A 48,968-nucleotide genomic window follows, 5' to 3' on the forward strand; every position below is an offset into this window, starting at 1 on the left:
ACCTATATTGGTTTAAGTGCGAGTACTTCTGATTTGACTCCTATAGTGAAACTCCCGGGCGAGCCCTATCCCGTTATTCCGGCAAAACCTTCTTTGTTTAACCAATTAGATAATCTTTTAAAAGAGGTTTCTGAGAGCATCAATAACGTTAGCACTCAAGCGAAATATATTTTTAACCAGAAAAATGCCAGACATGTATCTCGTATTTTAAATAATGTAGAAAAGCTTACTCATGTGGTTGCCTCGAATAGTGAACATATTGATCACAGTATAAAAAATGCGGACGTATTTTTGACTAATATTGCCAAATCCAGTAAAGAGTTTTCACAATTACTTAGAGAGTTGCAAACCGGGGTTTCTAAATTTAAAACCATGGCGGATAGCTTAAGTCATGCGGGAACTAGCGTATCAAGTACCATGGGATCTGGAAGAAATACTTTAGAAAAACTATCTCAAGAAACTTTGGCGCCTGCCTCTACATTGTTACGCCGATTAAATGCTATTTCAGTAAACCTTGAAAAGGTTAGTAATGAAATGCGTCAAAACCCTTCGGTGGTGATTCGTGGGAGTTCAGCTCCAAAACCAGGGCCTGGAGAATAAGTAATGAGAAGATTAAATAGTTTAGGGTTGTGTTTGATTTGTTTACTACTCGTTGCTTGTTCACCGGTTAAAATTCCAGCAACGAACCAATACCAATTAACTGCTTACAGCAGTAAACAACTAACAAGGCATCCTCAACGTGTGGCCCTTTGGGTGACCCCGCCTGATGCTGCTGCAGGCTATCAATCAGAGCAAATGCTTTATGTGAATAAGCCTTTTCAGCTAGAGTCATTTGCGAAAAACTCCTGGACTAATCCGCCTGCGGATATGCTTTATCCGTTAATGGTGCAAAGTTTGCAAAAAACCGGTATTTTCTATGCAGTGCTCTCTAGCTCATACAGTCAGGGTGCCGATTATCGTTTAGACACTCAGTTACTTTCTTTAGAGCAACGTTTCCTTAGAAAGCCAAGCGTACTCCAGTTTTCAGCCAAGGTCGTGTTGACTCGTGTTTCCGATAACACAGTGATTGGGTCTAAAATTATTAGTCTGCAAGTCCCATGTTCTGTAGATAATCCTTATGGTGGTGTAGTAGCCGCTAATCAGGCAACACGCCAATTTACAGCGAGGATGTCTGAGTTTGTGGTATCGCATTTATAACAAAACGCAGTTCACTTCTATATATTTTTGCTTCTTACGTCCCGTGGCTTGTTCGCGGGAAAAACCTCATCCCGAACGTAGTGAAGGATCTCCTGCATCTGGCTCTGTGCTTGCATCGGAGATCCCTCACTACGTTCGAGATGACAGCTTAACTTAATAGGAATAACAGATCTATTTCTTACCGCTCTTGTAGCAAAAAAAAAAAAAGAACTGTACAATGTCGCCTCAAGAGCCCATATTGGGATTTCGTAAATTTTTACTAATAAGAAGAATAAAGGAGATTGAGGATGAAAGCCGGATCAATTTGTAAATTAGGTCTGCTTGCAGCGAGTGTTTTATTGGTGGCAGCTTGTTCTAAGGCACCAGGAATGGCTGGAGCTGGTGTGAGTGATGCTGGTGCTAGCGCTCAAGGCCTAGGCCAATTTACTCGTTTTGCTGGTCAAGAGCCAGGTGAGTCTTATACTACTCAAGCACCTCATAACCAATTATATTTATTCTCTTATGATGACAGTGTTTTAAATCCTAAGTACCTGCCATCTGTAAATGCTCAGGCTGAATACTTGAAGTCACATTCTGGTGCCAGTGTTTTGATCGCAGGTCATACTGACGAGCGTGGTAGCCGTGAATATAACGTTGCTTTAGGTGAGCGCCGTGCAAACACTGTAGCAGACATTTTACGTATGGCTGGTGTAAGCAGACATCAAATGCGTGTAGTGAGCTATGGTAAAGAGCGTCCAATTAACTTAGGACACGATGCTGCGTCGCATGAACAAAACCGACGTGTAGAGTTTACTTATGAGGCAACAAGATGATTAATTGCAAAAGACACATTATCGCTGCTGGTTTTTCGTTAATTCTTCCTTTGACCTGTTGGTCACAGGCACCGGTAGTTGATGATAGTGATAATTTTGCAATGATGGATGGGCGACAGTCGCATGATGCGACTGTTTCCGATTCTCGATATTATGATGATCCGCCAATGGATGTGGCGCAAAATGATTACCCTTCTGATACGTATCAAGGGGATGATGGTCCAGCACTTGCTAAAGATGACCAAATGAGCGGCCCAAGTGGTTCTAATGTCTCTGACAGTGCTTCATTAATTGATAAAATCCAGGCCTTACAAAAAGAAGTGCAAGAGCTTCGTGGACAGTTAGAAATTCAAGCTCATGATTTAAAATTACTACAGCAACAACAAGTTGCCTTTTATAAAGATTTAGATTCTCGCTTAACTGGTGGTGCTTCTGTTTCAGCAAAAGCTGCTACAGATAAGCCTGCAATGGACCTTTCAGTAGGTTCTAAAGAGCCTGCGTCACGAGCCAGTACTCCTGCTGCACAAAGCGTAGCAAAAACAGCATCTACGCCAGAACCAGTAGTGACTCCTGTTTCTAGAGTAAATCCAGCTGACGAGCAAATCAGCTATTTAGCAGCCTATGAATTAATTAAAAACAAACGTTATGATGATGCCTTGGGCTCAATGAATACGTTTGTACAAAAATATCCTCGTGGTGGTTATACCTCCAATGCACAATATTGGTTAGGGGAGCTGTATTTAGTAAAAAAAGATTATGCAAAGGCAATAGAGCATTTTGATATCGTATTAAAACAGTTTCCAACTTCGAGCAAATCTGCTGCAAGCATGTTGAAAGTAGGGTATGCCTACGCTGAAATGGGCAATAAGCCCGAAGCGCAAAAATATCTGCAACAAGTAGTAAGAGCTTATCCTAATACGCCTACTGCGCAATTGGCTAATTCAAAATTACGAACAATATGAAGAAAGGAGGAGCTAATCCTCTTCTCTACGTGTCACGGATAAACCGCGGCACGTAACAGGCGACTGTTCTATTATTGAAGCAAGTTTGCCTTGTAGGTTATCTTTCTCTTTTATTCTTATACAACAGCTATAACTGGAGTTAATTCCAAGGAGATCATTATGCATTGGCTGGCTCATGCTCCTGCTAATATTGCGTTAATCAAATATATGGGGAAGAAAGATGAGAGTTCCAACAATCCAGATAACTCCTCATTGTCTTACACCTTAAATAATCTATTAAGTACCGTAAAACTTGAACAAATTGATGCTGCTCATGATGCATGGGAACCTTTAGTTGTGCCTGGGCAGGCTAAATTGGCATTATCTGAATTAGGTGAAACGAAGTTTTTGAACCATTTAGCACGGATAAAAAAGCAATTTGGTTATGAAGGTAGTTTTCTAGTCCAGTCTTGTAATAACTTTCCTCATAGCAGCGGTATGGCGAGTTCTGCTTCAAGTTTTGCCGCACTTACTCGATGTGCTGTATATGCCCTGGCTGAATTAACTCAACAAGAATTACCCACAGTGGAGGAGCAAGCCTCACTAAGCCGCCTAGGTTCTGGCTCATCTTGTCGTTCGTTCCATACCCCTTGGGTTTTATGGCAGAAGGATAACGCGGTAAAACCAATAGAGCTGCCTTATCCTGAATTAATACATCAGGTTGTAGTTATTAGTGCTGATCAAAAAGCGGTGTCGTCTAGTGAGGCGCATAAGCTCGTTAAAAGCAGTGAACTTTATGTAACGCGAGCTGAGCGGGCAGAAGAAAATTTGCAGCTATTGCTTAACGCATTTATGGCAAATGATTGGGAAAGTGCCTACCAGATTTGCTGGCGTGAGTTTCAAGATATGCATCAATTATTTAATACCTGCGCACAACCTTTTTCTTATATATCATCAAATAGTTTGGGTGTGCTGAATGATTTGCAGCAATTTTGGGATAGCAAAGGCGATGGGCCTATAGTAACCATGGATGCTGGACCAAACATTCATTTATTGTATCGATCCGATCAAATGGAAATGGCACGCGAGTTCAAACGTGATTTTCTGGTGGGTAATTATGAAGTTCTATGATTTTGAAACGACAACTTATGGTAAATGGATTTTAGTAGGGGAACATGCTGTTGTTCGTGGGCATGCAGCCTTAGTTTTTCCGGTTAAAGAAAGAAAGTTAATTTTTACTTATTCGGCTAATACCCCTTCATTAAGTGCAGATTATATGGGCAGTAGTGGTTCAGATATGCATCTACTGTTCTGGAGTGTATTAGAGCATGGACTCAAATTGCTAGGTCATTCTTTAAATCAACTCGGTGGACATTTTCTTTTAAACAGCACTATTCCAGTAGGTGGGGGAATGGGGGCTTCTGCTGCTCTTTGTGTAGCAATGAGTCGCTGGTTTTGCGCACAGCAAATGCTTGCTCAGGAAGAGTGTAATGCTTTTGCTAAAGAACTGGAACATTTATTTCATGGTAAAAGTAGTGGTTTAGATGTTGCAGGTGTTGCTGCAGAAAGTGGGGTTTATTTTAAAGCAGGAGAAGCTACTCTTTTGCGACAAACAGCGCACCCCCAGTTTTTTTTATCGTCATGCAATCAAATTGGTATTACTTCTCATTGCATTCAGCAGGTGCAGCACTTGTGGGCGAATGAGCCGCAATTAGCAAAACAGCTTGATTTGCAAATGGCTGAATCGGTTGAGGAAGCTAAAGCAGCGTTAGAGCAGGGGGGCGCTGAGGTAACTAATAATTTAGCTAAGGCCATTAATAAAGCTGCTGATTGTTTTATGCAGTGGGGTTTGGTGAGCGAGAGCCTGCAGCAGCATATGAATTGGTTGACCTCCATGGGAGCTTTGGCGGTGAAACCTACGGGTTCTGGAGGTGGCGGCTTTGTTTTGAGTCTATGGGATAGACAGCCCCCAGAACTTTTGGAATTATTGGCCGTGTAGGTTGAACTCATGGCCTAACATTAAGTTTTTCTGTGAACGATGCCTCGCTTTAGGCTATGAGTCCAATCTACAACAGGCGGTTGTCCGAGACCTAATCAACAAACTGATAATACACTTCGTTTTGTTTGATCATACCTAATTCATGACGAGCTTGCTCTTCTAAAGCTTGGTCTCCACTTTTGAGTTCTTTAATGTCTGCTTCCAGAGCTCGATTACGTACGACTAATTTATCGTTTTTCTGCTCATGGTCCGCTAATTTTTTTTGCAAAGCGACCCATTGGATTAAGTTTCCATCTCCGAGCCAAAGTTTGTGTTGGAGCACAACTAAGGCAATAATTAAAATGATAAATACTGGGCGCATAAATTTAGCTTGTAGTTAAGGTATTCATAAATTTTATTGTATTACTTTATTTCAATAAGGAGCAATATCTTAGGGAATAATTTTAGGGGTTAATTTAAACGGTGCAGCCTGTTTGCAAGCAACCAGGCCAGACTTAAGATAAATATCAAAAATGTCTACGCATAATATCTAACTCATCATTTAATTTTTCTATTTTCTCAATGAGTTCAATCGCCAGTACCACGCCAGGTAAGTTAATACCTAAATCACGATGCAAGCGAAAGGCTGATTCGATTTTATGTAATTCCTTTGGATTGAGATTCAGCTGCTCAAGCTCCGTAGATGAGTTGGAAAATAATCCATGTTCCATCATTTCACTTAATAATTGTTTCGGTATATTGTACTTATGACATACTTCGGTGTACGTGAAGGTTTTGGTTTCTTCAATAACTATGCCAACTAAAATATCATTTTTATCCATGTTTAGGCCCCCATCTTATCGCGAGGATTATAAGGCATTACTTCCGCCATTTTTTTATAAAGCTCTGTTGCCGCTTCCGTAGTTGCTGGTGGAGTAATAATCTTTAATAGTACATATTGGTTACCAGCAGTGGCGCCTGGAAGACCACGATTTTTTAATCTTAATTTTTGTCCTCCTTGTGAGCCAGGAGGAATTTTTAAGTCAATTTTTCCAGTTAAAGTAGGCACAGTCACTGTTGCACCTAAGGCCGCTTCCCAAGGTGTAATGGGAAGGGTTAGGTAAATATCATTATCCATTAGATCAAAAATTGGATGTTTGACGATTTCAACTGTCAGGTAAATATCTCCAGGTGGACCACCCTGAATTCCGGGAGCACCTTGTCCTGCCACACGAATCTGTTGACCGGATTTTACTCCTTGAGGAATTTTTACTTTCAAGGTCTGGGTTGCTTTAGCACCTTCTTGTCGGGTGGGAACTTCAATGGTTCGTGTCGTTCCATTAAACGCCTCTTCCAGACTAACATTAATTTTTCCTTGATAATCTTGTCCAGCCATTGGTTGTTGCTGATACCGCGAATGGCCAAATAAAGACTCAAAGAAATCGTCATTAAATTGTGTACCATGACTTTGATAGGGGCCGGAACGTTCGCTATGCCTGCCTGACTCTTGCTGGGCATGCGAATGAAATTCACGGTTTTTTAGGTAGTTGTCGTATTCGGTGCGTTTCACTGGATCTTTAAGAACTTCATAAGCCTCGCCCATTTCTTTAAAGCGTTCCTCTGCCTCTGTTTCTTTGCTAAGATCCGGATGATATTTACGAGCCAGCCTACGATAGGCTAGCTTAATATCTTTTTCAGTTGCATCTTGGCTTAATCCCATTATTTTATAATAGTCTTTATCCATTTCTAGACCTCAATTGCGTTTTTATTTTTGTAATACATACGTACCCGGAGCATCCGGTAATTTTTTATTCATAGTTGGTGCTTTTACCATAGAAGGGCTTGATTGTTCAACAAGCCATTCATGCCACGCTATCCACCAAGAATCCGATTTTTTTTCCGCTTCTTCCCGCCATATGGATGGGCCAATATAAGAATCATCTCTTTTCTGTTCACGAATCAAGTAATTTCGATCCTCTCGACCTGGCTCACTGATAATCCCCGCATTATGTCCACCATTGGTGAGCACAAAGGTAATATCCCCATGAATCATTAAATGTGTTTTATAAACGGATTTCCAAGGGGCTACGTGATCGTTTTCCGTACTGACTACAAAAGCAGGAGTCTGAATATTTTCAGCAACAATGTATTTTCCCCCAATGGTGAACCGTCCCTCAGCAAAGTCGTTATTGAGGAATAATTTTTCTAAGTATTCACTATGCATTTTATAAGGCATACGTGTTGCATCGGCGTTCCATGCCAACAATGCAATCATACCTCTTTGGGTGCCATGCATGTAGTCTTGAACCATTTTGGACCAAATAAGATCGTATGAACGTAACATTTGGAATGTACCTGCCATCTGTTTGGTATCTAAATATCCCTGATCCCACATCATACTTTTTAAGAAAGAGACTTCGCTGCGCGTGATGAACAATAATAATTCGCCGGCTTCAGTGAAATCACCTTGCGCAGCGAGTAAGGATAATGATTTTAGACGTAAATCATTATTTTTAGCCATCGCTGCAGCAGTAATCATGGCCAAGGTACCTCCAAGGCAATAACCCATTAAATGAATTTTAGTATTGGGTATGATGCTGGACACCGCATCAATAGCAGCCATTGCTCCTAGACGGTAATAATCTTCAAGGCCAATATTGCGGTCTTTAGAATCAGGGTTTTTCCAAGAAACAATAAAAACTGTATGTCCTTGCTGCGTAAGCCAATTAACTAAAGAGTTATTAGGTAATAAATCCAGAATATAGTATTTCATGATCCATGCGGGAAGCATTAATACAGGTTCTTTATAAACATGACTAGTTTGTGCCTCATACTGGATTAATTCAATTAAATGGTTTTGGAATACTACTTTGCCTTTAGTGATTGCTACTTGTTTTCCAGGAATAAAATTTTCTACCCCAGCAGGAGGGGTGCCTGTCAATTTTTCCATAAAATCTTTTACTGCTAATTCAGTTCCACGAATTAGATTTTTACCGTTGGAACGGATTGTTTCCTGGAATAAGTCTGGATTGCTTAATACAAAATTCGCAGGCGATACCGCGTCAAGGATTTGCCGGGTAATGAATGAAATAGTCCGTTTCACCGGCACAGGGAGTCCTGGGATTTCTGTGGCTGCTTTTAAGCCCAACTCCTCAATTTGCAAAAATTGTTCAGCCCACAGGCGCCAGGGATAGTAACTCCAATTATCAGTATGAAAGCGTACATCTTGACCATCTGCAGGTTTCTCTTGATTCAAGAGATTATTAACATAGTCGGAAAAATTCATTGCCGGAGAAACCCCTAATTTCATCATGGTGCCAGGTGCTTGCATGAGTTGCGCAATCCAGGAAAAATAGGAGATACCAATAGAAGCTGGACTAATTCCTGCAGTAATTTTGGCTAAATTAGCTTGATAGGTTTTATCGATAAAATCAAAAATATCACTCATTTCTGGAGGATCACAGTCTTTACACTCATTGGCACTTAGTGTAGCTTGTTGCACTTCAGCTGCAAGTGACGATTGTTTTTTTTTAGCAGGAACAGTCTTTGCCATTTTTTTCATGGTGTCTGTCTCGAGGCAATTTTTGTTTAATACGAAAAAGTATAGCAGTTTCTTCTGCTTATACCTACAGAGGCGACACATGCTGGTTTTTAGCAGTGCACGTAATTTTATTGGAGATTTTTTATGCGAAACTGTATGTTTAAAGTTTTAGTTGCTGGGCTTTTGGGATTGCTGGTAGGTTGTCAGTCAAATCCAGGTAAACCAGCATCTTTATTTGGTGCACCATTTGCTAATCCTTCATTTGCTCCTGCTCCTCAAGGTGATTTGACTCAATCAGTACAAGAGGCATTAATGCGCAATGATGAGCTAGCTGTAGCGCCAATCCGTGTTGAAACACGACAAAATGTAGTGATTTTATCAGGATATGTTAAAAAGATTCGTCAAAGTGATACGGCAGAATTAATTGCACGCCAAGTTCCTGGTGTTCAATCTGTAGAAAACCGTATTATCGTCCGCCCATAAATTTAAAATCCTTGATGCAGCACGCTCTAATCAAGGGTTTGCCTACCTAAGGAAAACCTTAGGTAGGCTTCGCCATATCAAGGCGTCGAATAAAAATTAGCCATAGTCAAGATCTCAAAAACACATCTCTGTACTATATTTATACAATAGAGATGTTTTATATCTTATGGAGAAAAAAATGGCTGACTTAATTCACAGTGTCTTGCCTATGCCTCGTCGCGAAATTGCTTACATCCGTCCTGATGAATCAATAAGGAAATGTATTGATTTGATGAATTCACTGGATATTGGTGCATTAGTTGTGGTGGATGATGAGAAAAAGTTGATTGGCATAGTAAGTGAACGTGATATTGTTCGCTCCTGTTTACATAAGTGCGTTAACATGGATACCGGAAAGGTTGCAGATGTTGTTTATAAAAATGTGACAATTCTGAGATCTAATGATGAAGTGGAAAAAGCAATGCAAGCCATGACTATTACGAAGCGAAGGCACATTCTAATTCGTGATGATGAGCAACAGAATTTTATAGCTATTGTGTCGATTGGTGACTTGCTTTATCACATACTGGAAGATAAATCGCGAATTATAGAGCACTTGGAAAATTACATTCATACCTATTAACAGGATAAGGATGAGTGCTATAGTATTGTTTTCAATATAAGTTTGCATCTTATGAAAACAGCATTTAAATTATTTTGGGTATTCTTTTTATTGAGCTTTAATTTATGGGCAGGGGATGGTGCGGTATCCTGGTACACCCAGGATGCGAATAAGAAGGTAACGCTTAATGTGGAATTATTTCTTTCTTCCTCCTGCCCTCATTGTCATAAGGCAGATGAGTTTTTTAGCTCATTCACCAAGACGGCTCCTTATTTGCATGTTCAACGCAATATCATTAATGAAGATAAAAATGCATTAATCCGTTTTAATCAATTATTAAGTGAACAGCATATGGATGATTTTGCAGTTCCTTCGATTTATTTTTGTAGTTCTCGTTGGCTAGGCTTTGCTTCAGCTGAAACAACAGGCAAAGATCTATTGCATGCCATTAATTATTGTAAGCAGCAAATTGAAAACGACGGCACTTTAACTCCAGCAACAATCGATACTTTACGGCATTGGGCTAATGCTAATAAATTTGACTCAGGAATGGTTGAGAAACCTTCAACATTTAATTACATTGTAACTATTGCGATAACCGATGCTTTTTCGCCTTGTGCGTTTTTCTGTTTTGCAGGCTTTTTAGCGTTTTTGTTTTTAGGCGAAAATCATAAAACTCGTATTAGCGCTAGTTTATTATTTATTCTTGCGGTGGCAATTACCCATTACTGGCAGCAAGCGCATACTAGTAGTTTTTATGAGTTACTTCCATGGCTACGAGGTCCTGCACTTATCTTAGGGGCTGCGGCAGTGTACTTTGTTGTTCAGTTTTATAAAAAGCAGTCGACCCGTTGTTGGTTGTTGTCTGTGGCATTTTTATTCGGATTTATGATCACTGTCTATCAACAAACCTGCGTTATGAATTGGTCTTATATTTTTGAGCAATGGTTAAATAATCAGCATGTATCGTCTATGCAAGCAGGATTTTATCAATTGTTGTACCAGGCGTTATATATACTACCTTTAGTGATTATATTGATTCTTTATTTGGCATTGTTTAAAGTGAGGCGATTTGCCACCATGCAGCCACGCTTAGTTCCTATAGGCTTGCTGTTTATTTTAGCGATTGCTGTGTGCTTAATCGCATACCCTCTTCTTTTAGCTAATTTAACTGTGTCGGTATTTACGGTACTTGTATTGGCTGTTTGCGGACGTTTTATAAATTTGACTTGATCTTGAACTAATGATTTGGGATCATCATTATTCTTTGTTTTTCAGGTGGTAGCATGAGTAAGCTCATTGATATTCCCGTAGTTGTTGAAAGCGGACATAAATACAAAACCTCTAATGGTATTACAGCAATTAAAGATGGTGTAAAATCAACAGGGCATGTTCATGAGCGCATGCCTAAACCAAAATGGTTACGCATCGTTAATCAGACCACTCCTGCATATAGTCAGGTAAAAGAACAGGTGCAAAAGCACCGTTTGGCCACTGTTTGTGAAGAAGCTAAATGCCCTAATATTTCAGAATGTTGGTCACATGGTACGGCAACCATTATGTTAATGGGAGCTGTGTGCACACGCGCATGTCGTTTTTGCTCAGTTGATACCGGGAACCCTCATGGCTGGCTTGATGCCGAAGAACCAGAAAATACAGCCAATACTGTCGTTTTAATGGACTTGGATTATGTGGTTTTAACTTCAGTAAACCGAGATGATTTAGCCGATGGCGGTGCACATCATTATGCAAAAACAATACAAGCGATTAAACGTCGTTCTCCTAAAACTAAAGTAGAGGCTTTAACTCCTGATTTTCAAGGTATTGAACGTGATGTTGCACTATTGTTGGATAGTGGAGTAGATGTATTTGCGCAAAATGTGGAAACGGTAGAGCGTTTAACTCATCCTGTGCGTGATAATCGTGCAGGTTACTTGCAAACATTAAATGTACTGTCCTTTGCTAAACGCTATCGCCCGGATGTTTTAACTAAAACCAGTTTGATGCTGGGGTTGGGCGAGAGCAATGAAGAGATTATTCAAACGATGGATGATTTACGGGTTCATAATGTAGATATTTTGACTTTAGGACAATATTTGCAACCTACGAAAAATCACCTGCCTATCGAACGTTATGTAACACCAGAAACCTTTGCTGAATTAAGACAAATTGGCTTGCAAAAAGGTTTTTTTGAAGTGGCTTCAGGGCCATTAGTTCGCTCCAGCTATCGCGCAGACAGGGTTTTTAAGCGAGATAATTTAGGGTTGGAGTTATAATAGTCTACATAGTACATGTAGGCTGATTGCTTGCAATATAGTCTGGACGAAAATGCATCCTCGTAGGCAACCTCATTTTCAACTACTGCGCCCAGTAACCCACCAAATCAGCCTCCCCACTCTTTAGATGATGCCGAGTATCAAAAGACTTTAGGGTGTGGCTGGCAAAAGCACAAAATATTTCTCAAGTTTTAAAATGGTAAAATGCCTGGGCAAATGGCTTTTCATCAACGAAAAATTTAACAGCTATAGCAATGATGAAATTTATATGGCCTGAAAGCCTTGTGTATACAACTGGTTGTAACCTGGTTATGCTAAACTAATTCCGCGTTTTTTCATTATCTTTTGTAAATAATAAGCCGCCACATACATAAAACCACCTAAGATAATAGCGCTTATTCCTAGCATAAGATAATAATCTTTATAGAAAGGTAAACTTTCTACTGGCGAATTAATCGTTACCGGGATTGCGACCCAAGCTGCGAGCCGGCCAGATATGGCATGAGCAAGCGAGCTTGCGAGATACCAAACCCCCATAGCGAAGGCAATGGATTTTTGATCGCAATACAAACCAATCATGCTTAAACCAATGGCACTGACCCATAATTCGGCAATGGTAATTAAAATGTAGGTCAGGGCAATGTAATTACCATTTACTACGCCATCTACTGCTCTGTGCGCGGCAAATGTCATGACCAATAAAGCAAGCCCTGAAAGAAAGACACCCGCTGCGAATTGATAGGGGATTGTAAATCGGGGAACCATCTTATAGAAACGGGGAAGTTGGCTACCGATTGCTAAAATTAAAAATGGATTTAATATTTGGTAATGAGCGGGTGAAACGGAGATGCCCCATAAATTATGGTCTGAATTATTTTGGGCAAAAAGGATGAGTGTGCTATTCATTTGATTATAGATAACAAAAAATACAATAGCCTCAACAACCAGTAAAATTGCAATCATCTGCTTGTCACGAGTGGGGCCACTAAGGCTGAGGGTCTTTTTCAAAAACCACAATATACCCATGCTGCTGCCTATCGCAATTAACGTGCTGGCAATATATACATGTGAAAACGCATAGAGCGTTAATAAGTAGATAACTACAATGTAGGCGATGAGACGAAGTATTCCTGAGCTTGAGAGCGCACATAAATCCTTTCCCCAAATCACATTATCATAAATAAAATAGCGGTTGGCGAAATTTAATGCCGCAATGGATTTTCCTATAAAGGCGATGGTCAGAATGGAAAGAGGGCCAAAACGGCTTTCTAGTAAAGCAGGGGCGATTAATGTAGCTAGAAGGGCACCCACGTTAATAGCAATGTAATAGTAGGTCATTGCTGATTTTGCCTTGATGGCATCATCAGCATAAATATGGGAAACCATACTGGAGGAGGTGCCCATTAACAATGAGTTTGTTGCTGGAATAAACGCATAGGCGGCAATAAATAATTGATCTCCTAATGTATTTACCGTATAGCCACTAAGCATCATGAGTAAGTAAGCAAAGGCGAGCATGACACTCCCAAGAAGTATCGAGCGCCTTACCCCAACGACTGTATCCGCCATAAATCCGCCTAACATAGGCATTAAATAACCTGCGGCATGGGCAACACCAATAAAGGCATAAGCTTTGGCTTGGCTATAACCGAGTCCTTTAGCCAGTAGAGGACGAGTCAAAAATAGAATTAAAATGGTATTCAATGCATAGACAGAGAATTGGCTCCAGAAGGTGATGAATACGATATTAGTAGTTTGCTTGTGTCGAAGATCTAATTCGGGTAAGCAGTCTTTTATTTCTTGAGAAATCATTTTCCCACCTCATCATTGATAATGAATCACATACAGCAAAATACTGGTAATAAGGTTACGTCATCCTTGTTCTATTCGTAGTGTTCTACGTCGTCATTGCGAACGCAGTGAAGCAATCCAGAACTCAGCTCTAACGATGCATCGCTCTGGGTTGCTTCGTCAAGATTCGCAATGACGAAATCAACATACCTGGTGAACACGTACTAAATTTAGATTATCACTTCTTTGCAAGAACTACATCTATTATGTGGGTATCATGATAGGGAAAGGTAAATATTTTACTAAAAAGGCGTTTAAGTCGTTGAAGTAGAAAGTTTTTAGGTAACATCCGAATGGATAAACTATTCAAAAACCAGGTTCCTTCAATACCAAAAAGAGCCAGTTCATCAATATTATTTAGTGTAATAGGTAGTTCCAAGCGTTGATGATCGATGACTTCAAATTGGTGTTCTTTAAAGGCTAAGATTAATTCATCATTGTTTGCTGCAACAGTGGTATTTTTTACGATCGATTTATAATAGTGACCAACTACACTGCTTAAAATAGAATCTTGTGAGATAAACTCTGCTAATTGTTGTTGCGCTACGGGAAAGGAATCGTAGGTTGTGGTGATCATTGAAAAGTGACCATTTGCTCGCGTTAGCATTTTAGCTTCATTAAACAAAATATTAATGGGAATATAGGCATTAATAAAATGAGCTAAAATTAAATCCTGGCTGTGTGCGGGCAAGAATTTACTTGCATGCGCGGCACTACATTCAATGGTAACTAATGGCAGTATTTCTTTTGCACGTCTCAACATTTCTGAAGAAACATCAATGCCAGTAAATTCTGCTAAGGGCATTGCTTGTTGTAGTTTTTTTAAAAATGAACCATCACCAACTCCTAGATCAAGAACTTTATAATGAGGTTTCATCCCCAAATAAAATTTTTGCATCTGCTCTATGGCTGCTTGATGACTCTGACTAATTGCTCCGAAGCGATTAGCAGTGGCATAATTCTCTGCGATTTCGTTATACATGGCCTTCAAGGACATGCAAAATTCCAATTTTAAAAATGATTTCGGTAAGTATATCCCTAAATTAGGGCGTTTTGCGACTGCTGTGTGAGGAAAAATTATTGTTATTTTTCTTGTAATTATTTATGAGAGTGGTATAGAGTGTGCGGTTGCGGTTTAGTCCATTAATTTATGGTTAGGGTAAGTTATGTCTAAGATATTAGTTACTGGTGCCACAGGCTTTGTGGGCAAACGTTTAGTGCCAGCGCTTATTTCCGCTGGGCATGAAGTTCGTTGCGCGGCATCCAGAAAAGTGACTTGGTTGAATGCCGAACAAGTTATTGTTAATAAATTAGAAGATGATCCTGATTGGAGCGAAGCACTGGCCGATATTGATGTAGTAATTCATCTTGCTGCTCGAGTGCATGTAATGAACGAAACATCTGCCTCAGCGATGGAGGACTATTGTAAAATTAATAGCATTGCCACAAGAAACCTTGCAAACCAGGCAGCCCAGCACCATGTGAAACGCTTTATTTTTTTGAGCTCTATTAAAGTAAATGGTGAATTCACTTTAAAGAATACTCCTTTCACTGAGGAGAGTATTGCTCAGCCTGAAGATCCATATGGACAAAGCAAGCTGTATGCAGAGCAATATTTGCAAGCCATTAGCCAAACTACTGGCTTGGAAGTTGTGATTATTAGACCACCGCTAATTTACGGCCCCGAAGTTAAGGCCAATTTTTTAAAAATGTTGCATTTGGTACACAAAGGATTACCCTTACCTTTTGGTCGAGTGAAAAATAGCCGCAGTTTGGTTTATATAGGGAATTTAGTTTCCGCATTATGTGCTGTAGTTACTCATCCTAATGCTGCCAACCAAACCTATTTAGTAGCGGACGATGACTCATTATCGCTAACCCAAATGATGAGTACTATAGGTAAAGAAATGGGCAAGACTTCAAGATTAATGCCTGTTCCTGTGGGGTTTATGTCGTTGTCATTTGCCTTACTTGGTAAGAAGAATATTAATACGCGCTTATTTGGCTCGTTAGAAGTAAGTAACAATAAAATAAAATCGCAATTGAATTGGGTTCCTCCAGTTACGGCTACGGAGGGGTTAAGAGAAACTGTAAAATGGTATCAATGTGAATTCGGCTCTTAGTATCTTTTTTTTAGCGTGTTCAATAATTTTAACGAAGGTATTCTGCCGTGTGGCTCAGGGTACTCGTTTAATGGACAAGCCTAATAACCGCTCTATGCACTCTAAACCTACAATTAGAGGAGGGGGGATAATATTTATTGGCTTGTCTCTAATATCAATCCCCGTTCTTTGTTATTTAACCCAAACCCCATTTCATGAGCAATTGCCTTTCATGCTGAGCATTCTGTTGATTGCCGCAGTGAGTTTTGGTGATGATTTATTTACTTTGTCAGTAAGGCCGCGCTTTCTTGTTCAATGCATCGCTGCCTGTCTTATTGCATGGTTTATGAAGCCAGAACAATTGGATTTTGGCTTTTTTTCCATATCTTATTCATTTCTCATAATTCCTTTGGTTTTCGTACTGGTTCTTTGGTCAATTAACCATTTTAATTTTATGGATGGCCTGGATGGTTTTTGCGCCTCTCAAGCCTTATTCCTATGTGCTTCTTATGCCATTTTATTTGCGCTGCACGGAGCTTTCTTTTATCAAGGGTTCTGTTTAGTTCTAGCTGCTGGGCTTGTTGGATTTTTGATGTTTAATTTTCCACCTGCCAAATTATTTATGGGTGATGTTGGTAGCGCTACTTTAGGTTTAATCAGTTTTTGTGTTGCCCTTATCGGACAGCAAAAATTTCAAATTCCTATTTTATTTTGGTTTATGCTGAATAGCCTCTTCCTTTTTGATGCTACATTGACTTTGATTCGTCGAATGCTTCACAAAGAAAAATGGTCAACGCCACATAGAAAACATGCTTATCAACGATTAAGACAATCAGGTATTACTGTTCCTGTTATCTTGTTAGGGCAGTTAGTTTTGAATAGTTCATTTTTTATTTTAGTTATTCTACTTAATATGGACATATTTATACCCTTTTATGTTATATTACTGCAGATAGGCCTTGTTGTACTTGTTTATTGTTTAATTGAAAAAATTTTTCCTATGTTTTGTTCTGAGTTTAGCTCTTGAATTTATTGAAAAATTCCAATTTTCCATTTATAAAGTAAGATGGATTAAAGATTTCCTTAATACTTTGTTAATAATAAAGGTGTACAATAATACCCGTGAATTAAATTTTGCTTTGTTTTTAGTTATCTTGTAGTTGCAGAGAACAACCATGGATGTACTATGGAGAAGCGAGTGACTACTTTGTTAGGGAGATTTTGTTATGTTAATTTTGACTCGTCGCATTGGCGAAACACTCATTATTGGTGATGACGTTAATATTACTGTTTTAGGTGTAAAAGGCAACCAGGTTCGTTTGGGTATCAATGCACCAAAAGATGTATCTGTACACCGCGAAGAAATTTATTTACGTATACAACAAGAAAAACAATCAGACGATTCTGAGACAACTGTATAATCGATTTCCTCGCAGTCATCCAGTTCCGAGCGCCTAAAAATGCTCGGGACGAACCTCAACTTTTCCTTTCATTTTTTCTTTGTAACGTAGTATCTCCTGATGAAAGCAAATGCTTTACACCACATTCATCTTCTAGTATGAGTTGCCCCATAGAATTAACCCCACAGGCTATACCGGACAAAACACCCTGTGCTTGGGTAATATGAATGTATTTACCTACTAAATAATCAGATTGGTTCCACTCATCCATAAAGGCATTTAAGTCGGTTTGAATAAATTTGTTTAGATAATGTTCCAGATTTTTAATGAGTCTGGCAATTAATAGGTTGCGGTCAAAATAGCGATCGGTCATTTCATAGAGGGAGCACCAGGGTTTATCAGGAAGAGGGTGCTTTTCTGTATCGGTGTTAACATTTAAGCCAATGCCAATAATAACCTGTGCGTTTCCATTCGATTCAGCCAAAATTTCAATTAAACTGCCACAAAGCTTTTTATCGGTCCAATAAATATCATTAGGCCATTTTATTTTTACATCCGTTGCTAAGTTAAATTCATGTAATGTGTTTAGTATGGCTAAGCTGGTGACTAGGCTTAAGCCTGAGAGTTTGTTTAGGTCATAGTTCAGGTTCCAACGACTGGAGCAATAAATATTTTCGCCAAAAGGGGAGTGCCATTGTCTTCCAAAACGGCCTCTACCTTGGTTTTGGATTTCTGCACAACATAGTTCGAGCTGATTGCTCGGTGCCAGGTCTTTTAAAAAACGATTCGTGGAATCAACGGAAGTAAATAAATGCATCTTAAACGGGCTGGCTATTTGTGCTTGCAGATGCTCGCTAATGCGTTGCTCATTTAACAAAATGAGCCGATGCGGAAGTTTATAGCCTTGTTGAGGTATACTCTTAATGGGAATGCCAAAGTCAATAAGTTGATTAATCTGTTTCCAAATAGCAGAGCGGGTAATGCCTAAGATTTGCCCTAGGGTTGAACCACTGTGACATTCGCCGTCACCTAAAATAGACAACAAAGTGTTCTGTGTCGAAGTAAATTGCATCATACAGTTAAAATCTCTGGGTGGTAGGGGCATTGGGTTGTATCTGAATTATTCCATGCCTGATTTCTCTAACTGTGGGGTGGTAGCATAAGGCTGCGCTATAACCTATCTCAGGCATGAATGAGCGTAATTGCCATGTCATATTATTTAATGGGTCATCCACCAATTGCTGAGTAGGGATGGCGGTCGGTACGTTAAAGTCTTTGGTTGGGTATGCAAGTCCTAATCCACAAGCTTTAATAAACGCTTCTTTTTGTGACCAGATATGGAAGAATACAGCAGGTTTTAACGAGCGTGGTACTTTATTAAACTCCGCAAGTTCTTGAGCAGAAAAAGCGCTTTTCGCAATTCCTTCATAAGGACGAGCAGAATATTTTTCAACATCAATGCCCATGGGGAAGCCTTTGCCTACTGCGAGTAGTGCTAAATCTGCAGTATGGCTCAGATTAAATTGTAATCGTGCCGAGTTCATTACCTTGGGTTTGCCATGATAGTTATATGTGAATTCTAAGTGCTCAGGACTCGTGTTTAAATAACGAGCTAAAATAATTCTTAATGTTACTCGTCCAGTAGAAAAACGCCGTTGATGCTTGTTGAAATAAAATCGGGCAGCACGCGCTTGCTCTTCTTCATTTAATATTTGTGCTGCATTAGCTAAGTCTTCGGCTAAAGAAAACTGCCAAAGGTCAATTCGGTTTTCATGTAATATGCAATTATCCGTATCTAAATCAGCAAACCCTGTAGTAATCATATTTTTGTCGAATCTGGCATCAATTAGTAATTATAGGTTATCATATACTATGATATTTTAATTTACCAAAGAGTATTGAATGAGCCGACAATTTTTGGACTTTGAACAACCGATAGAAGAGTTGAATCAGAAAATTGAAGCACTACGGATGGTAGGTAATGACAACGAGGTTAACTTAAGCGAAGAAATCGCGCGCCTTGAAGTTAAATGTTCTGAATTAACTGCACAAGTTTTTTCTAGCTTAGAGCCTTGGCAAATTGCTCAAATGGCTCGCCATCCTTTGCGTCCTCAAACAACAGATTATATTGAGCGTATCTTTACTGATTTCCAAGAGTTACATGGTGATCGTAGCTACTCTGCAGCTCCGGCGATTATTGGTGGTTTAGCTCGATTAAATGGTGAACCTGTGATGGTGCTTGGGCATCAAAAAGGAAAACGTACTAAAGAAAAAGTGTACCGTAATTTTGGTATGGCACGCCCTGAAGAGTACAGAAAAGCATTGCGCTTAATGAACATGGCGGAAAAATTTCAATTACCGGTGATTACTTTTATTGATACCGCTGGTGCTTATCCTGGAATTGGTGCGGAAGAGCGCAACCAGTCTGAAGCAATCGCACGCAATTTATTTGTGATGTCACGATTAAAGGCGCCCATTATTTGTATCGTTACTGGTGAAGCTGGTTCTGGTGGTGCTTTAGCGATTGGAGTTGGTGATAGGGTTCTAATGCTGCAATTTGGCATTTACTCAGTAATTTCTCCAGAGGGATGTGCATCTATTCTTTGGAAAGATGCAGCCAAAGCCCCAGATGCTGCTCGTGCAATGCGGATTACGGCAGATAAAATAAGTGAAAATTTATTAGTTGATGGGATAATTCCTGAGCCTTTAGGTGGTGCTCATCGCAATGTAGATGAAATGTCTGCGCGTTTAAAAGAAATTTTGGTAACTGAGTTACACGCATTAAAGAAAATGCCTATAGATAAACTTATTGAAAAAAGATACCAAAAATTTATGGCTATGGGGGCAGTGAGTTAAGAGGATTGCCATATCCCCTCGTCATCGCGAGCGCAGTAACCCGGTATTGGGTTCTAACGAAGCTGCGCTTGCAATGACGAAATTCACATATCGAGTAAATAGCAACTCGGAATAGCACACGACCAAAACCCGGCACAATGAGTCAAATTAATATGGTAGTTCAATGAATCCTACCCCAACTGAATTATTAAATGCTGATTGGCTCTCGCACTTTGACCACTTTGACAAATTAGTTATAGGCTTTAGCGGCGGGCTTGATTCAACTGTGCTGTTACACGCACTTGCTTCACATTCTTCCCTACACTCTAAATTACTTGCAGTACACATTAATCACGGAATAAGCCCTAATGCTTTAGCTTGGCAACAGCATTGTGAACAATTTTGCCGCCATTTAGGTATTAACTTTATTTCCGAGACAGTTGAATTTGATCGTAGTGCAAATATTGAAGAAGGAGCCCGAATTGCTCGATACAGGGTATTTTCTGCATTATTAACGGAAAAGGATTGTTTGGTTTTAGGCCATCACCAAGATGACCAAGCGGAAACGGTGCTTTTGCAATTACTTCGTGGTGCGGGAGTCGATGGTTTGGCTGCAATGGCTGAACTGGGCGTTTTGGGGAATGGGGTAATAGCCAGACCATGCTTAAATATTTCTCGGACTCAATTAGAGCAGTATGCAAAGTCGCAGCAATTGTCCTGCATAGAGGATGAAAGCAATCAGGACATTAGTTACTCGCGTAATTATTTACGCCAAAAAATCCTGCCTTTGCTCGTGGATAAATGGCCAGGAGCTGTGGGAAATATAGCTCGCGCTGCGTTACATTGCCAGCAGGCCAAAAGTAATTTGGATGCCTTGGCCTTGCAGGATTGTCCAGAACTGTCTTTTGCAAGCGACTCTTTATGTATCACACCACTTATCCAATTGGATTTTGCACGCATTGCCAATGTACTCAGAACTTGGCTAAAGAAAAGGCAAATAAAAGCTCCTTCGACCGCTTTATTAGGTCGAATTATTGATGAACTCATTTTTGCGCGAATTGATGCAGCACCGCAAGTTAATTGGGATGAAGTGGTGGTTCGCCGTTATCAACAGCATATTCATCTTAATAAAAAAAATACAATATGCTTGCCAAGTTACAGCGAATGGCTCGAGTTTCCTTCTCCATTAATGTTAGGGGCAGACGGTTTTTGTGTGACTGCAGAACCAGCCCAACAGGGCTTAGTCGTGCCTCTAAACGTTAAAATAACGATTCGTTTTCGGCAAGGAGGGGAAACATTTGTTTTACATGGCCAAACCAAACAATTAAAGAAACTATTCCAGGAGTGGCAAATACCACCGTGGCAGCGTGAGCGCACTCCCTTACTTTATATCAATGATGAGCTTGCCGCAGTAGTTAATTATGCCATTAGCGATGCCTTTTTTAATTGCAATGCACCCCTAGCCTGGTCTTTAAAAACACAGCAGACTTAAGATGAGCATTATGATTGACCCTTATACATCTGAGTGATATATTTTTTATTGTGCTTAGAGTAGGTTGGGCCTAAGCGCCAACCCACGATTCACTCAAGAGCTCGAATGTCAATGGACTTGGTATTTAAAAACTCTGAGGCTTAATAAAATGAATGATTCATTGATTACAGCAATTTTGTCACAAGCAGACAATCCCTGGGCAAAACCTGAAGACGTATCCGATCTCAATACCCGGTTAAAAAGCAATTGCTATGGCGGCTATTTTGCTTATCTCAGTTACTTCAGCGGGGCACTGAATGGAGGTTTAGAAGACGATTATAAAAATATTAGCCACTTTATTACCTTAAACACCAATGAAATAATTACCCATTTTGATACAGATGCTTTATTGAAACATGCTGAGGCCTTACTGCTCGAAGCGACTAGTAAAGTGGATAAAAGATTAGCGTATAAAGCAGGCATTTGTTTGGCTTTAGTTGCTGTATATGCCGAAGACGTACTAAGTAAAAAAGCAGCTTATGAGCAATTAGCAAAATTATTTGCTGAAAAAAGTTTATTAGCTGACCCACAATCATTAGAGCGTTGTAATCTATTTTTAGCTCCTCTTTCAGTAGATATCCAATTTAACTCAACTCGAGCAATTATTTGGTCTTGGGAGCTAACTGGGAAAAAAGTTGATACTTTTGAGTTTGATCGGCAACTGCTAATAAAGACAGAGTTTGCGAATCAACCTATAAAAAAAGCACTATTTTTGCTTGGATTGTCTGATCTTGATTTATTGGATAAAGATATAATACAGGCAGCATACGAGAGATGTAGTAAAAGATTACAAGAACTTAGTGATATCTCTTTTGAAGAGGTAGCTGCTCATCCATTATTAAAGTATTTTAATGAGGCGCAAAATTTACTTCTGCACTATCAATGTCTTATCAGTTTTAATTACAAGAATAGGCTGCACTCATTAGAAAACTTATTATTGCTGGTTAAAAATGCCGAGATAACCAATGAAGAGGTTTTTACAAATTTATATCAAGCAATCAATGAGTTTGACACAGAGCTCAACGAAATATTGCATATCGTTCAGGTAGAACCACCATACATCACTGAAGAGATAATCGTAGAGCATCTGGGCGGATATCTGGGAGACACCAGGCAATATAAGGCTCAAGAGCAACTACACACATTGATTGGGGCGTTTTGGGAAGATATTTATGCCAAAGTATCGCCTTTGCTTAAGGTGGCACAAGGTGTGTTAGCGAACCATGAGAATATATCGGTACGTGTCGGTCCCCTAATTGAATTCGTTATGAAAGCAGAAAAGATTAGTGGGCTCATTGCGCAAATTAAAGAGCTACAACTGAAAAAGTTTAGAGAGATATCAATAGCTAATAACGCAGCTCAACAATGGGATGAGCTAGGTTTGGCTATGAAAAAAGTCAAAGAGCAAATTGATTATTATAAAGCATGGGTACGAATTAATATCCGTGACCTTATTCATCTTAATGAATGCTTGGTTTTAAATGAAATGGAGCGCACTAAAGATACAGATGCTCTTCATCTAATCAGCGAGCAAAACTCATTAAACAAACATATTGATGAAAAATTAGAGTGGCTGGGGCAGTTAAATGGCACTGCCAAAGCTATTGTTGAGAGCGAATTAAAAAATCAGGCGCTTGGGGCTACTGCTTACGAATCAATAGAAAGTATGAGACGAAATCTTGAAGGCCATAGGACTAGATTGTTGCTTTTTAAACAACAAGGAGCCGGTAAATTAAATGAGTTGTTACAACAGGATATTAGTGCACTTTTACAGCAATATAGGGATGCAGCTAAAAGATTAGAGCAGTGTTTTCAAGAAAGAAATAGCATGAATTTTTCTTGGGAAAAAAAATGGGGTGAGTTTTTAAAGCAGCAGAAAGTACTGGATAACGTTTTTAGCCTATTGAATAAAAAAATTCCCCCGGACTATGATTCTGCGGAGTATATTTCCCAAAGTACAGCTAAGTGTATTTTAAAGTTAAGACAACAAAAAACAGGTTTTGAGCAAAAAATAGCTGAAGTAAAAAAGAAAATTGAACAAGGCACTATTGATACCTTTTATTATTTGCTATTAAAAAAACGCATTGAGCAAGAAGTAGAATCGTTGGCAACGCCAGACCATGAATTTTTAGGCGAATTCTTACAAAAAATAGAGCAAATAAGTTGTGATGATCGTGGACAGCGCTATGCGTCATTGGTGCAACTAATTAAAACGGAGCAGAATGAGCTAGGGCAGTCGCGTGAGTATAACTGTTTTGGATGGTATTGTTCCTCGCATTCACATGCTCCATTTGCTCCTATTCTTCGTGAGACGGAAAAGCTGGTATTGCTTATTACCAACAAGGATTGGACTTATACTCCATTAAGTTTAGATGCCATGAAATATATGATTTTAAAAAATCAGATTGAACAAGCATGTGCACGTTATTCGGAGCAGGGTACACACCATCAAGATCGCAAGGACTCAATTACACGCCTGCAACAGCTGATCGCACAATTAGATCAGCAGGAAGCAACCCAAGGAGAACGCTTCCAGGCTTTATATGAGGGCTTAAAAAGTGAATTAGTTGCAACAACAAGTTCTCATTTAAGAATAGGCTTTTTCCCAAACTGGCATCAGTGTCGTTTGCAAAAGGTTTATGGCGCGATTCTGCAAAATGCAGAGCACATCAGTTGCTTAGGTTTTGAGGTAGTTGATGCCCCACTTTTAGTCGCATAAACACCGCTCACGCAGTTCCGTAGCTTAACGTGGCCCCCTGTGTTGTGTCGCTAGATCTATGGATCTTGCCGCACTGCAGAGGGCGCATCAAGTCTTCAGGGTATGACATGTTCTTTAAACGGCAACTAACGCCGATAGCAGGGGGCAGTTAACATTCCGGTAAATTAACGGCCAACCCACCCATAGAGGTTTCTTTATAGATACTTTGCATATCCATTCCAGTTTGTTTCATCGTTTTGATTACTTTATCAAGGGATATATGATGCTGCCCATCCCCAATCAAAGCCATACGCGTTGCATTAACCGCTTTAACGGACCCCATGGCATTACGTTCAATACAGGGTATTTGCACCAAACCTAAAACCGGATCACAGGTCATACCTAAATGATGCTCCATGGCAATTTCCGCAGCATTTTCTACTTGAGCTACGGTTCCGCCTAACACCGCAGTAAGTCCGGCCGCTGCCATCGAAGAGGCAACTCCTACTTCACCCTGGCATCCAACTTCTGCACCCGAGATTGAGGCTCCTTTCTTATATAATATGCCAATGGCTGCTGCGGTAAGAAAATAAGTATAGACATCCTCATTACCCATGCGATCATGTGCTTGTTGGCAATACGTTAACACAGCAGGAATAATGCCAGCGGCTCCATTAGTTGGGGCAGTAACAATACGCCCACCAGCAGCATTTTCTTCATTTACTGCCATGGCGTATAAATTAAGTTGATTCATGATATCCGAATTTTCGAATACACTCTTCACCCCTTGTTGCTCCATTAATTTTTTATAAAGTGCTGGAGCACGTCTTTTTAAGTTAAGGCCACCAGGTAAAATACCTTCATGCCGACAACCATTCGTAATACATTCATCCATTACTTTGGCAATGTCTAAAATTCCTTGATGAATTTCCTCTGTGCTACGCCAAGTCAGTTCATTTTGAAGCATAAGTTCAGCAATGCTTAACTTATTGTCGGCGCATAATTTTAATAATTCACCGGCCGTGGAAAAAGGGTAGGGAGGCGGATTTGCATCTTCTGTTGCCTTATGAAAATCTTCTTCAGTAGTAATAAACCCACCACCAATTGAATAATAAATTTGGGCAATTAATAAATTATCTTGAGCATCAAAAGCGGAAAAACGCAGTCCATTAGTATGTAGGGGTAAAAGTTCTTTTTGTAGAAATAGGAAATCAGTTTTTTCATTAAATGGAATGCTTTGCTTACCCGCCAGATTCAGTGTATGCGTGTTAAGAATTTCATGCATACGAGGTACCATCGATTCAGGTACGACGGTTTCCGGGGCTTTGTTTTCTAAACCATTTAAAATAGCTTTATCTGTGCCATGCCCTTTTCCGGTTAAGGCAAGCGAACCATAGAGTTCAATTTTAACTCGTTGAATAGTATTGATTAATTCCTTTTCTTCAAGTAAATCTAAAAACGCATTCGCAGCAAGCATGGGACCGACGGTATGAGAGCTTGATGGGCCAATGCCAATAGAAAATAAATCAAATACACTAATGTTCATGAGTTTTCTATCTCTTGTTTTAAATAGAGGCAAGTGTAGAAGGATCTTACCTCTTTGTCTATTTCTAATTAAATTATATATTACTGGTAATTTAATGTGTTTTTAGGCAGAATAAACAAGGATTTTTTCAAGGTGTTATATCTTTTCACTTATTAAAAAAGATATGTACTATAAGCAAAAGACTAAAAGGGGATTCTTTATGAAGATGAGATTGGTCACTGCAGCCGTTTTAGGGCTTGCAATGTCTACTGCAATGGCTGCTGATGCATTAGTTACAGACAAAGATAAATTGTCTTACAGTATTGGTGCAGATTTAGGGAAAAATTTTAAAGGTCAAGGCATCGATATCAATCCTGAAGTATTAGCAAAAGGAATGCAAGATGGAATGTCTGGCGGTCAATTAATTTTAACTGAACAACAAATGAAAGATGTTTTAAACAAATTTCAAAAAGATTTAATGGCTAAGCGCAGCGCAGAATTCAACAAGAAAGCTGAAGAAAACAAATCTAAAGGCGAAGCGTTTTTAAGCACTAATAAAGCAAAAACTGGTGTAGTAGTATTACCAAGCGGCTTGCAATATAAAATTCTTGAAGCTGGTACAGGTGCTAAGCCAGGAAAAGCAGATACTGTAACTGTTGATTACACTGGTACTTTAATCGACGGTACTGTATTTGATAGCACTCAAAAGACTGGCAAACCAGCTACATTCCAAGTATCACAAGTTATTCCAGGCTGGACTGAAGCATTACAATTAATGCCTGCTGGTTCTACTTGGGAAATTTTTGTGCCTGCTGATCTAGCTTATGGCCCACGTAGTGTTGGTGGTCCTATAGGTCCTAACGAGACGTTGATTTTCAAAATTCATTTGATCTCTGTTAAAAAAGCAGTAGCTTAATATCCTTGTCCGCCCTGGGCTTTCTGTCCAGGGTGAGCTTCCACTCCTTATTTATGCTTCAAGTGATTTGAATAATGAACAAGCGTCTGTTGATCATTTTCATTCTAGGTTTTTCTTCTGGTTTGCCCATGGCATTAATCAGCAGTACTTTGCAAGCCTGGTATGCATCCAATGGAATGTCTGTGTTTGTTACCGGAATGTTAAGTTTAATTAGTTTGCCCTATGCGTATCGCATTTTTTGGGGGCCGATTTTAGATCGTTATTCTCTATTTTCTATAGGTAAAAGACGAAGTTGGATTCTTACCATGCAATGTCTCTTGCTGGTTGGATTCAATTTAATGGCTTGGTTTACCCCAGAGCAGTATCCAAAGCTTTTAGCTGTTTTAGCGTTTATTCTAGCGTGTTTTTCCGCAACACAAGATGTTGCAATTGATGCCCATCGAGCTGAATACCTACCCGAATCGGAGCACGCCTTAGGCGCATCTTTAGCGGTGTTTGGTTATAGATTGGCCTTATTAATTTCCGGTGGTTTCGCCTTAGTCATGGCGCAAAAATTAGGCTGGGCCTTCACTTATCGCTTTATGGGAGTGCTGATGAGTGTTGGTATGTTGGCTGTGTTATTCAGTAAGGAGCCAAATTCTGTACCAAAAGAGAAAATTTCTTTTGCACAATCGTTCATTGCCCCTGTTAAAGAATTACTAACTCGCCCTGGCATCATTTATCTTTTATGTTTTGTTTTTTGTTACAAGTTGGGTGAGGCGTTTACCACAACGACTAGTGGTATTGTCATGCCGTTTTTGATTCAAGGCTTAGGGTTTTCTTTAGATACTATTGGTTACATTAATAAGATGCTTGGGGTTGGTTCTATTTTATTAGGTGGCTTACTTGCAGGCCTTATATTAACCCGTTGCTCGTTGTATCGCTCTTTGTTTGCTTTTGGTTTGTTACAAGCCTTAACCAATGTTTTATTTGTGGCTTTAGCAATGGCTGGTAAAAACGTAGTCTTATTATCAGTAGCGGTCTTTTTTGATAATTTTGCCGCAGGCATGGGATCTACAGCATTAGTGGCATTATTTATGCGATTAGTGAATAAGCAATATACGGGAACCCAATTCTCCATACTAGTAGCCTTATCAACTATTCCGCGAATTATTTCAGGTCCTGTAGCCGCATCTATTCAAATGGCTATAGGTTGGGTAGGGCTGTATCAGCTTTCTATTGCTTTCGCTTTGGCATTTATCCCATTTCTCATGTTGATTAAAGGCCAAACCGAAGAACAACAGAAAGAAGAAGAAAGCCTCCTCGACTTACACCCTACACAATAGACTCTGATGAAATGAAAAAACTACTGTCATTGCTGATGAAAATAAAAACACCGAGAGTGCATACAGGTTTTTTACACATAGCATAAAAAATACTGATTATGCTATGTGTTTTATCAGGGGCACGATTATACAGTTTTAAACCATCCGGCATATGAAACCGAATTTTTCAATTCATTAATACGAATCTTGGTTTTTTCAAGAACGCAGGCTTTATAAACCAGCCGAGCTCGGACCGCGTCCTGGGCTGCACGAGACATAAAACGGCAATCAGTTTCTTTAAATTTAATCCAAAGTAATTCTGATTGTTCCAAACCTCTATTACCACCAAAACTTGAATACAGGCCATTTAGCTTCCCATCATAAAAAGCTAGCTGCTTATCAAGGCATTGTTCAAAAAGTCCTAGATGATTGAAGGTTCGGCAATTACTTTTATACATGTATTCACCGGCATGCAGCTGAACGTTAAACGTAATGAAACTAATTAAGAGACTGAGTTTGAAGAACTTCATATATGTTCCTTTTCCATTAAAAGTTAGTTTGCCCTACCAGCAAAAATGTTGGTAGTTCTATGATTCCCAATTCCATAGTTGGGGGAGGTGCATAGGCTATCAATACTTTTTAAAAAATCAATAGACCTAGAATTTATTTTGAAAATAAAATCAGCAGTGAGTTAAATATTTAACAAGCTGCTCTTATATCGCATATATTATCTTAATAATACAGCACCTTATAAAAAAAATATCCTCATAGTTTCTCCTTGCATCCTCATAATTCGTAAACCATATTAAATCCAGGCGTTATGAATGGAGACGATGTTCGCGAAGTGCTTTGCGAATTGCAGTGGATTAATAAGGCTGGGGATGTGTGTTTAAAGATCCCTGCGCTAGAAAAAGCAATGGCTAAATTGCATGATCCAGACTTTGATGCCGTTTTGGGGAACGTCTAAGAAAAAAAAACCGTATTACGATCTCGTCTAAATACGGGTCACTGCTCTGGGACTCCACTTCAATTTACATTCAGTGTATAATGGAGCCAATTTATTTTCAGGTTGCACCATGAATAAGCAGGACTTCTACTTTGATTTACCCCCAGAGCTTATTGCTCAATATCCCTTAGCGAATCGCAGTGATTCTCGGCTATTAACGTATAATCGAGAAAATGGCGAGTATGGCCATCACCAATTTAAAGCAATCGCTGATTTTCTTAAGCCTGGTGATCTTTTAGTAATGAATAATTCCAAAGTTATTCCCGCTCGTCTTTATGGACAGAAAGCGACGGGTGGTAAAGTAGAGTTACTGGTTGAGCGGATTACTGGTGAATTTACTTTTCTTGCCCATATTAAAGCCAGTAAAGCATTAAAGCCTGGCGCTGCAATTTATTTAGATCAAGAATGGCAGCTTGAAGTAATTGATCGCAACGATGATTTATTTGTTTGTAAGGCCAATATGGATGTATTGACATTATTGCATGGAGTAGGTCATATCCCGTTACCTCCATACATTACACGAAGCGATGAAGTTTTAGATGAAGATCGCTATCAAACCATCTACGCTCAATTTGAAGGTTCCGTTGCCGCACCAACAGCAGGATTGCATTTTGATGATGCTGTCATCAGCAGTTTGCAGGCGCGTGGTGTGCAGGTTGCTTATGTTACCTTGCACGTTGGAGCGGGTACTTTCAGGCCTGTACGTTGTGATGATATTAAAGAACATAAAATGCATAGCGAGCATTTTACAATTACTCCAGAACTTTGTGCAGCGGTGGAGGCTACCAAAGCTGCAGGCAATCGTGTGATTGCAGTTGGCACCACGGCATTGCGCAGTTTGGAAAGTGCGGCACAACATGGAACACTAGTCCCATGCAGTAGAGATACCGATATTTTCATTTATCCAGGATATGTATTTAAAGTTTGTGATGGCTTAATGACAAACTTCCATTTACCGGAATCTACTTTATTAATGTTGGTTTCCGCGTTTATCGGTCATAAGCAAGCAATGGCACTCTATCAAGAAGCAATTGCGAGTGGTTATCGATTTTTTAGTTATGGTGACACCAGTTTATTGCTCTAAAGGGAGATAGTGAATGTTGGCAACAACACAAAATTACATACCAGTTGGCAGTTCCGAGGCAGGCTTATGTTTAACTGCCGAGAATTGGCAGGATGCAAAAGTAAATGCATTATCATTTTCTTTAGAGTTTTTACTCTATAAACCGGGCATCGCCTTGCTAAAAAAAATCCCTTCTTTGTCTAAATATTTGGGTTGGCCTGCTGCGATTATCTTAAATGCCAGCTCGCTAAAAGCAAATCGAGAGGGAACATATCTTCTTAAATCTCCTTTTGATGGTTCTAAAACTAAAGTAACCGCAGTGGAATTGGTGGAGCTAATCCAGCATTTAAATCCCGATGCAGTCATTCTTCCTAAAAAAATTCTGCAGGATTGTCCGCAAATTTGGGCGATTTTAAATGAGTCGATTATGCCTTTTTTTACTGCGGAGGAGTTGAGTCAACACCAACCAACTCAAAAGCATGGTGTCTATTTCACCGATGCTAATGATTCTTTATTAGCACAATGGACTCATTTACCACGTTATGTGATTGGTGATTTTAATGCGGAATCAATACGGCATCTGCGTATACAAGGTATTGAGTTCGTTGAAACGGATGAGCCAGTAAAAGCGGGCTTTCATGGTAAGGTTTACAGCCAGCACGGTGAGATTGATTTAACTAATAAAGATACAGAGATGCAATTTGAGATAATTGACTCGGCCTGTACTTGTCCTGTTTGTACGCAACAATTTACCAAGGCTTATTTTCATCATTTAATCGAGCATACTCCGTTACTCTGCCAGCGATTTTTAATCCAACATAATGTATTTTGGATGGCGAATTAGCAAAAACCAATTAAGCTTATAGAAGTGTAAATAATAAAGGATTATCCATGATAAACGTGAGCATCTCAGGCTTTAAGGATTTAACGCTCACTGAGGTCATCTTTGATTATAATGGGACCTTGGCTGTTGATGGTATTTTAATCAAAGGTGTCGCAGAGCAGCTGATTGCATTATCTGAAAAAATTAATATTCACGTGGTGACCGGCGACAGTTTAGGGACAGCGAAAAACGAGCTAAAAGATGTACCCTGCACGGTGTTCATCACTCCTCAACTCGAGCAGGGTTTAGCGAAACAAGATTACCTAAAAAAATTAAATCCTAAAACCACGGTTTCCATAGGTAATGGCAGAAATGATCAACAGATTATGAAGGAATCGTCAGTAGGTGTTATTATATTGGGGCCGGAAGGGGCTGCAAAAGAGTCCGTAATCGCTGCTGATATTGTAGTAACGAATATTTTCGATGCGATTAATTTACTGCTTCATCCTGGACGTTTGCTGTCCACATTAAGATCTTGAGGAACGCTTAGCGTAGAAAATTTCTACGCTAAGCGTGCTTGGGAACTATTATTGAAGCACACGTGTTTCTTTTTGTTGATCCTGTTCTTGTGTTAGAACAACCTGTGGAGACTCTTGTCGTAAAAGACGGGGGCTAGTTACTGGCACTTGATCAATACGCGAATCATCTTGAGATGATGATAGTTTTACATTGAGTCCAGATATCAGTTTGTTATAAGACGCTAGATTCTCTTGGCTTTTGCTTATTGGCAAACCGACGTTTGTTGTTGGCGGTATCTGCTCACCTGATTGTGTAACGCTTTCAGTGCTTGAGTGTAATGGTGTGTCAGCGGCTTTTTTCTCTTGCGAGACAAATGGAGGTTGAGGATATTCAATGTCGTCCTCTTCTTCTGATTCTTCATCATCTTCTGACGAGCATGTAGTCGAGCTAGAATCATTACCTTCACTAGAAGATTTAGAACTAAACACATTAACTACCGCTTTAGCTGTTGCTCCCGCAACTCCACCAACTAGTAAGAATGGAGACCAAAGAATTGCGCCTAGCGTACTGACTAAACCATTGTTAGTAACACGTGATTTTAATAGATCTAATGGACCCTGATCACTGCTATAACATTCTCTCGCACCAGAAAACATGTAGGTTACACCAATAGAACCATAAACGATCAGAGCGCTAAGACTTAACGTTGATAAACCTAATAACGTTGTACTGCTTGCAGCCATCAGCATTGGAGCTGTCATATATTCAAAGTATCCCAGTATGAAAAGAAATGGTGAACCAAGTAAAAGACCAGCAAACATTAGGAAAACACCTGTGTCAGCTTGATGACTATGATGGCTATGATGACCATGATGATGGTAGTGAGCGTTATAGCGGGGCATATTCTCTCCTTTTTATATTAATTATTTTAACCGGGCGCATTATATTCAATAACTAATCATTTTTCATTATAATTGTAAATTTTCTTTTCAGATTGTTATATATTGTTTGGTCCTTACATTCAGGAGGTAGGATGAAAACCGTTGGGGTTATTACAGGAAGCGCGGCAGATGTGCAAACAATACAAGGGTTTGGGCTTGCTTTTGCAGCGATTGATGCAATTCCAGATGCTATTAAAATAGGAGCCTTCACATCTACAGATGAGGCTGTTCGGGTCTTTCATTTTTTACATCAATACTCTGGTTTTTTAGTTGTAGATTATCCTTTATCCATACACAGTATTCATGAAATCGCTTATAAGATCGATCTTTGGATTCTCAATGTTCATGAAGCAGAGTTCATTTTAAATTGCACCATTAATTCTCAGGATGCTTGTGAACAGGTAGCAGTACAATTAATAGCGCTTGGGGTGGGTAGTGTGCTTATTAAAGCGGAGCAAGAGCATGAATCGCAATGGATTCATGATTATTGGCGCAACGGTACTCATTCTTTTTGGCTGACTCAACGTCGCTATGCAGAGGCTAATTATTCTGATGCGGGCAGCACTTTTTCTGCCGCAATTACCTCGGCATTAGCGCTTGGTTATGTAATAGAAGATGCTGTGATTATTGCTAAGATGTATGTCAATCAGGCAATCCGTTTAGCTAAAACAGAGCTTTATTATGGTAGTTTTCCTGAGTCAGAACTAGATCTTCCCTATATCGCCTCAGCCCCCTTATATTCAGCACCTAAGCCATTTAAGCCCTCTCCTTATTTAGGACTTTATCCCGTAGTCGACAGCGCTGATTGGGTAGAGGCTTTATTAAAAATGGGAGTAAAAACCATCCAATTACGTATCAAACAGCGAACAGAAAGCCTTGAAGAGGAGATGAAACGTAGCATTGCTTTAGCTAAGGAATATCAGGCAATTCTATTTATCAATGATCATTGGGAGCTGGCACTAAAGCTTGATGCTCAGGCTATTCATTTGGGACAGGAGGATTTGGATACCGCTGATTTGGCGGCTATTCAAGCTAAAGGGCTTTTATTAGGTGTAAGCACATACTGCTATCATGAAGTCGCTCGCGCACATGCAATTAATCCTTCTTATATTGCCATTGGTCCTGTTTATCCTACTCACAGTAAGGATTTGGATTATGCGGCGCAAGGTATTGAAAACCTACATCGTTGGAAGCGCACATTAAGCTATCCCTTAGTCGCGATTGGGGGGATAAATCATGCGCGAATAGCGGATGTTGCGGCTACAGGGGTATGTGGAATTGCTCTTATTTCTGCTATTACGCAAGCTGCTGATCCACAAATTGCCGTAAAACAGTTATTAGACCGTATATAGGCACGTCATCACTGAACGCTCCCCTGAATAAGGTCCAATTAGAATCATTCCACATTCAGGGAGCCTTCGTTGTTAACTCCTCAGGATGACGTGATTTTAAAGCCGCTGATCTATGTAGAGCACCATCATGTTGAGATAAAACTAAAAATCTGCAAAATTAGCAGGGGAATTGCACATCGATTCATTTACCTTCTAATCAATTCCCTATATGATGTCACGCGATTAAATTAATAGCAGTTTTAAGGAGATATTATGAGTTTTTTTATTAGCGATGCTCTGGCCGCTGCAGGCACAACACCATCTACTCAAGCTGATGGAACCTTTTCACTCATTATGATCGCCGCTATCTTTGTGTTGTTTTATTTCATGTTGATTAGACCACAAAATAAAAGAGCTAAAGAACATCGTGATTTGATAAGTCGCCTAAAGAAAGGGGATGAGATTGTTACTTCTGGCGGTATGTTAGCCCGTGTAGTAAACCTGGATGAGCAATATATTAAAGTGAGTATTACTGAAGGGGTAGAAATCAATTTACAAAAAGGTGCTGTTGTAGCTGTATTGCCAAAGGGCACTATAAAATCGCTTTAAGCCAGTCATAGGGACACGGAAATATGCAAAATAAATATCCTCTATGGAAAAACCTAATGCTGATAGTTATTGCAGTCGTTGGGTTCATCTATGCTTTACCTAACTTGTATTCAGAACATCCTGTGGTACAAGTTTCAGCTGAAACACCAGTCGATTATGAGGTGCTAAAAGGTCAGATTGAAGAAATTCTTCAAAAAGACAAGCTAGCATTTAGTGAGGCTAGTTCGACGGATAGTGGTGTAGAAGTTGTCTTTACATCTACTGACGCTCAGTTGTTAGCACGCGATGCCATTAAGAATGCTTTAGGCAATCAATATACGGTTGCATTAAACTTAGCGTCATCAACTCCTGCTTGGTTGCGTTCTATTCGTGCTGCACCTATGAAACAAGGTTTGGACTTACGTGGTGGCGTGCACTTCTTACTCGAAGTTGACGTTGATAGTGTGATTAGCCGTCGCTACGAAGGCATCATGAAAAATATTGGCCAAGCTTTACGTGAAATTGGCGTGCGTTATTCTGGCATTCGTTATGTAGCTGATAAAGGGGTGAACTTACGTTTCCGTGATCAAGAGTCTATGGAAAAAGCCCTTACTGCTCTAAGAGATAAAATGCCGGAAGTGCTTTTTGTAAAAAGCAAGGCAGAAAATGAATTGGTGGCTTCTATTCCTCCTGCAGAACTAAACACCATGCGTCAAAATACCATTGAACAAACTATGAGTATTTTGCGTAATCGTGTGAATGAATTAGGTGTGGGTGAAGCAGTTGTTCAACAACAAGGTGCTACTCGTGTTGCGGTCGACTTACCCGGAATTCAGGATGCTGCTCGTGCGAAACAAATCCTTGGTGGTACTGCAACCTTACAATTCTATTTGGTTGATCAGGAAAATGATCCACAAATTGCCAAACAAACTGGTTCTGTGCCTGTAAGCGACAAGTTGTACATGATGGATGGACATCCTATTCTTTTAAAGAGACAGGTTGTTTTAAGCGGGGATTCTATTACTTCCGCAGTATCCAGCTTTGATCAACAAACAGCTACTCCAGCAGTACAGATTCAATTAGGCGGTGGCGGTGAAAGCTTATTCACTAAAGTAACTCGTGAAAATATTGGCAAGCGTATGGCTATTGTCTACGTCGAAACCAAAAATGACATGCAATCAATTAATGGTGTTGAAACCCGCGTAACTCATAAAGAAGAACGTGTAATCAGTGCACCAGTAATTCAAAATGCTTTAGGTAATAATTTCCAGATCACTGGATTAACTGATGTGAAAGAAGCAAGTAACCTGGCGTTATTATTAAGAGCAGGGGCACTTCCAGCAGCAATTTATCCTATTGAAGAACGTACTGTAGGTCCTACTTTAGGTAAAGAAAATATTCATCGTGGTATCGTTTCTTTAGCCGTAGGTCTGGGATTAATTTTAATCCTGATGTTAGTCTATTACCGTTTCTTTGGACTGATTGCGAACCTGGCTTTAGTACTGAACCTGATTTTATTATGTGCCTTATTATCAATAATTGATGCAACCCTAACCCTTCCGGGGATTGCGGGGATAGTACTTACGGTAGGTATGGCCGTTGACGCCAACGTGTTGATTTACGAACGTATTCGCGAAGAGTTACGTCATGGACTATCACCCCAGGCTGCAATTTATGCTGGTTATGAGCGTGCTTTTTCGACCATTCTTGATGCGAACGTGACTACCTTAATTGTTGCCATTATTCTGTTTGCAGTAGGTACCGGCCCTGTACGTGGATTTGCAGTAACCCTTTCTTTAGGGCTATTAACCTCCATGCTAACAGGTATTACATTCACTCGTGCTATCGTCAATTGGTATTATGGTGGTCGTACAGTGAAAAAATTATCCATAGGTATTTAAGGCGAGGCTCAGATGGAATTTTTTAATCCAAATTCAAAAGTGGACTTTATGGGCGCTCGTCGTTGGACAGCGCTGTTCTCCATATTAATTTTTGTTGTTTCAATCGGTGCGTTGTTAATTCATGGCCTAAAATGGGGACTTGATTTTACTGGCGGGACTCAGATTGAAATATCGTATCCGCAGGCAGCTGATCTTACAGAAATTAGAAATAGCCTAAGCAATGCCGGCTTTAAAGAAGCTCAGGTAGTGAGTTATGGTACTTCTAGAGACGTTCTGATTAGTATTGCTCCTAGAGAAGATATTGATCAAAGTCATATGGTTAATAAGGTAATGAGTGCTTTGCCTGGTGCTGTGAAACAACGAGTTGATTTTGTTGGACCTCAAGTAGGACGGGAATTAGCAACCAAAGGTGCTTTGGCGGTTCTTGTTTCTTTATTGGCAACTATGATTTATATTGCCATGCGTTTCGAATATCGTCTGGCTGTAAGTTCTGCTGTTGCTCTGGTTCATGACCCTGTATTAATTCTAGGGATCTTTGCCTTTTTTGGTATTGAATTTGACTTGAAAGCACTAGCTGGTTTATTAGCGGTTATTGGTTATTCGTTAAATGATACCATCGTAGTATTTGACCGAGTCCGTGAGAATTTCATTAAAATTCGTCGTGGCACCCCGATAGAAATCATGAATATATCGATTAACCAAACCTTGTCTAGAACAATCATGACCTCCGTATTGACTCTTTTTGTGGTGGTTGCTCTATTCGTTTATGGTGGGGAGGCAATTCATGGATTCTCGTTGGCATTAATTATCGGTATCCTCATTGGAACATACTCATCTATTTATGTTGCTGGAGCATTAGCTGTAGCGATGGGATTAGATAGAAAAGATTTTATGCCAAGTCAGCGCAAAGAGCTGGATGACCGTCCTTAACAAATTAAAACCTGGTTGTTGGCAACCAGGTTTTTTTCCCGCAGTACTCCAGTCAATCTTCATCTTATATTGGCGAATAAGTAAAAAATTGCCGTCATTGTGAACGAAGTGAATCAACCCAGGGTTCAGCTTCGATCTTATCATTGTTTCGTTACTACGTTTCTTGCAACCGGATTTTTCTTACTGATTTTAAGGTGTAAACAAAGCCGACTCTTCAGGAGTTGTCTTATCAAGCTCCTCCATTTTCGGATCATTAGTATTTGGTTTTAACTTATCATTGAGCTCTTTAATAACCAATGACATTTTTTCATCAACGCGTGGATCATCAACAGGCTTACCATCCACAGTGATTTCGCCATTTTCAGTTATTTGTAATCTAGGATTAGGTTCAAGTTGTTGAGGAACCACATTAAATTGGATTGGATGACCACGAACAGCGGGGACCCCCTTCGCAATGCAAATGCCGTCTAATGGAGCAAGGCTTGGTGGCTGAGAGGAGTAGCTGACTAAGAATGAACCTGTGGCTCTAAGCAGATTATAAGCAATATCAAAAGGTAAGCCGGCCACTTGACCCGTGTATTGCCCAACAAACCGCCCAGCTTTTCCGGACATACTTGAAAAACTGAAGTTACAAAATGTAGAGATGAGTCTCGACGCAATTGTAGGCGCTAATAAAGCGACACCTGCAATATTTGTTGGGCCTATGAATAATAAGGCACTACTAACCCAAGAGGTAACCTCAAGACGGGGCGTTATCGCTGCAGATGAGCTGCTCACCGCTCCTGCAACTACCCAGCCAATAGTTAAACCAACATAATAGAAAGTTTCTCCAAAAACCGGTGCAAACGTGTTGCCGACAGGAAGATAACTTGGTGAGGGTATAGGCGTTGTTCTCTTTTTTTCTTGTGCCGCGATGAAGTCAGAGAATAGTTTCCATTCTAATTCAGTAAACTCTGGGTGCATGAGTTGCTTTAGCTCATGATTAAGATGTGTCAGTGCATCTTGTGTTTTAATTAATTTATAAGCTGTCTCATAACAACTTTGCTTATCTTCTTCATCCAGGAAGTTTTCAGAGCTAACTCCTAGATACTCATTAATTAATTGATAAAGAGCTGATTTTTCCTCGCATTTACCAATTTGATGTTGCATATACGTGCTTCTAATTTCTTCTTGCACCGAGAGGGCGGCTGCAATCATAATTCGTGAAGCCATTAGATTTGCTTGAAATTCATGCTGTGTTGTAAATTCTTCACCTTGATGAAGAAAATGCTCTAGAACCGCGATGGTTTTCTCGAGAAATGAAATTTGTCTATTTCTGGTTTGAACATCCGTAGCACCAAAAAAGGTGAGCCATGATTTAGGGGTTTTTTCTAAATTAATTTGGCGTCTTTCTTCATAATCTTTACGCAAATTCTTAAATTTTTCTATGCTTCCCGCGACTAGAATGAATTGCATGATATCTCCCGTCCTTAGATGTTTCGACTTAAGCTTGCTAAAATGCAAACAGCGCTTATCCTGATGCATATTTTATCTTACTTTGTCATTGTCTAAATGCAATGTTATTTGCTTATTTTTTATTGAAATAGTGTAGACTACTTTTTTATTTAGCAATTAACTTCTTGAAATGATGATTTTTTTCTAGATTATGATACTTTTAGTATCCTTTGTATTACGACTCATTGTGGTAGTACACGAGTTTTATTAAGTTTTGAGCTAAATAAAGGTGATTGAATTGATGAATGACACGATAAAGGTAAGTTTCACAGAACGACTTAAACATTTCTTCTTGCTGCTTCGTGTATCTCATTGGTCTAAAGCGGTTTTTGTAATGTTAGGGTTTTGCTATACGCCAATCCCCGGATATTTTGTGCCTGCACTATTGGCTTCTTTAGCTTTTTGCTTGATTTCCAGCGCAGTTTATATTTACAACGATATTGAAGATCGCACCGAAGATAGCCTACATCCACATAAGCGTCATCGCCCCTTAGCCAGCGAAAAAATTTCAGTGGCTGAGGCCATCTTCACGCTGTTTTTATTGCTGGTTACCGGGCTTGCTTTGGGGTGGTTGATATCAAAGAAATTAGCTCTGATCTTGTGTTTTTATTTGGTGATTAATCTTGCCTATAACTATATCTTTAAGCTTATTCCCATTTGTGATGTATTGTGCATTGCTGCTGGATTTATGTTGCGTGTTTTAGCTGGAACTATTGGTATAGGCTTGTCTATTTCAACTTGGCTTGTTATCGCTGCTACCTTGCTTAGTCTTTATATTGCATTAAATAAGCGCCGACTTGAGATGCGTTTAGGATTAAAGCATGCAACCCGGTCTGTATTGAAAAAATACAACCCCATGATGCTCCACATTTTTATTGTTGCTGCAGGTATCGCGACATTTAGCACATACATTTTTTACATCATTTACGCACGGGATGAGTCATTTTACTTTATGCTAACTGTACCTTTTGCTGCGATTGCTTTATGGCGTTTTGGTTGGCTTGCAACTCTGGATGTTGAAAATGATGATCCGATCATTGTGTTTATAAATGACCGATTATCACGTATAAACTTATGGTGTTTTGTGGTATTGACCTTTATGGCTCTAACTCAATGAAATACCGTTTTCGTTGGTATGACAGTATTCTTGCGTTACTGGCGATCTATTTATTTGTATTTCAGGTTCAAGCAATTTGGCCTTTTACCATTGATGACATGTACATTTCCTTACGCTATGCCAAAAATTGGGCATCAGGGAATGGCTTATTGTGGAATGTACATGCATCACCGGTAGAAGGCTATTCGAATTTTAGTTTTGTAGTCCTCGCGGCCTTCGCTTTGTTGTTAAAAGTGGATCCCGTTATTGTTTTAAAAGCCGCAGGTGTTTTAGGGCTTTTTTTTACCTGTTATTTTCTTTATTTGATAACGCGCTTTTGGTTTGATCAAAGAAGTGCGCTGTTGCCTTGTCTTGCTTTGTTATTTTATAGAGGGCAGATTATTTGGACCGTAAGTGGTTTAGAAACAGCGGTTTATCAGGCAGTTATTTGTGGCTCCGTGTATTTTTGTTTTCGAGGGTTGGGGTATCAGCATTATCCCAAAACAAGGGGTGAGTCTCAAAATCATGCATTTATTTTGGCGGGTGTATTTCTTACTTTAGCCGGACTAACACGCCCTGAAGCACCTGCATTAATGGCTTTGTTTTTTATTCTTTTGTGTTGGGATAGACCTCAGGAGGGAAGATGGCTTTATTGGCGCGGTATCGTTCTATTTAGTCTTACCATAACCCTTCTTTTTATACCGTATTTTAGTTGGCGTTTTTTCTATTTTGGTTATTTGTTTCCTAACTCCGTTTATTGCAAAGGGGTGACCAACGCGTTTAGCTTAGCCTTAGATTTCAATTACCTAAAACTGATTTGGCCTTTTGCCTTTTTTGCTTTGCTAGCGTGCATCCAAATACCCGATAAACGACATTCATTTTTATGGGTTCCTGGCCTTGCCTATGTGTTGATGCTGACTGATGCAGATCCTATAGTAGCTTTTGATAATCGACTTTTCTTACCCGCATTTGCTTTGTTACTCCCACTGGCATTGCAAGGTGTTAATTGGCTTGTTTCACGTTATATGCAGGACAGCTCATTAGCCTTATATGTTTTATTTTTGGGAATGGTTTTTATGTTTATTCCCAAAATGTCTTTATCGGATTACCGCTATTTCAGTCAAAACCCACAAAAAGGGGAGCGATTACGAGGAGAAGTAGTGCAGTGGTTAAAGGCAAATACAAAAGCAGGAACGGATGTTGTTTTGGCTGACAGTGGAATGATTCCTTACTACAGTGATTTGAGTTTCATTGATTCCTATTGTTTGAACAACCGAGATATGGGGCATTATTCCACGAAACAACGCTATGAGCAGTTTTGTCGAGAAGTCATGCAGCAGAAACCCGAAGTTATTATTTTAACCTCACTAGTTGAGCAGGGAAGAGTAATCTATACTCCGAGCGACCTGTGTTTAAAAGCCGCTCTTAAAAAACAGGATGATTATAGCTTGCGTCAATCTTTTAGTACGGATGATCCTAATTCGACTTATCGTTATGAATTATTTTCTCTTTCAACATCAAAACTATAAATAGAAATTATTGAAGCGTTAAGAAATAATTTATCTAAATTTCATACAATTTCTGATATTATAACACAACAACATAGTGTACTATCTCTACATGGAAATGGATTGAGTGCCTTATAGTTTATGATGCAAAAATTAACATCTTTTATGAGAAAATTCTTATTGAAATTGCCGGTCATCTCCTATGATATTTTGGCAATTCCCCTTGGATGGTATGCGGCTTATTGGCTACGTTATAACATGCGGCCATTCCCAAAAATGTTAACCTCTACCCATTCATATATGGCCTTGATTTTATTAACAGGGATTCAAACTGCCTGTTATTTTTATTTCAAAACTTATCGGGGTTTATGGCGCTTTTCCTCATTAAATGACGTGATGCGCATAATAAAAGCTGCTATGAGCACCGTTATATTGGTCATCCCGGTTTTTTATCTCAGTTCAATAGTTCATCATTTACCGCGTTCTATTTTGCCACTGTATTTTATGATTTTGACTACCTTGCTTTGTGCTGGTCGGTTAATCACTCGTCTATATTGGGATAAAAAGGCCAGGGGGCATACTTTAACGGACATTAAGCGTGTTTTAATTGTGGGGGCGGGCTTGGCGGGCGAGGGCTTAGTGCGTGATTTAAAACGCAGCCAAAATTACCAACCCGTAGGCTTTGTTGATGACAATGTTGGAAAACGTGGTTTGGAAGTGCATGGCATCCCCGTCATTGGCACTATTAGTCAGCTTGCTGACCGCGTTAAAGAGTATTCAATTGATTTAGTGTTTATTGCCATTCCGTCGGCGCGCTCAGTTGCCATGCGTCGTATTGTTACTCATTGTGAACAGTGTAAGGTTCCTTTTAGAACCTTACCAAGTCTTAGCGCACTAGCTTCAGGGCGGGTGGAGGTTAATGCCTTACGGCCGGTAAATATTGAGGACTTATTGGGACGCGATCAAGTTTATCTGGAATGGGATAAGTTAACTGCCGGTATTGCTGGGAAGAGGGTATTAGTTACTGGTGGTGGGGGTTCTATTGGTTCTGAGCTTTGCCGACAAATTATGGCGCTTAAACCTGAGAGCATTGGCATCGTAGAAAATAGCGAATTTAATTTGTATCAAATTGAGCAGGAATTGAAAGATAAGTTCCCCAACATTCCGCTGAAGCTGTATTTAGTGAGCATTACAGATGAAGTGGCTATTGAAAACGTATTTACAGAACTTAATCCAGAACTCGTTTTCCATGCTGCTGCTTATAAACATGTGCCCTTGTTGCAAGATCAAATACGTGTTGCTGTGCTGAATAATGTCCTAGGTACACAAATTGTTGCTAAAGCGAGCGTGGTTAGTGGCGTGGACAAATTTATTTTGATTTCTTCAGATAAGGCGGTTAATCCAACCAACCTCATGGGTACAACCAAACGTGTCGCTGAAATTTACTGCCAGAATATGAATCGCCTTGTGAAAACTCAATTCATCACCGTACGTTTTGGGAACGTTTTAGGTTCCGCAGGTAGCGTGGTGCCTTTATTCCAAAAGCAATTAAAAGCAGGCGGGCCAATAACGGTAACACATCCTGATATGCAACGTTATTTTATGACTATTCCAGAAGCTTGCCAGTTAATTTTGCAAGCTATGGTTAATGGTTCGGGTGGTGAGATTTTTGTATTGGATATGGGGGAGCCAGTTAAAATCAGTTATCTGGCTGAACAGATGATTCGTTTAGCAGGGAAAGAGCCAGGAAAAGATATTCAAATCGAATACACAGGGCTACGCCCAGGCGAAAAGCTTTTTGAAGAGTTATTCCATGAATCAGAACAGCTCGCGCCAACGGAGCATGGGAAGCTATTTAAAGCTAAATACCGAGAGTTGGATTGGGATGAGTTAGCACAAACAATGTCTTTATTGAACCAAGCTTGCGCGGAATACCAAACCGGAGAGCTATACGTTTTATTGAAGAGCCTGGTACCGGAGCTTCACTCGACCGATTTGTCCAAATCGCTTGCATAAAGAGAGATTAGTAACATGATAATAAGCTTTGATGATTTTGCGAAAGTAGAGCTACGCTCCGGCACGATTGTTAAGGTAGAGCCATTCCCGCGCGCTAGAAAACCCGCCTATAAAGTATGGGTGGATTTTGGCAATGACATTGGAATATTACAGACTTCAGCACAAATTACAGTGTATTATACTCCTGAAACTCTGATAGGGCATTCCGTGGTAGGTTGTGTCAATTTAGGCGAGAAAAATATAGCAGGATTTTTATCACAATTTCTTCTCGTAGGCTTCTCAGACGCTAACGGTGCTATTTGCTTAATAACTACCGACCCCAAAGTACCCAACGGCGAAAAACTGCATTAAATCGACTTTAAAAGAGCCTGGTTGCTAGCAACCAGGCACCCAATAGAAAGGGAATTACACCGGCGGGAATAAATCTTGAAACTTAACCCGAGTCTTAAGATGTAGAGCCTTGCGTCGCTTCTTAGACAAATCAAACAGCTTGTAAATAACAATAGGAATAATAAAGCTCACCATTCCAATATAAAATGCTAATTTATAAGCTGGATCCTTATTAAGCACCAAGAAAAACAAAGCAATACACATCAAGACGATCGCGCAAATCCCAGTATAAGGAGAATAAGGCGTCACATAACGAAGATTCTCGGTAGAATACCCAGCCTGATACAATCTGCTTCTGAACCTAATTTGTGAAAGACACAAAGAAATCCACGCCAAAGTCCCAGTAAAGCCAGAGACTAAAAGTAAGGAAATATAAAGTTGTGTTTGCCCAAAGAAGAAACCAACACCCAGCAATACCCACACCATAACCAAAGTAGCTATTACCGCATTTTGTGGGACTGAATTCTGATTGAACTTAGCAAAAGTATGAGGTGCCATGCCATCACGAGCAAGCGCATTTAAGGCTCTAACGGTGCCATAAAAGCCTGAATTAGCACAAGATAAGGTAGCGCTAAGGGTAACAAAGCTGGTGACTGTTCCTGCCCATTTTAAGTCGTATAAGTTAAGCGCATCAGCAAATACTGAATTAGCTAGACCTGCTTTTTGCCAAGGGAAAATTAGAACCAGACAAAATATGGGAATAATGTAGATAAAGAGAATTCTATAGGTCACATTACGAATCGCGTGAGGAATCATACGTGCAGGATTTTCAGACTCACCCGCAGCAAGACCAATGATTTCAGAGCCCTGATAATTAACCAGTAAGAGTACCATTGCGGTCAATAAAGGCATTACCCCATTTGGAAGCATCCCTCCATCACCTAAAATGTATCGCGTACCAATAATACCCGCAGGCTCACTGCCATGAACAAGGCCAAAGAATATTAAAACAGCTAAAATCACAAATCCCAACAAAGCCAGAATTTTAATCAAGGCCAACCAAAATTCAATTTCGCCAAAAGTATCGACTTTAGCTAGGTTAATATAGGTAATTAAGAGGCCAAAACAAATAGCCCAAACATAGCCATTGACCCCGGTAAACATCTCCATGATGATACCCCCCGCGACACACTCCGCAGGAATATAGGCCACCCAACTAATCCAATAAGACCAACCCACGCCGCAGGCAACGGAAGGGGATATAAAGTCAGCCGTGTAGGTTACAAACGAACCTGAAATGGGAATAGCAACAGCAAGCTCACCCATACAAAGCATAGTTAGGAAAATGATTAAACCACCGAGTACATAGGCTATAAAAACCGCAGGACCAACTAGATTAATGACCTCGCCTGTACCTAAGAAATAACCGGATCCAATAATCCCACCAAGGGCAATTAATTGAACATGTCGATCTTTCAACCCACGGTTGTAACCACTATCTTTGATAGGCTTAGTTGCTTTTGAAATACTATTATCCACGGGCTGTTTATTTCTCACATTATATAGGTTAACGCTGATGAACCAATGTTATATTCATCCTAAAAAATTTAAAACAATTCTCTCTTAAAATGAGAAAAATAGTTTACAGCAAATACCAAAATCGCACCAAAGCAAATGAAAGCACAACTTAATGGATTATTTTTGAGCATTCTTAACTATTTTTGACAAAAAGGCAAGGGATTATAGGAAAAAATGAGTAATTACACAACAATTACATCACAGTTGATTTACGTTATACTTTTTGATATCGCTGCTGTAACTAAGTTGGTGGAGTATTTGATTCGTAATCAATAGGCCCGCGGTTCGATTCCGCGCAACGGCATCAGTGAAATCAAGTGGTTACGATTAAAAAACTGATTTTGATTTGACTTGTGATTTAAAAACGTTCCTCTAAACGTTCCTTTTATCTCTCTCCTAGGCTTCTAGTTGCCATAATAAAGTACAATTATTGGTCATATGATTTTACTGTCCCTTCCATGATTTTTGAAGGGGAGTATGAAATTAAAACAATCTTCAATTTAAAATTTTTAGGGTCAAAATATGGTGATTAAAAATAAATGATTTAAATAAAAATAAGTTTTTAAGACTATCACTGACGTCACTTTCGTCACAAATAATTGCCTCTAAAAATCACAAATTTAAGTGTTCAATAATTTTATCTCATTCTAGGGATTAATGTTCTTCCCAAAAAGGCTCTTTTCCTATGATTCCTAATAAGTATTGATTAGCTTTAAAATTGTCAGGCGAAAATCCTGTACAAAGATAAATATTTTTAAAACCTGAATCATAAATTTCATTTATAAAGTTTTCTCCTTTACAATCATTAAAATTTGAATCTAAAAATATTACTGTTTTTTTAGATATTCTTTTTATATTTCTTAAAAATGCTTGTGGATGTTGAAAAGTCTTAAGTGTCTTAGAATGTATTTTTGCAGACATTTCCCAAACTTGATGCATAAGCGTATCGTCATCAATAAGAATTGCATCATATCTTTCTTTACAAGAAATAATTTCTATTGGCACATGACAAGCTAATTCTTTAGGTATACATTTTATATCCAGCGTTTCGCATTTTTTTTGAACATCAGATTCATCAGCATGACTAGTTACCAGAATAGAATTTTGTTGTATCTCCAATTCGTTAATTAGATCTAAACCATTAAAATCATGCTCTATGAATTCATAATCACACAAAATCAGAATTTGTTTATCTACATGCTTTTTAAGGGTCTCTTTTAATAAATCAGGACTAGTAATATTAATTAAGTTGACTGGTTTTTCTTTGAATCTATTTTGCCATATTTGATGGATTGAAAGATCATCATCAAGAATAATTATTATCGTCGTTTCTTCAATACTAATTTTTTCCAAAAACCACACGGGTATTTTATATTGAGGGAGAAATATTGATATTTTTGTACCAAAATATTTTTCGCTCTGTATTTTTACTGACCCATCCCAAGATTCTATAGTAGAAATAGCATGATATAAACCCAATCCGAATCCTTGATTTTCTCCATTTTTACCAAAGCTAAATCCTTTTTGGCCTACCTTATTTAAAATATCTATAGGAATTCCCTTTCCATTATCTTCAATAATAATGAGGATATTTTTATCTTCCTGGCTTAAACTTATTTGTATTCTTCCATGATTATTTTCCATAGCTTCCACAGAATTATTAATCAGATTTGATAGTATTCGTTTAAAAACTGATGCATTAATATTTGCAAATAAGCCATAAGAATTTTCTTCTAATGCTGAAATAATTTCAATGTCTTTTTTATTATAGAATTGTGCTCTTTTTTCAGAAATAATTGTTTCTGTTAAATTTGAAATAAGCCAAATCGAAAGAGGATTTTCGTCAGAATGATCAGCTCTATCCACTGTTTTAATTAATAAGTTATTGGCGATGTCTTTAATACGCTGTGATGCTTGCCTTATAATTATTCTTTTTTCTTCTGGAATGCCTGCTGTTGTAGTAGATGCAAATTCAAGAGCTAGCAATGGGGAGCGTATGTCGTGTGCCAGCTGCCTTGACAAATCTATTAATGCAGTATTAATCTCAGATTGTTTAAGTTTTAACATTGTTTCTTTTAATTCAGAATTTTTATTCTCTATATTTTTAATATATGAGTTAATAAGAAAAACAATAATAAAAATAGCCTCATATAAAGACCCAATGGCTGAAATATTAAAAAAAATAAAACTCATATCAATGGAAAAAAAATATACATGCTCAGTAATACTTCCTTGTAAGAGTAGAGTTTTTACGATTTGGCCTAAAAGTTTAGGGCTGCTTGCTAAGATAAATACTTTTCCTTTACTTGAGGAAAAATTGAAAATTCCTAGATAAATGACCCAGAAAAAACCAAATAAGATCGAATTATTAACTAAAAAAGAAGTAATCGGGTTTTGATTATGAATATGAATAAAAATATTTATTAAAATAGGAGTTACTAATATTGCCTGGCTAATTATAAATAGCCGAGAAATGATCTTGTTAATCTTATTCTTTTCTTTCAAAAAAGCTGTTGCAAAGGCAACAACAGAAATGTTCATAAGGAGAGCAAAAATATTTCCTACATCATATTGAATAAAATCAAATGGTTTTAGAACATAGTAAAATAAAAAGCCATTTAAAAGAGAAGTGCCTAAAAAATCTTGCGTAATAAGTAATGAACAAAAATAAAAATACACCTTATCTTTATATTTAAATAGAAATATGAATGAAATGAAGAAAATAATTATCAAGAATGAATAATATGCAGCATAAAAGAGATTATAATAAACTATCATCTTTTTTAATACATCGGAAGAAACAAGTGATGGCGAAAAATTCATTACATCACCAGATTTAAACAATATCCAAATTGTTTCACATTTGTTTATCTTGAGCTTCAAATCAACCCAATAATTATTCGAAAACTTGATTTGATCCATGGCTTGATATTCGACAGGAATAGTAGAGCTTTCGGAATAAATTTTTATAATTTCGATGGGATCTTTATAAATAAAATGGATAATTTCATTATTGGGGTTGCAAATTTCAGCCTTTGCCCAAACGTTTCCCTTATAAAACCCACCTGGATTTATTTCATTAAATGTCTTTTTCTTGATTTCATCTAAATATAATTTTCCTGTTGTATCATTATAAAAAAAAGAGTGTGGCTTTAAGGGCTCATTAAATTCGCCAGAAACTAAAATACTTCCAAAAGAATGGACGCTAAAAAATAATAGGCAAATAAGTAAAATTATTTTTTCCATAATTCTAACAAGATAACATCGGTTTTAGTTTCTACGGAATGAACTCTTCCCGCAGGTATATTGATCCATTCGCCGGCTAAATAAGATTTTTCTATATCATCAATAAAAATAGAGAATTCACCATTAAAAACATAATTAAAAACTTCCTGGTCATGAGAGTGCGGGGGAACTTTAGTACCTTGTTGAATAAAATTGATAGATACATCGTAATCTTCGTGAATATTATAATACTCAAAACCGGTTTCTTTGATTAACTGGCTGTCTTTAAAAATCTTTTCAAACATGTCATTTTCCATAAAACGTTAACTAGTACACTGCAAATCAGTATAGGCATTTGAGAAAGCGTCATAAATAATACTCCCAACACATTTAAGATCACATGTGAAATGTGAAACATACCGTTTTTTAGCAAAAATTCAACCATCTGCTAAAAATATTCTGGTATTTGTTTTAATACAACAAAAAGTAATAAAAAAATACTTGATAACTCACATTCCGCACCATCCCATCTAAATTTTCTCAATTAGTTATTTGTCCAAATTTCCAACAATCCAATTTAAATAATCGTACATAAAGCCCGGGGATTTGCTCCGTTCCTGTTATTTGT

The 48,968-nt window shown here is 38.9% G+C and carries 44 protein-coding genes, 1 tRNA gene and 1 pseudogene; 31 read left to right on the top strand and 15 right to left on the bottom strand.

Features of this window, described 5'->3' with window-relative positions:
• From ACQY7T_RS10025 to ACQY7T_RS10050, 6 genes and pseudogenes are all read left to right on the top strand, one after another.
• A pseudogene (locus ACQY7T_RS10025) lies at positions 1-600 on the top strand (MlaD family protein); the annotation flags it as partial.
• A 3-nt stretch (positions 601-603) separates the two neighbouring features.
• Positions 604-1,197: an ABC-type transport auxiliary lipoprotein family protein gene (locus tag ACQY7T_RS10030; RefSeq protein WP_428413116.1), complete on the top strand. Its 594-nt coding sequence runs from the start codon at positions 604-606 to the stop codon at positions 1,195-1,197.
• A gap of 287 nt (positions 1,198-1,484) precedes the next feature.
• Entirely contained in the window at positions 1,485-2,009 is a 525-nt protein-coding gene (pal, locus tag ACQY7T_RS10035; protein WP_428413117.1) for a peptidoglycan-associated lipoprotein Pal, read from the top strand.
• Positions 2,006-2,971 carry a tol-pal system protein YbgF gene (ybgF, locus tag ACQY7T_RS10040; RefSeq protein ID WP_428413118.1) on the top strand — a complete coding sequence of 322 codons (966 nt, stop codon included), beginning with the start codon at positions 2,006-2,008 and terminating at the stop codon, positions 2,969-2,971. Before pal ends, ybgF begins: the two co-directional genes overlap by 4 nt.
• A gap of 159 nt (positions 2,972-3,130) precedes the next feature.
• The gene (locus ACQY7T_RS10045) at positions 3,131-4,081 is read left to right on the top strand and encodes a diphosphomevalonate decarboxylase (protein WP_428413119.1); all 951 of its coding nucleotides are present in this window, start codon (positions 3,131-3,133) and stop codon (positions 4,079-4,081) included.
• A complete protein-coding gene (locus tag ACQY7T_RS10050; protein ID WP_428413120.1) occupies positions 4,068-4,949 on the top strand; it encodes a mevalonate kinase family protein in 882 nt (293 codons plus the stop codon). The genes ACQY7T_RS10045 and ACQY7T_RS10050 overlap by 14 nt, the downstream gene beginning before the upstream one ends.
• Before the next feature lie 91 nt (positions 4,950-5,040).
• Here ACQY7T_RS10050 and ftsB read toward each other — a convergent pair whose 3' ends face one another.
• From ftsB to ACQY7T_RS10070, 4 genes are all read right to left on the bottom strand, one after another.
• Entirely contained in the window at positions 5,041-5,310 is a 270-nt protein-coding gene (gene ftsB, locus ACQY7T_RS10055) for a cell division protein FtsB (RefSeq protein ID WP_428413121.1), read from the bottom strand.
• 145 nt (positions 5,311-5,455) lie between these two features.
• Positions 5,456-5,770 (bottom strand): chaperone modulator CbpM, encoded by a 315-nt coding sequence (locus tag ACQY7T_RS10060; RefSeq protein WP_428413122.1) that lies wholly within the window; start codon positions 5,768-5,770, stop codon positions 5,456-5,458.
• Positions 5,771-5,772: 2 nt separating this feature from the next.
• A complete protein-coding gene (locus ACQY7T_RS10065; protein ID WP_428413123.1) occupies positions 5,773-6,672 on the bottom strand; it encodes a DnaJ C-terminal domain-containing protein in 900 nt (299 codons plus the stop codon).
• A gap of 21 nt (positions 6,673-6,693) precedes the next feature.
• Entirely contained in the window at positions 6,694-8,490 is a 1,797-nt protein-coding gene (locus tag ACQY7T_RS10070) for a PHA/PHB synthase family protein (RefSeq protein WP_428413125.1), read from the bottom strand.
• A 123-nt stretch (positions 8,491-8,613) separates the two neighbouring features.
• Here ACQY7T_RS10070 and ACQY7T_RS10075 point away from each other — a divergent pair, with 123 nt between their 5' ends.
• From ACQY7T_RS10075 to lipA, 4 genes are all read left to right on the top strand, one after another.
• Positions 8,614-8,952 (top strand): BON domain-containing protein, encoded by a 339-nt coding sequence (locus ACQY7T_RS10075; RefSeq protein ID WP_428413126.1) that lies wholly within the window; start codon positions 8,614-8,616, stop codon positions 8,950-8,952.
• Positions 8,953-9,130: 178 nt separating this feature from the next.
• Complete coding sequence (locus ACQY7T_RS10080) at positions 9,131-9,574, top strand: CBS domain-containing protein (RefSeq protein ID WP_428413128.1); 444 nt, start codon at positions 9,131-9,133, stop codon at positions 9,572-9,574.
• Between the two features lie 51 nt (positions 9,575-9,625).
• Positions 9,626-10,786 (top strand): hypothetical protein, encoded by a 1,161-nt coding sequence (locus ACQY7T_RS10085; RefSeq protein WP_428413129.1) that lies wholly within the window; start codon positions 9,626-9,628, stop codon positions 10,784-10,786.
• Between the two features lie 53 nt (positions 10,787-10,839).
• Positions 10,840-11,829, top strand: coding sequence for a lipoyl synthase (gene lipA / locus ACQY7T_RS10090; RefSeq protein WP_428413130.1), 990 nt, complete (start codon positions 10,840-10,842; stop codon positions 11,827-11,829).
• Positions 11,830-12,138: 309 nt separating this feature from the next.
• Here the strand turns inward: lipA and ACQY7T_RS10095 are convergent, their stop codons facing one another.
• Positions 12,139-13,641, bottom strand: a complete 1,503-nt coding sequence (locus ACQY7T_RS10095) for a peptide MFS transporter (RefSeq protein ID WP_428413131.1) — start codon at positions 13,639-13,641, stop codon at positions 12,139-12,141.
• A gap of 217 nt (positions 13,642-13,858) precedes the next feature.
• The gene (locus tag ACQY7T_RS10100; protein WP_428413132.1) at positions 13,859-14,677 is read right to left on the bottom strand and encodes a class I SAM-dependent methyltransferase; all 819 of its coding nucleotides are present in this window, start codon (positions 14,675-14,677) and stop codon (positions 13,859-13,861) included.
• Positions 14,678-14,846: 169 nt separating this feature from the next.
• Between ACQY7T_RS10100 and ACQY7T_RS10105 the strand changes: the two genes are divergently transcribed.
• The 3 genes from ACQY7T_RS10105 to csrA all read left to right on the top strand — a co-directional run bounded on the left by ACQY7T_RS10105 (position 14,847) and on the right by csrA (position 17,203).
• Positions 14,847-15,803 (top strand): UDP-glucose 4-epimerase family protein, encoded by a 957-nt coding sequence (locus tag ACQY7T_RS10105; protein WP_428413133.1) that lies wholly within the window; start codon positions 14,847-14,849, stop codon positions 15,801-15,803.
• Positions 15,787-16,809, top strand: a complete 1,023-nt coding sequence (locus ACQY7T_RS10110; RefSeq protein ID WP_428413134.1) for an MraY family glycosyltransferase — start codon at positions 15,787-15,789, stop codon at positions 16,807-16,809. Before ACQY7T_RS10105 ends, ACQY7T_RS10110 begins: the two co-directional genes overlap by 17 nt.
• Before the next feature lie 199 nt (positions 16,810-17,008).
• The gene (gene csrA / locus ACQY7T_RS10115; protein WP_006869248.1) at positions 17,009-17,203 is read left to right on the top strand and encodes a carbon storage regulator CsrA; all 195 of its coding nucleotides are present in this window, start codon (positions 17,009-17,011) and stop codon (positions 17,201-17,203) included.
• A gap of 55 nt (positions 17,204-17,258) precedes the next feature.
• Here the strand turns inward: csrA and ACQY7T_RS10120 are convergent, their stop codons facing one another.
• Entirely contained in the window at positions 17,259-18,257 is a 999-nt protein-coding gene (locus tag ACQY7T_RS10120) for a biotin--[acetyl-CoA-carboxylase] ligase (protein ID WP_428413135.1), read from the bottom strand.
• A gap of 4 nt (positions 18,258-18,261) precedes the next feature.
• Entirely contained in the window at positions 18,262-19,005 is a 744-nt protein-coding gene (locus tag ACQY7T_RS10125) for a 4'-phosphopantetheinyl transferase family protein (RefSeq protein WP_428413136.1), read from the bottom strand.
• Positions 19,006-19,084: 79 nt separating this feature from the next.
• Between ACQY7T_RS10125 and ACQY7T_RS10130 the strand changes: the two genes are divergently transcribed.
• From ACQY7T_RS10130 to ACQY7T_RS10140, 3 genes are all read left to right on the top strand, one after another.
• Complete coding sequence (locus ACQY7T_RS10130; RefSeq protein ID WP_428413137.1) at positions 19,085-20,038, top strand: acetyl-CoA carboxylase carboxyltransferase subunit alpha; 954 nt, start codon at positions 19,085-19,087, stop codon at positions 20,036-20,038.
• 163 nt (positions 20,039-20,201) lie between these two features.
• Positions 20,202-21,509, top strand: coding sequence for a tRNA lysidine(34) synthetase TilS (gene tilS, locus ACQY7T_RS10135; protein WP_428413138.1), 1,308 nt, complete (start codon positions 20,202-20,204; stop codon positions 21,507-21,509).
• Positions 21,510-21,657: 148 nt separating this feature from the next.
• Positions 21,658-24,267 (top strand): hypothetical protein, encoded by a 2,610-nt coding sequence (locus tag ACQY7T_RS10140; RefSeq protein WP_428413139.1) that lies wholly within the window; start codon positions 21,658-21,660, stop codon positions 24,265-24,267.
• Positions 24,268-24,415: 148 nt separating this feature from the next.
• On the opposite strand, the gene ACQY7T_RS10145 is transcribed toward ACQY7T_RS10140, so the two are convergent.
• Positions 24,416-25,792 carry an L-serine ammonia-lyase gene (locus ACQY7T_RS10145; RefSeq protein WP_428413140.1) on the bottom strand — a complete coding sequence of 459 codons (1,377 nt, stop codon included), beginning with the start codon at positions 25,790-25,792 and terminating at the stop codon, positions 24,416-24,418.
• A gap of 199 nt (positions 25,793-25,991) precedes the next feature.
• On the opposite strand from ACQY7T_RS10145, the gene ACQY7T_RS10150 reads away from it, so the two are divergent.
• On the top strand, positions 25,992-26,687 hold the full coding sequence (locus tag ACQY7T_RS10150) for an FKBP-type peptidyl-prolyl cis-trans isomerase N-terminal domain-containing protein (protein ID WP_428413141.1): 696 nt from the start codon (positions 25,992-25,994) through the stop codon (positions 26,685-26,687).
• A gap of 74 nt (positions 26,688-26,761) precedes the next feature.
• Positions 26,762-28,012, top strand: a complete 1,251-nt coding sequence (locus ACQY7T_RS10155) for an AmpG family muropeptide MFS transporter (protein WP_428413142.1) — start codon at positions 26,762-26,764, stop codon at positions 28,010-28,012.
• Positions 28,013-28,137: 125 nt separating this feature from the next.
• On the opposite strand, the gene ACQY7T_RS10160 is transcribed toward ACQY7T_RS10155, so the two are convergent.
• Positions 28,138-28,521 carry a lysozyme inhibitor LprI family protein gene (locus ACQY7T_RS10160; RefSeq protein ID WP_428413143.1) on the bottom strand — a complete coding sequence of 128 codons (384 nt, stop codon included), beginning with the start codon at positions 28,519-28,521 and terminating at the stop codon, positions 28,138-28,140.
• 290 nt (positions 28,522-28,811) lie between these two features.
• Between ACQY7T_RS10160 and ACQY7T_RS10165 the strand changes: the two genes are divergently transcribed.
• The 4 genes from ACQY7T_RS10165 to ACQY7T_RS10180 all read left to right on the top strand — a co-directional run bounded on the left by ACQY7T_RS10165 (position 28,812) and on the right by ACQY7T_RS10180 (position 31,422).
• Positions 28,812-28,958, top strand: coding sequence for a hypothetical protein (locus tag ACQY7T_RS10165; RefSeq protein WP_428413144.1), 147 nt, complete (start codon positions 28,812-28,814; stop codon positions 28,956-28,958).
• Between the two features lie 109 nt (positions 28,959-29,067).
• Positions 29,068-30,081, top strand: coding sequence for a tRNA preQ1(34) S-adenosylmethionine ribosyltransferase-isomerase QueA (gene queA, locus ACQY7T_RS10170; protein WP_428413145.1), 1,014 nt, complete (start codon positions 29,068-29,070; stop codon positions 30,079-30,081).
• A 13-nt stretch (positions 30,082-30,094) separates the two neighbouring features.
• On the top strand, positions 30,095-30,904 hold the full coding sequence (locus tag ACQY7T_RS10175) for a queuine tRNA-ribosyltransferase (protein WP_428413146.1): 810 nt from the start codon (positions 30,095-30,097) through the stop codon (positions 30,902-30,904).
• Positions 30,905-30,951: 47 nt separating this feature from the next.
• Complete coding sequence (locus ACQY7T_RS10180) at positions 30,952-31,422, top strand: HAD family hydrolase (RefSeq protein WP_428413147.1); 471 nt, start codon at positions 30,952-30,954, stop codon at positions 31,420-31,422.
• 48 nt (positions 31,423-31,470) lie between these two features.
• On the opposite strand, the gene ACQY7T_RS10185 is transcribed toward ACQY7T_RS10180, so the two are convergent.
• On the bottom strand, positions 31,471-32,304 hold the full coding sequence (locus ACQY7T_RS10185) for a hypothetical protein (protein ID WP_428413148.1): 834 nt from the start codon (positions 32,302-32,304) through the stop codon (positions 31,471-31,473).
• 131 nt (positions 32,305-32,435) lie between these two features.
• On the opposite strand from ACQY7T_RS10185, the gene thiE reads away from it, so the two are divergent.
• The 4 genes from thiE to secF all read left to right on the top strand — a co-directional run bounded on the left by thiE (position 32,436) and on the right by secF (position 37,093).
• On the top strand, positions 32,436-33,695 hold the full coding sequence (thiE, locus tag ACQY7T_RS10190) for a thiamine phosphate synthase (RefSeq protein ID WP_428413149.1): 1,260 nt from the start codon (positions 32,436-32,438) through the stop codon (positions 33,693-33,695).
• A 252-nt stretch (positions 33,696-33,947) separates the two neighbouring features.
• Positions 33,948-34,283, top strand: a complete 336-nt coding sequence (yajC, locus tag ACQY7T_RS10195) for a preprotein translocase subunit YajC (protein ID WP_428413150.1) — start codon at positions 33,948-33,950, stop codon at positions 34,281-34,283.
• A 23-nt stretch (positions 34,284-34,306) separates the two neighbouring features.
• Entirely contained in the window at positions 34,307-36,163 is a 1,857-nt protein-coding gene (secD, locus tag ACQY7T_RS10200) for a protein translocase subunit SecD (RefSeq protein ID WP_428413151.1), read from the top strand.
• A gap of 12 nt (positions 36,164-36,175) precedes the next feature.
• Positions 36,176-37,093, top strand: a complete 918-nt coding sequence (gene secF, locus ACQY7T_RS10205; protein ID WP_428413152.1) for a protein translocase subunit SecF — start codon at positions 36,176-36,178, stop codon at positions 37,091-37,093.
• Between the two features lie 189 nt (positions 37,094-37,282).
• On the opposite strand, the gene ACQY7T_RS10210 is transcribed toward secF, so the two are convergent.
• Entirely contained in the window at positions 37,283-38,548 is a 1,266-nt protein-coding gene (locus ACQY7T_RS10210) for a hypothetical protein (RefSeq protein ID WP_428413153.1), read from the bottom strand.
• Positions 38,549-38,816: 268 nt separating this feature from the next.
• Here ACQY7T_RS10210 and ACQY7T_RS10215 point away from each other — a divergent pair, with 268 nt between their 5' ends.
• From ACQY7T_RS10215 to ACQY7T_RS10230, 4 genes are all read left to right on the top strand, one after another.
• Positions 38,817-39,704, top strand: a complete 888-nt coding sequence (locus ACQY7T_RS10215) for a decaprenyl-phosphate phosphoribosyltransferase (RefSeq protein ID WP_428413154.1) — start codon at positions 38,817-38,819, stop codon at positions 39,702-39,704.
• On the top strand, positions 39,701-41,212 hold the full coding sequence (locus ACQY7T_RS10220; RefSeq protein ID WP_428413155.1) for a protein LphB: 1,512 nt from the start codon (positions 39,701-39,703) through the stop codon (positions 41,210-41,212). The genes ACQY7T_RS10215 and ACQY7T_RS10220 overlap by 4 nt, the downstream gene beginning before the upstream one ends.
• 123 nt (positions 41,213-41,335) lie before the next feature.
• A complete protein-coding gene (locus ACQY7T_RS10225) occupies positions 41,336-43,207 on the top strand; it encodes a polysaccharide biosynthesis protein (protein WP_428413160.1) in 1,872 nt (623 codons plus the stop codon).
• 15 nt (positions 43,208-43,222) lie between these two features.
• A complete protein-coding gene (locus ACQY7T_RS10230) occupies positions 43,223-43,558 on the top strand; it encodes a tRNA-binding protein (RefSeq protein WP_428413156.1) in 336 nt (111 codons plus the stop codon).
• A 54-nt stretch (positions 43,559-43,612) separates the two neighbouring features.
• Here the strand turns inward: ACQY7T_RS10230 and ACQY7T_RS10235 are convergent, their stop codons facing one another.
• A complete protein-coding gene (locus tag ACQY7T_RS10235) occupies positions 43,613-45,076 on the bottom strand; it encodes an amino acid permease (protein WP_428413157.1) in 1,464 nt (487 codons plus the stop codon).
• Between the two features lie 270 nt (positions 45,077-45,346).
• On the opposite strand from ACQY7T_RS10235, the gene ACQY7T_RS10240 reads away from it, so the two are divergent.
• Positions 45,347-45,419: transfer RNA gene (locus ACQY7T_RS10240), tRNA-Thr, on the top strand.
• Between the two features lie 350 nt (positions 45,420-45,769).
• On the opposite strand, the gene ACQY7T_RS10245 is transcribed toward ACQY7T_RS10240, so the two are convergent.
• Together ACQY7T_RS10245 and ACQY7T_RS10250 are read right to left on the bottom strand one after the other, a co-directional pair.
• On the bottom strand, positions 45,770-48,361 hold the full coding sequence (locus tag ACQY7T_RS10245; protein WP_428413158.1) for an ATP-binding protein: 2,592 nt from the start codon (positions 48,359-48,361) through the stop codon (positions 45,770-45,772).
• Positions 48,349-48,645, bottom strand: coding sequence for a cupin domain-containing protein (locus ACQY7T_RS10250; RefSeq protein WP_428413159.1), 297 nt, complete (start codon positions 48,643-48,645; stop codon positions 48,349-48,351). The genes ACQY7T_RS10245 and ACQY7T_RS10250 overlap by 13 nt, the downstream gene beginning before the upstream one ends.
• Positions 48,646-48,968 lie beyond the last annotated feature (323 nt).

This window comes from Legionella sp. (assembly GCF_965140895.1).
GTDB lineage: Bacteria > Pseudomonadota > Gammaproteobacteria > Legionellales > Legionellaceae > Legionella.

Coding starts and splice junctions, on each gene's coding strand:
- ACQY7T_RS10030 (WP_428413116.1), top strand. CDS start 604: ATGAGAAGATTAAATAGTTTAGGGTTGTGTTTGATTTGTTTACTACTC.
- tilS (WP_428413138.1), top strand. CDS start 20,202: ATGAATCCTACCCCAACTGAATTATTAAATGCTGATTGGCTCTCGCAC.
- ACQY7T_RS10120 (WP_428413135.1), bottom strand. CDS start 18,257: ATGATGCAATTTACTTCGACACAGAACACTTTGTTGTCTATTTTAGGT.
- pal (WP_428413117.1), top strand. CDS start 1,485: ATGAAAGCCGGATCAATTTGTAAATTAGGTCTGCTTGCAGCGAGTGTT.
- ACQY7T_RS10130 (WP_428413137.1), top strand. CDS start 19,085: ATGAGCCGACAATTTTTGGACTTTGAACAACCGATAGAAGAGTTGAAT.
- ACQY7T_RS10080 (WP_428413128.1), top strand. CDS start 9,131: ATGGCTGACTTAATTCACAGTGTCTTGCCTATGCCTCGTCGCGAAATT.
- lipA (WP_428413130.1), top strand. CDS start 10,840: ATGAGTAAGCTCATTGATATTCCCGTAGTTGTTGAAAGCGGACATAAA.
- ACQY7T_RS10140 (WP_428413139.1), top strand. CDS start 21,658: ATGAATGATTCATTGATTACAGCAATTTTGTCACAAGCAGACAATCCC.
- ACQY7T_RS10125 (WP_428413136.1), bottom strand. CDS start 19,005: ATGATTACTACAGGGTTTGCTGATTTAGATACGGATAATTGCATATTA.
- ACQY7T_RS10045 (WP_428413119.1), top strand. CDS start 3,131: ATGCATTGGCTGGCTCATGCTCCTGCTAATATTGCGTTAATCAAATAT.
- thiE (WP_428413149.1), top strand. CDS start 32,436: ATGAAAACCGTTGGGGTTATTACAGGAAGCGCGGCAGATGTGCAAACA.
- ACQY7T_RS10225 (WP_428413160.1), top strand. CDS start 41,336: ATGCAAAAATTAACATCTTTTATGAGAAAATTCTTATTGAAATTGCCG.
- ACQY7T_RS10070 (WP_428413125.1), bottom strand. CDS start 8,490: ATGAAAAAAATGGCAAAGACTGTTCCTGCTAAAAAAAAACAATCGTCA.
- csrA (WP_006869248.1), top strand. CDS start 17,009: ATGTTAATTTTGACTCGTCGCATTGGCGAAACACTCATTATTGGTGAT.
- ACQY7T_RS10145 (WP_428413140.1), bottom strand. CDS start 25,792: ATGAACATTAGTGTATTTGATTTATTTTCTATTGGCATTGGCCCATCA.
- ACQY7T_RS10100 (WP_428413132.1), bottom strand. CDS start 14,677: ATGTCCTTGAAGGCCATGTATAACGAAATCGCAGAGAATTATGCCACT.
- queA (WP_428413145.1), top strand. CDS start 29,068: ATGAATAAGCAGGACTTCTACTTTGATTTACCCCCAGAGCTTATTGCT.
- ACQY7T_RS10185 (WP_428413148.1), bottom strand. CDS start 32,304: ATGCCCCGCTATAACGCTCACTACCATCATCATGGTCATCATAGCCAT.
- ACQY7T_RS10165 (WP_428413144.1), top strand. CDS start 28,812: ATGAATGGAGACGATGTTCGCGAAGTGCTTTGCGAATTGCAGTGGATT.
- ACQY7T_RS10160 (WP_428413143.1), bottom strand. CDS start 28,521: ATGAAGTTCTTCAAACTCAGTCTCTTAATTAGTTTCATTACGTTTAAC.
- ACQY7T_RS10050 (WP_428413120.1), top strand. CDS start 4,068: ATGAAGTTCTATGATTTTGAAACGACAACTTATGGTAAATGGATTTTA.
- ACQY7T_RS10245 (WP_428413158.1), bottom strand. CDS start 48,361: ATGGAAAAAATAATTTTACTTATTTGCCTATTATTTTTTAGCGTCCAT.
- ACQY7T_RS10085 (WP_428413129.1), top strand. CDS start 9,626: ATGAAAACAGCATTTAAATTATTTTGGGTATTCTTTTTATTGAGCTTT.
- ACQY7T_RS10230 (WP_428413156.1), top strand. CDS start 43,223: ATGATAATAAGCTTTGATGATTTTGCGAAAGTAGAGCTACGCTCCGGC.
- ACQY7T_RS10105 (WP_428413133.1), top strand. CDS start 14,847: ATGTCTAAGATATTAGTTACTGGTGCCACAGGCTTTGTGGGCAAACGT.
- secD (WP_428413151.1), top strand. CDS start 34,307: ATGCAAAATAAATATCCTCTATGGAAAAACCTAATGCTGATAGTTATT.
- ACQY7T_RS10250 (WP_428413159.1), bottom strand. CDS start 48,645: ATGTTTGAAAAGATTTTTAAAGACAGCCAGTTAATCAAAGAAACCGGT.
- ACQY7T_RS10150 (WP_428413141.1), top strand. CDS start 25,992: ATGAAGATGAGATTGGTCACTGCAGCCGTTTTAGGGCTTGCAATGTCT.
- ACQY7T_RS10065 (WP_428413123.1), bottom strand. CDS start 6,672: ATGGATAAAGACTATTATAAAATAATGGGATTAAGCCAAGATGCAACT.
- yajC (WP_428413150.1), top strand. CDS start 33,948: ATGAGTTTTTTTATTAGCGATGCTCTGGCCGCTGCAGGCACAACACCA.
- ACQY7T_RS10095 (WP_428413131.1), bottom strand. CDS start 13,641: ATGATTTCTCAAGAAATAAAAGACTGCTTACCCGAATTAGATCTTCGA.
- ACQY7T_RS10220 (WP_428413155.1), top strand. CDS start 39,701: ATGAAATACCGTTTTCGTTGGTATGACAGTATTCTTGCGTTACTGGCG.
- ACQY7T_RS10155 (WP_428413142.1), top strand. CDS start 26,762: ATGAACAAGCGTCTGTTGATCATTTTCATTCTAGGTTTTTCTTCTGGT.
- ACQY7T_RS10180 (WP_428413147.1), top strand. CDS start 30,952: ATGATAAACGTGAGCATCTCAGGCTTTAAGGATTTAACGCTCACTGAG.
- ACQY7T_RS10210 (WP_428413153.1), bottom strand. CDS start 38,548: ATGCAATTCATTCTAGTCGCGGGAAGCATAGAAAAATTTAAGAATTTG.
- ACQY7T_RS10075 (WP_428413126.1), top strand. CDS start 8,614: ATGCGAAACTGTATGTTTAAAGTTTTAGTTGCTGGGCTTTTGGGATTG.
- ybgF (WP_428413118.1), top strand. CDS start 2,006: ATGATTAATTGCAAAAGACACATTATCGCTGCTGGTTTTTCGTTAATT.
- ACQY7T_RS10175 (WP_428413146.1), top strand. CDS start 30,095: ATGTTGGCAACAACACAAAATTACATACCAGTTGGCAGTTCCGAGGCA.
- secF (WP_428413152.1), top strand. CDS start 36,176: ATGGAATTTTTTAATCCAAATTCAAAAGTGGACTTTATGGGCGCTCGT.
- ftsB (WP_428413121.1), bottom strand. CDS start 5,310: ATGCGCCCAGTATTTATCATTTTAATTATTGCCTTAGTTGTGCTCCAA.
- ACQY7T_RS10060 (WP_428413122.1), bottom strand. CDS start 5,770: ATGGATAAAAATGATATTTTAGTTGGCATAGTTATTGAAGAAACCAAA.